This window comes from Sphingosinicella sp. SM1-17 (assembly GCF_056821765.1).
The window spans coordinates 2349499-2404636 of sequence record NZ_JBPDIO010000001.1; the positions used below are offsets into that span (position 1 = coordinate 2349499).

Consider the following 55138-nt stretch of genomic DNA (forward strand, 5'->3'; position numbering starts at 1 on the left):
CCCGTCTTCGTTCAATATTACGGCCAGACCGAAGCACCGCTAGCCATCTGCCGCCTTGCTAAGGAGGAACATGCCGGCGCTCCTCCCGAACGGCTTCTCTCCTGCGGCCGGCCGAGCGTCGAATGCGAAGTTCGCCTCGTCGACGAGGACGGGAGCGACGTTGCCGAGGGCGAGCCGGGCGAGATCGTGCTTCGCGCGCCCTTCATGATGAAGGGCTATAGCGATCCTTCGATACAGGCCTTTCTCCCCGGAAACTGGCTTCGCACGCGCGACATCGGTCGTTTCGACGGCGAAGGCTACCTGACCCTGGTCGATCGAACCTCCGACATGATCGTGACCGGCGGCTACAACGTCTATCCGCGCGAGGTGGAGGACGTGCTTTCCGCCCATCCGGCCATCGCCCAGGTGGCGGTGGTCGGGCTTCCCGACGAAACCTGGGGCGAGCAGGTCACCGCCTTTGCCGTCCTTCGCGAGGGCCAGGAAGCCGATCCGCCGGCGCTGATCGCCTTCGCCCGCGATCGGCTCGCCGCCTACAAGGCGCCAAAGTCGGTCCGCTTCGTCGAGTCGATTCCGCTCAGCCCGGTAGGCAAGCCGCTTCGGCGGGCGCTTCGCGATCCCTTCTGGCAAGGGCGGGAGCGGCGGATTTGACCCTCCTCGTCGACCAGGACGGCCCCGTCGTCACCATCTCCCTGAACCGTCCGGAGCGGCGCAATGCCGTCGATCCGGCGACGGCGCAGGCGCTCCGCGATGCCTTTGATGCGTTCGACGCCGACGAAGAAGCGCAGGTGGCGGTGCTGACCGGAAGCGGCGGGCATTTCTGTGCAGGCTATGATCTCAAGGCCTTCGCTGCCGAGGGCGTCGAATATGATCCGAACGGCCCCGGCCCGATGGGGCCCACCCGGCGGCTGCTGTCCAAGCCCGTCATCGCTGCGGTGGAAGGCTATGCCGTCGCCGGTGGTCTCGAACTGGCGCTGTGGTGCGATCTTCGGGTCGCCTCGGCAACGGCGACATTCGGAGTCTTTTGCCGCCGCTGGGGCGTTCCGCTGGTCGACGGCGGCACCGTCCGGCTGCCGCGACTGGTCGGTCAGGGGCGTGCGCTCGACATGATCCTCACCGGTCGCCCGGTGGCCGCCGAGGAGGCCCTGTCGATGGGGCTTGCCAACCGGCTGGCGCCGGCAGGTGCGGCGCTCGAGGCGGCCCAATCCCTGGCCGGCGAGATCGCCCGGTTTCCGGCTTTGTGCCTTCGGGCCGACCGGCAATCCGCTTATGCCCAGTGGGACCTGCCTTTGGCTCAGGCCCTTGCGGCGGAAGCGCAAGGCGGCGAAGCGCCGGTTCGCGAAGGCGCCCGCGACGGCGCCGCCCGCTTCGCCGGCGGATTGGGTCGCGGCGGAGACTTCGACCGTCTCTAGCCATTGGACAGCACCCGACCGACCAGGACGAAGGCGGCGACCCGTCCCGCGCCCGATTCGCGACTCACTTGATTCGTTTCGCGAAATGACGGACGCTGCTTGGCCGCCTTGCTGTGGCGGCGTGACTAAGGGGGAACTCCAATGGAATGGATGCTGATGCCGCTGAAGCGCTACGCGGACTTTTCAGGCCGTTCGCGCCGCATGGAATTCTGGATGTGGCAATTGTTCCAGGTGATCGTCTACATCATTATCGCCGTTCTTGCGATGGTGGTCGGCGCTGGCGGAATGTTTTCCGGCGACCCGACGGCCATGGCCACTGCTGGCGGAGCGGCCTTGCTGATCTTCGGGCTCTACGGGATCTACGCGCTGGCGGTGATCATTCCGTCCATCGCCGTCGCCGTCCGCCGGCTTCACGATACCAATCGCAGCGGCTGGTGGGTGCTTGCGCCGATCGTCCCCTACATTGTCGGCGCGATGGCGATCGGAGCCGGAGCGGCAAGCGGGACCGAGGGCGGCCTTGCCGCTGCGGGCCTGCTCGGAGTCGCCGCAATGCTCGTTGCGCTTGTGCTGGGCCTGGTACTGCTCGTCTTTTATTTCCTTGAAGGCACTCGTGGCCCCAACAAATATGGGCCGGATCCGAAGGGGCGCGACACCGCCGAGGTGTTCGCCTGACTTGCGCGGCCGGGCGGGTGGCTGTTGCGGCCCGCCCGGCGCCGCATTAAGGAGCGTCGCTCCGGAGCGGCTTCGAAGCCGGCGAAAGCCGGCAGCTCGAAGATCGCGTCGGAGGATTGACCATGGCTTGTTGGGCCATGGTGTGGCCCCTGTGGCGGAATTGGTAGACGCGCTCGACTCAAAATCGAGTTCCGCAAGGAGTGCCCGTTCGACTCGGGCCAGGGGCACCAAATCATCCGCACGCTGTTCGAAGAACAGTGGCGGCCGCCAATCATCATCTTCTCAGCATCCTTCATTGAAGGCATGGTCGCCCGACAGGAGGATCGCGTCGGAATGAAGCAGGAGCGGGAAGGCGAAGCCGCGGGCGAGGCGCCGTCGCCACTGCACGGCCTCGAAGTCGAAACCGAAATCACCGCCTTTCGCCGCGACCGGTTGCTCGCCTCGCTGGCTTTGATGTCGGGCGTCGGACTTGCGCTTGCCACGCCTTTCGCGCTTCGCGCCGGGGCCGAATTCTTCCTTCCCGTCACCGCGGCCATGGTCGTCGCCATAGCGCTGGTGCCGCTGCTCGAATGGCTCGAGCGGCGGCGGGTGCCGTCGGCCCTTGCGGCCCTGCTTTGCGTCGTCCTGCTGATCGTTGTCGCCAATGTCGCCGTCGCCGCGATCGTCTTGCCGGCGACGGAATGGTTTCGACTGCTTCCGGAAAGGATCGGACGGCTTCGGGAAACGCTGACTCCGATCTTCGAAGTCTATGCCAATCTCGAGGAGTTCGTCGACGACATCGTCCGCGAGTTCGGCCGGTCTCCGGCCGCCGCATCTCAGACCGTGCAGGTGGAAACGCCCAATTCGCTGCTGCAGATCATCGCCAGCTCGGCGCCCTATGCCGCGATCCAGATGTTCTTCGCGGTCCTGGTGATCTTCTTCTTCCTTTCCGGATGGACCCGGATGCGAAAGCGCACGATCACCGCCCGGGTCAGCTTCGGCGGCGCCATGACCACCGCCCGCGTGATTCAGCAGGTGGTCGACGCCACGTCGACCTATCTCGGAACCATCACCATCGTGAACATCGGCATGGGGTTGGTGGTGGCGCTCGTGCTCCATCTGATCGGAATGCCGACTCCGCTCATGTGGGGCGGAATCGCCGCAGTTCTGAACTACATCCCCTATCTCGGCCCGATCGCTTCCACCTTGCTTCTCGCGCTGGGCGGACTGATGACGTTCGAGGATCCCTGGTACGCTCTCCTGCCGGCGCTGAGCTTCACCGTCATTCACCTCGTCGAGGCCAATCTCTTCACGCCCACCGTCGTCGGCCGCCGGTTGACGATCAATCCGTTGCTCATCCTGCTTTCGCTGAGCTTCTGGGCCTGGGTCTGGGGGACGACGGGAGCGCTCTTGGCCGTGCCGCTCCTGATCATCATCCGGACGGTTCTGGATGCCGCCGGAAAACCCGACATTGCCGGATTCCTGTTCGAAGAGGGCACCCTGATCCACGAGCATCACGAGGAGGCGCGACCGCCTTTGCAGGGCTCGTCCACAGGCTGAATCGGCGGCGCCAACTTATTGCGCTCGGCTTGCTTGACAGGCTCTGGTGCCTCCACTACCTCGCGCCCTCACCAGATCGCGCGGGTGTAGCTCAGTTGGTTAGAGCGCCGGCCTGTCACGCCGGAGGTCGCGGGTTCGAGCCCCGTCACTCGCGCCATTCACCACCATGTGAGTCTACTCACGATCAGGGTGAAAGGCGCTCGCGCTTCAGGCGCGCCAGCGGCCGGTTTCCATCCAGCGCAGAAGCGGCTTGAGCGGAAGGATCCAGGCGATTCCGGCCACGATGAAGAAGATGGCCTGAACCGCCCAATGCATTGCGCCGATCGCGTCGGCGACATTGACCACGATCACGCTCCACGCGGCGATCAGCGCGATGATCGCGAAGATTCCGGCGGGCTTTCGCCAGGTTGGGTTCATCGGCAACTGATCCATTCGCGCGGAGTCGCCAGCGCATCGAGTGGCATGTCCCAGGAGTCGCGGGGAATCGGTTCGTCGATGATCTGCTGTTCCCAGGCAATTCCGATCGTGAAGACGCTCCCGGCCTGCCGCAGATGGGCCAGGGCACGGTCATAATGGCCCTTGCCATGGCCGATTCGGGTGCCCTGACGGTCGGCGAGGACGACCGGAACGAGGACGACGTCCGGCGCGACCGCCGGGGCGTCGCCGCCGGGCTGGAGCACGCCCCAGGGGCTGGGCTCGCGGGCCGGGCCTTCGCGCCAGATCATCCGTTCATCGCGATCTCCGAACCAGGGCAGCGCCCATTTCTGGCCCGCGCCGAGCGACTCGATCAGCGGATAGGGGCTGATCTCGTCCTTGAGCGGATGATAGGCGGCGATCAGTCGCGCCTCGATCAGATGCGGGAGGACCAGCCGGGCGAGCTTCCACTCAAGGTCGGCGCGAAGCTCGGGGGTGAGGCTTCGAGCGAAGTCGCGCCGCCGCCTCAGGCCTTCGGCCCGCAATTCCGCTTTTGCGGGAGGGGAGGGTGACGGGACCGCCATGGCCGTTGCTTAGAATATCCTCTGACGCCTCAACGTCAGGTGGGGACCATGTGCGTCGGACCAGGGTCCGGGCAGGGACAGCCCCCAAGGATGTGATATCGCCTCAGGGATGTTCTCGAAAGCTCGTACCGGGCAGTACCCGTCATCCTCAATTTAGGGGCTGGCTCGCTCCTGCTCAAGCCGCTCGGCCAGATTTTCCATCCGTCCGGCGAGCCGCTCGAGCGCTTCGCCGATGACCGGATCGTCCGGCGAGGGCGAAGAATCGGACTGGCCACGGCCGGAACGCGCTTCCTGAAGATCGTCGGCGATCAGCAGAGCGGCAAACAGCAGTTGACGCGTTTCCGTCAATCCGCCCAAGGCGGCAGCCGCGTCCTGCGCGCGCCGATCGACGAGCGAGGCGATCGAGCGAAGATGGTCCTCCTCGCCGTCGCGGCAAGCGACATTGTAGCGACGCCCGGCCACCTCGATCTCGATATTGGCCATCAGCGACGCCCCCGAATTTCGAGCAGCTCGTCGATCTGTCCGATCGCTCCCGCCACTCTTCGCCGGAGCCTGTCATGCGCCTGACGCAATTCGAGATAATCTTCGGAAGGCGAGGCCTCGACTGTCGCGATCGGGCGGTCGAGGGCGGATTCGATGCGCGCAAGTGCCCGTTCGATGCGGTGGATGGCATCTAGGGCGCGGGGATCGGCCATTTCTCATAGGCATAGCATGCCTGTGCGTGGCGGCAAGCCTGCTGCGGTTGACGCGCGCGCCACCGCCGATAAAGGAGCCCCAGCGCCGCCGCGCCTTCACCCGGATTCCGGATCCAAGGGGACCGCATGCCCGCCGACACGAGACTTCTCGCCAATGCCATCAGGGCGCTGTCGATGGACGCCGTTCAGGCGGCCAATAGCGGCCATCCAGGAATGCCGATGGGAATGGCGGACGCCGCCACGATCCTCTGGACCGAATATCTCCGGCACGATCCACTCGATCCGGCCTGGCCCGACCGCGACCGGTTCGTCCTCTCCGCCGGCCACGGATCGATGCTGCTTTACTCGCTCCTTCATCTCACCGGCTACGCTCGGCCGACGATGGACGAAATCAGGAACTTCCGGCAACTCGGCAGTCCCTGTGCGGGGCACCCGGAAAATTTTCTTCTCGACGGAATCGAGGCGACCACCGGTCCGCTTGGCCAGGGCTTCGCCATGGCCGTCGGGATGGCGATCGCCGAGCGTCACCTCAATGCCGACTATGGCGACGATCTCGTCGATCATCGCACCTGGGTCATCGCCGGCGACGGCGACCTGATGGAAGGGGTCAATCATGAGGCGGCGGGCCTTGCCGGCCATCTCCGCCTTGGCCGTCTGAACGTCCTTTGGGACGACAATCAGATCACCATCGACGGATCGACGGCGCTTTCCACTTCCGAAGACATTCTTGTTCGTTACCAGGCCTATGGCTGGCACACGGTGGCTTGCGACGGTCATGACTGCGCCGACGTTCGCCGGGCGCTCGACGAGGCGCTGGCCGATCCGAGGCCGTCGCTGATCGCCTGCCGGACGATCATCGGTTACGGCGCTCCCAACAAGCAGGGCACGGCCGCGACCCATGGTTCCGCGCTCGGGCCGGACGAGGTGGCGGCGGCGCGCAGGCAGCTCGGCTGGGACTATGAACCGTTCCAGCTACCCGACGAGATATTGGAGGCATGGCGCTCCGCCGGACGGCGGGCCCAGGCCGACCATCATCAGTGGCGCCAGCGACTCCAGGCGAGCGACCGGGGTGAGGAGCTGCTTCGCCGCTTCTCCGGCGAGCTGCCGGAGGATTTCTCGCTCCGCGACTATATCGCCGGCCTGATCGAAAGTCCTCAGAAGGTGGCGACCCGCAAGGCGTCCGAAATGGCGCTGGAGGCGATCAACGCTCAGCTGCCCGACACGATCGGCGGTTCGGCCGACCTCACCGGTTCGAACAACACCAAAACGAAGGCGCTCAAGCCGCTGACCCGCGAGGACTATTCCGGTCGTTACCTATATTATGGGATCCGCGAGTTCGGAATGGCCGCGGCGATGAACGGAATGGCTCTCCATGGCGGGATCATCCCTTATGGCGGAACGTTCCTGATCTTCTCCGATTATTGCCGGCCCGCCATTCGACTCTCCGCCCTCCAGCAGATGCGGGTCGTCTACGTGATGACTCACGATTCGATCGGCCTCGGTGAGGACGGTCCGACCCACCAGCCGATCGAACAGCTGATGGGACTTCGAGCCATTCCCAATCTCGACGTCTATCGTCCCGCGGACGCGGTCGAAACGGCAGAATGCTGGGAATTGGCGCTGAGCAAGCCCGGTACTCCGGCGGTGCTGGCGCTCAGCCGCCAGAACCTCCCGCAGTTGCGGAAGGAGGCTTCCGGCAATCTTTCCTCCCGGGGCGCCTATCGGCTCCGGTCGGCCTCCGCGCCGCGCAAGGTGGTGCTGCTGGCGACGGGATCGGAAGTCCATGTCGCGATCGAAGTCGCCTCGGAGCTGGAGGCGCAGGGGATCGGCGCCGACATCGTCTCGATGCCCTGCTGGAGCCTGTTCGACGCGCAGGACGAGGCGTATCGGGACAATATCCTGCCCGACGACGCGCTGATCGTTTCGATCGAGGCGGGCGCCACCCTGGGATGGGAACGTTATACCGGCCGGCGGGGAATCCGCATCGGCCTCGACCGCTTCGGCGCTTCCGCGCCGGCGGAAGATTTGTTCAAGCGGTTCGGCTTCACCGCCGACGCGATCGTGCCGCGCATTCACGCGGCGCTGCAATCCTGAAGGAGATCAGTCACATGGCCACGAGAGTTGCAATCAACGGTTTCGGGCGCATCGGCCGGCTGGTGGCGCGCGCCATCCTCGAGAAAGGCGACAGCGGTCTCGAACTGGTTTCGGTAAACGATCTTGCCGACGCCGAATCCAACGCGCTTCTGTTCAAGCGCGACTCCGTCCACGGCCCCTATCCGGGCGAAGTGCGAGCGGACGGCAACGACCTGATCATCGAAGGTCGCCGGATCAAGGTCACAGCGGAAAAGGATCCTGCCAAGCTTCCGCACGGCGAAAATGGCATCGACATCGTGCTCGAATGCACCGGCTTCTTCACGGATCGTGAAAAGGCCGGGGCCCATCTTTCTGCAGGCGCTAGGAAAGTCCTGATCTCCGCGCCCGCGAAAGGCGTCGATCTCACGGTCGTCTACGGAGTCAATCACGACCAGCTGAAGGCGGAACACACGATCGTTTCCAACGCCTCCTGCACCACCAACTGTCTCGCTCCCGTCGCCAAGGTCCTTCACGAAGCCGTTGGAATCGAGCGCGGACTGATGACGACGATCCACGCTTATACCAACGACCAGAAGATCCTCGACCAGATCCACAAGGACAAGCGCCGGGCCCGCGCCGCGGCCATGTCGATCATTCCCACCACCACCGGCGCCGCTCGTGCGGTCGCCGAGGTGCTTCCGGAGCTCAAGGGCAAGCTGGACGGTTCGGCGGTTCGCGTTCCGACCCCGAACGTCAGCCTCGTCGACCTCACCTTCACGCCTTCGCGGGAAACGTCGGTGGAGGAGGTCAACGGCGCCCTCAAGGCCGCCGCGGAAGGCGCTTTGAAGGGGATTCTCGCATATACGAACGAGAAACTGGTCTCGATCGACTTCAATCACAATCCGGCGAGTTCGACGGTCGACAGCCTGGAAACGGCGGTTCTCGAAGGTAAGCTGGTGCGAGTCGTCTCCTGGTACGACAATGAATGGGGCTTCTCGAACCGGATGGTCGACACGGCTTCGGCCATGGCGGCCCTGATCTGACGTCATGGCGTCGTTCAGGACCCTCGACGACCTTGGCGAGGTTCGCGGCAAGCGCGCTCTGGTCCGGGTTGACCTCAACGTTCCGATGCAGGACGGGCAGGTCAGCGACGACACCCGCCTCCGGGCGACCCTGCCGACGGTGACCGAACTTGCCGACAAGGGCGCGATCGTCCTCCTGCTCGCGCATTTCGGCCGCCCGAAGGGGGAGCGGCGCGCCGACATGTCGCTCAGGCCGGTGGTCGAGGCCTATTCGAACGTGCTCGGCCGTCCCGTCGCGTTCATCGAGGATTGCTGCGGTGAAGACGCCGGCGAATCGGTTGCGGGCCTTTCGCCAGGACAGGTGGCGGTCCTCGAAAATACCCGCTTTCACCCGGGCGAGGAGAAGAACGATCCGGCGCTCGCTTCGACGATGGCGGAGCTTGGCGACCTCTACGTCAACGACGCCTTTTCGGCCGCTCACCGGGCCCACAGCTCGACCGAGGCCGTGGCGCGCCTACTGCCCTCTTATGCCGGGCGGGCGATGGAAGCGGAGCTGAAGGCTCTGCAGAAAGCGCTCGGCGATCCCGAACGGCCGGTCGCGGCGGTCGTCGGCGGGGCAAAGGTTTCGACCAAGCTGGACGTGCTCCGCAATCTGGTCGGCAAGGTCGACCATCTCATCATCGGCGGCGGAATGGCCAACACCTTCCTCGCTGCCCGCGGAGTCGCGATCGGCAGGAGCCTGGCCGAGCGGGACCTGACCGAGACGGCCGAAGCGATCCTCGACGCGGCGGACCGGGCGAATTGCACCGTCCACCTGCCCTATGACGTCGTTGTCGCGAAGGAATTCGCACCCAATCCGCCGAGCGTCCGGACCTGCAACGTCCACGAGGTGGCACCCGACGAGATGATCCTCGACATCGGCCCGGCCGCGGTCGAGGCGCTCGCCGACGCTCTCAAGACCTGCCGAACGCTGGTGTGGAACGGGCCGCTCGGCGCCTTCGAGACTCCGCCTTTCGACTCCGCCACGGTCGCACTCGCCCGCACTGCGGCGGCGCTCACCCAGGAAGGCAGCCTGGTTTCGGTCGCCGGCGGCGGGGATACGGTTGCGGCTCTTAACCAGGCCGGCGTGGCCGGCGATTTTTCCTTTGTCTCGACGGCGGGCGGTGCCTTCCTCGAATGGATGGAAGGGAAGGAGCTGCCGGGCGTCGCCGCGTTGATGGAGCGCCGCTGAGCGTGGCTTCGGGTTTTGCCTTCCAGGGTCAGCCGCAGGCGGCGAGCCTTTTCGAGACGCCGGTGATCGTCGACGTTCATCCCGACCATGAGGCGCTTAATCGCGAGCTCCGGGAGACGATCCTGAATCGGCGGGAAGTCCATGGGGGAATTCAGGTCTCCAACGTCGGCGGCTGGCATTCCGACACCCAGATGCTGAGCTGGGGCGGCGACGCCGCGGCTCGTCTGCTCCAGCGGATCATCGCCGACGCTGACCGGTTCACCGTCGACGTCCGTAGCGGCGGCAAGCCGCGCTACCGCTGGTTCCCCGAGATGTGGGCCAACATCTCACCACCGGGAGCTGCCAACCAGTTTCATGCCCATCCCGGTGCTTTCTGGTCCGCCGTCTATTATGTCGACGACGGCTATGGCGGCTCGAACGACGAGGCGCTTGGAGGCGAGCTGATCCTGCTCGATCCGCGAATGCCTGCTGTCGCAATGAACACGCCGGATTTGCGGTTTCGTCGGCCCGGCCACATTCCTGAGCAGCGAGAGAAATATATGCGACCCGCTAGCGGGCGCATCGTGATCTTTCCTTCCTGGCTCAGCCATGCAGTTCGCCCCTACAAGGGCGACGGGTTGCGCATTTCGATCGCTGTGAACCTCAGCGCTGTGCCGTTATCGATTCCAGCTGAAAGCAGTATCCAACAGAACTGACGAGGACTGAACATGATTGATTCGACCATGACGGCGAAGATCGAAAGCGGCAACGGCTTCATCGCCGCGCTCGACCAGAGCGGCGGATCCACGCCCAAGGCGCTCAAGGGCTACGGAATCGAGGAAGGGGCCTGGTCGAACGACGAGGAGATGTTCGGCCTCATCCACCAGATGCGCTCGCGGATCATCACCTCGCCGGTCTTCACCGGCGACAAGGTGATCGGCGCGATCCTGTTCGAACGGACGATGGACGGCGAGATTGACGGCCGGCCCGTTCCCCACGTCCTGAAGGAGCGCGGAGTCGTTCCCTTCCTCAAGATCGACAAGGGCCTCGAAGCGGAAGCCGATGGCGTCCAGCTGATGAAGCCGATGCCGGAACTCGACGCGTTGCTGAGCCGCGCCCGCAAGCTGGGCGTGTTCGGGACCAAGGAGCGATCGGTCATCAACCTTGCCAACCGCGAGGGGATCGCCGCGATCGTGAAGCAGCAGTTCGATGTGGCGCAGCAGGTTCTTGCTTCCGGCCTGGTTCCGATCATCGAGCCCGAGGTCAACATCAAGAGCCCGGAACGGCCCGAGGCCGACCAGATCCTGCTCGAAGAGCTGCTGAAGGCGCTCGATTCGCTTCCCGGCGACGATCGGGTGATGCTCAAGCTCAGCCTCCCGGCCAAGGCCGGACTGTTCGGTCCGCTCGTCGATCACTCGCGCGTGCTTCGGGTCGTGGCCCTTTCCGGCGGCTACAGCCGGCCGGAGGCCTGTGCCGAGCTCGCAAAGAATCGCGGCATGATCGCCAGCTTCTCCCGAGCGCTTCTCGAGGATCTTCGCCACCAGATGAGCGACGAGGAATTCGATCGGGCGCTGGGCACGGCGATCGACGAAATCTATCGCGCCTCGACCGAGAAGGTGGCGGCGTAACGCTCCGCCGCTACCTCGCCCGCCAGTTTCGTCGGCCGAGCGGCCTGGTCGGCCGACTGCTCCTAGGACCGTGGCTGGACAGGATCGGCCGGGAAATGAACCGGCTGACGCTGGAGCAACTCGAGCTTCGCACCGGCGACGAGGTGCTCGAAGTCGGGTTCGGCGGCGGCGCGTTGCTCGCCGACATTCTCGAACGGACCTCGGCGCGCGTGGTCGGCGTCGATCTGTCCCCGGCAATGGTGGAACGGGCGCGGCGACGTTTTGCTGGCAGCGGCAGGATCGCGCTGTTCGAGGCGTCGGTCGACGCGATCCCGCTTGCCGATGCCAGCGTCGACAAGGCCTGCAGCGTCAACAATCTTTATTTCTGGCCCGATCCGGAGGCGGCGATGCGCGAGCTGGCGCGGGTCGTCCGACCGGGTGGCACCCTGTCGATCAGCTTCGAGCCGCCGGAGGAGCTGCGCAAATGGCCGGGCCACCGCCATGGCTTCAGGCTTTATGAAGAAGCGCAAGTCCGCCGACTGCTGGAGCAGGCCGGCTTCGCCGCGATCCGCCGCGCTGAAGGCTGGGGCCGAAAGCCCGACCATTTTCTCTGTTTGACAGGGACGCGCACCGAGGCAGAAGCGGCACCATGACCGACGATGATGATCTGCGGCTCGATCCGGGATTTGCCGAGCGTTTCGAACGCCGCGATCGGGGCTCGTGCCAGCTCTATCTGATCTCGCCTCTCGACGTGGACGGCGACTTTCCGCTCAGGCTGGCACAGGCGCTGGATTCGGGTCCGGTCGCCGCTTTCCAGTTCCGGGTCAAAGGCCGGGACCAGCATGAATCGGCGCGCCTTGCCGAACCGCTTCAACGGCTGTGCGCCGACCGGGACGTCGCCTTCATCGTCAATGACGACATGAGCCTCGCCAAGCGGCTCGGGGCGGACGGTGTGCATCTGGGGCAGGGCGATGGCGACCCGCGCGAGGCGCGCGCCCTGCTCGGACCTGCGGCACAGATCGGGGTGACCTGTCATGACAGCCGGCATTTCGCGATGGAGGCGGGCGAGGCCGGGGCGGACTATGTCGCGTTCGGCGCTTTCTTTCCGACCGGCACCAAGGAGACTCGCCACCGCCCCGATCCTTCGATCCTGAGCTGGTGGTCGACGCTGTTCGAACTCCCATGCGTCGCCATTGGCGGGATCACTGCGGAGAATGGGCGAAGTCTCGTCGAGGCAGGCGCCGATTTCCTGGCGGTCTGCAGCGGCATCTGGGATCACGCTGAAGGTCCCGCCGCGGCGGTGAGGGCGTTCCAGCCGATCCTGGACCGCTAGCGCGCGGCTTGCGCCACCATCGCCTTCAACGTCTGCGCGTCATGGATGGAATGGGCGTCGATGTCGTTGTTGAACAAGCACCAGACCGGGCGGCCGGATCGCGCCTGATCGACGATCCAGTCGGTCCAGGCAAGCAGGCCTTCGTCGGAATAGCGGCCCCAATATTTGCCTTCGCCGCCATGGAATCGGACATAGGCGATCGGGCCGGTCGCGAGCCGTTCGCTGGCCGAGCCCGGCATGTCGTGGACGCAGAAGGCGGCGCCATAGCGCTCCAGCAATGAATAGGTCTCGGGCACGTACCAGCTCCTTTCGCGAAACTCGAAGACGTTGACCACGTCCTTCGGAGCGAGCCTCAGGAAAGTCTCCAGCCGGTCGAGATTGATCTTCAGGCGCGGCGGCAACTGGTAGAGGATGGGCCCGAGTCGGTCGCCCAGCGCGCGGAACGGCGCCATCATCCGCGCCAGCGGCTCCTCGCAATCCTTCAGTTTCTTGGCCTGGGTGAGGAAACGGTTCGCCTTGACCGCATAACAGAAGCCGGGCGGCGCCTGGTCGCGCCACTTTTCGAACGTCTCTGCCTTGGGCAGCATGTAGAAGCTGTTGTTGATCTCCACCGTGTCGAAATGCTCGGCGTAGAAGTCGAACCAGCGGCTGGCCAGCAGGCCTTTCGGGTAGAAGAGCTCGCGCCAATGCTTGTAGTTCCAGCCCGAGCAGCCGATCCGGATGCGTTCCATGGGCGGGGAACGAGTCGGAACCGGAATGGGTTCTGCGGCCATGCGGAAGCTCGGCACCGGCTTGCTGATGGCGCTGACCGCGGTGGTGACCGCGTTGCTCACGAGCATCTTCTGGATCGCCCTGTACAATCTGGGCAACAATCTCGGCGAGGGCAGCCAGGAAACGGCCGAAAAGGTCATCACCGAGACGACGGAGCCGGACAGCGATCCCCGGCTGGTTCTGGGACCGTCCGGTCTGGTGGTGCCGGTGGCGGGGATCCGGGTCCAGGATCTCGTCGACACTTATCGTCAGGACCGCGACGGCGGCGCCCGGGTTCACAATGCGATCGATATCATGGCGGCCGAAGGAACGCCCGTTCTGGCTGCGGCGGACGGCGTCGTGGAGAAATTGTATTTCAGCCGCGGCGGTGGCGGCATCACCGTCTATGTCCGCTCTCCGGACCGGCGCTGGATCTTTTATTATGCCCATCTCCAGGAATATGCGCCCGGGCTGACGGAGGGGCAGCGGGTCGAGCGCGGCGATCGCCTCGGCAGCGTCGGAAGCAGCGGCAACGCCGATCCCGCCGGTCCCCACCTCCATTTCGCGGTACACCGGATGACTCCGGACGAACCCTGGTACGAAGGCACTCCGGTCAATCCCTACCCGCTCCTTGCCGGAAATCGGGCGGCTCGCTAAAGGCGCTGCCACACCTCTCCAGATCAGCGAGCATCACATGAAGATCAGCGGCGTGGACATCCGTCCCGGCAACATCATCGAGTATGAAGGCGGCATCTGGCGCGCCGTCAAGATTCAGCACACCCAGCCCGGCAAGGGCGGTGCCTACATGCAGGTCGAGATGAAGAACCTCATCGACGGCCGCAAGAACAATGTCCGCTTCCGCTCCGCCGAAACCGTCGAGCGGGTCCGGCTCGACACCAAGGATTTCCAGTTCCTTTATCGCGACGGCGACCAGCTCGTGTTCATGGACAAGGAGAATTACGAGCAGGTGTCGCTGCCTGAGGATCTGATCGGCGAGCCCGCCGCTTTCCTTCAGGACGGCATGGACGTGATCATGGAACTGTACAATGAGCGGCCGATCTCCGTTCAGCTCCCCGACCAGATCGAGGCGACGATCGTCGAGGCTGATGCGGTGGTGAAGGGGCAGACCGCTTCCTCCAGCTACAAGCCCGCGGTGCTCGACAATGGCGTGCGCGTGATGGTTCCGCCGCACATCACGTCGGGAACCCGGATCGTTGTCGACGTTTACGAGAAGACCTACGTCCGCCGGGCGGACTAGGTGTCGCCCTCCCGCTGTTTCGGGAGGCTCATGAGAGGCGGGCGTTCCGACTCCCGGTTCATCCACCCCTGGCCCCTTCGCGAGCAGGAGGGGGGAGTAGAAAATGGTTAGCCATTCCGGCCTGATCACCGTGATGACTCGCGCCGCGCGCAAGGCCGCGCCGAGGCTTCGCCGCGACTTCGGCGAAGTCGAGCAGCTTCAGGTCAGCCGCAAGGGACCGGCCGATTTCGTCAGCCTCGCCGACGAGCGCGCCGAGCAGACGGTGGTCGAGGAACTTCGTCATGCCCGGCCCGATTGGGGCCTGCTGCTGGAAGAAGGCGGGACGATCGAAGGCAATCCGGCCAAGCCGCGCTGGATCGTCGATCCGATCGACGGCACGTCCAACTTCATTCACGGCATTCCGCACTTCGCCATATCGATCGCCGTCCAGGAGCCGAAACCGGGCGGCCAGGGTTGGGGCGAGATCAGCCACGGGCTCATCTACCAGCCGCTGACCGACGAAAGCTTCTGGGCGGAAAAGGGCAGGGGCGCCTGGCTCCACGACCGTCGACTTCGGGTCTCGTCCCGGCGCGACCTCGCCGATGCCCTGGTCGCGACCGGAATCCCCTACAAGGGGCACGGCCATCTCGAGCGTTTCGAGAAGATCCTCGCTGCCGTTTCGCCCGAAGTGGCCGGAATCCGCCGGTTCGGCTCCGCCGCGCTCGACCTCGCCTGGGTGGCGGCGGGACGGTATGACGGATTCTGGGAGGAGGACCTCCAGTTCTGGGACATCGCCGCCGGCCTGCTGCTGGTTCGCGAGGCAGGCGGGTTCGTAACCGACTTTCGTGGCTCGGACGCGGGCATTGCCAAGGGGCAGGTCCTGGCCGCCAACGACCAGATCCATTCCCGGCTCCACAAGCTCGTTGCAGGGGCCTTGCGTTAAGCCGGCAACAACCCGATTTCAGTCCGGTTACCGTCCTTTCCGAGCCTTGCCTCTGGGCGAGGCCGGTCCTAGAAGCCGCGCAACCTTCTGACCCCGGAGACTCTTTCCGATGGCGTCCGTCGCCGCCGACTATCTTCCGATCCTGCTTTTCCTGGGCGTTGCCCTGGGCCTTTCGCTCGCCTTCGTGGTGCTGCCGATGATCGTTGCCCGGTTCACCGGCGCGGCTCGGCCTTATCCGGACAAGCTTGCCGAATATGAATGCGGCTTCCCCGCCTTCGAGGACAGCCGTGCGCAGTTCGATGTCCGATTCTATCTCGTGGCCATCCTGTTCATCATCTTCGACCTGGAAGTGGCTTTCCTGTTCCCCTGGGCGGTGACCGTGTTCGACATCGGCTGGGCTTCCTGGATCGCGATGATGATCTTTCTTGCCGAGCTTGCCCTCGGCTTTGCCTATGCCTGGAAGAAGGGGGCGCTTGAATGGGAGTGATCCTCGATCCGCGGCATGAAAATGAGCGGCCGGCCGACCTTCAGCAGCCGGATCCCAACTTCTTCAATCAGCTCAATTCCGAAGTGTCGGACAAGGGCTTCCTCGTCACCTCGACCGAGGAACTGTTTCAGTGGGCCCGGACGGGGTCGCTATGGTGGATGACCTTCGGTCTCGCCTGCTGCGCGGTCGAGATGATCCATGTGAACATGCCGCGTTACGACCTTGAAAGATTTGGAGTCGCCCCGCGTGCTTCGCCGCGTCAGTCGGACGTGATGATCGTCGCTGGAACGCTTTGCAACAAGATGGCTCCGGCGCTTCGGCGGGTCTACGATCAGATGTCCGAACCGCGCTACGTCATCTCGATGGGCAGCTGCGCCAATGGCGGTGGCTATTATCATTACAGCTACAGCGTTGTCCGCGGCTGCGACCGGATCGTTCCGGTGGACATCTACGTTCCCGGCTGCCCCCCGACGGCGGAAGCCCTCCTTTACGGAGTCATGCAGTTGCAGCGGAAGATCCGCCGTGAAGGCACAATCGAGCGCTGAAGCATGAGCAGCACCGCACCCCGGATACCGGCCCGCGAGGGCATCATCGAAGAGGTCAAGGCCGCGATCGGCGACGCCTTCCTTTCGGCCAAGGATGCCGTCGGCGAAGTGTCGATCGACGTCCGCCGCGAAAGCATCGCCGATGTCATCCGAACCCTGCGCGACCGGTTCGAATACCAGCAGCTGATGGAGATTGCCGGCGTCGACTACCCTTCGCGCCCCGAGCGGTTCGATGTCGTTTACCATCTTCTGTCCGTCACGAAGAATCACCGGATCCGGATTCGCGTCACTACCGACGAGGAGAAGCCGGTGCCGACCGTCACCGGCATTTTCCCGGTCGCGAACTGGCTCGAGCGCGAAGTCTTCGACCTGTTCGGTGTGATCTTCGACGGCAATCCGGATCTTCGGCGGATTCTTACCGATTACGGCTTCCAGGGCTTCCCGTTCCGCAAGGATTTCCCGCTCACCGGCTATGTCGAGATGCGCTATTCCGAAGAGATGAAACGGGTCGTCTACGAACCCGTCAGCCTTCCGCAGGATTTCCGCAGCTTCGATTTCCTCAGCCCGTGGGAAGGCGCCGAATATATCATGCCGGGAGATGAAAAGGCGCAACCCGCGGCGCCCGGAGCGCCGACTCCGCTCAAGGCTGACGAGATCAAGAAATGAGCGAAATCGCCCCTTCGCCCGAATCCGCTGCACCGGCCGACGAGGAGACCCAGGTCGCCCGTACCGGCGGAACCCAGTCGGACATCGCTAACTACACGATCAATTTCGGTCCCCAGCATCCGGCCGCGCACGGCGTTCTTCGGCTCGTCCTCGAGTTGGACGGAGAGATCATCGAGCGGGTGGATCCTCATGTCGGCCTGCTTCATCGCGGCACCGAAAAGCTCTGCGAATACAAGACCTACCTTCAAGCGCTGCCCTATTTCGACCGGCTCGATTATTGCTCGCCGATGTGCATGGAGCACAGCTACGTGCTCGCCGTCGAGAAGCTGCTGGGCATCGAAGTGCCGCTGCGCGCCCAGTATCTGCGGGTCTTCTTCGCCGAGCTTACCCGCATCAAGAACCACCTGTTGAACCTCGGCAGCCACGTCATGGACGTGGGCGCGATGACTCCGAACCTTTGGCTGTTCGAGCTTCGCGAAGACTGCATGAACTTCTACGAGCGGGCGTCCGGGGCGCGCATGCACGCCGCCTATTTCCGTCCTGGCGGAGTCCACCAGGACGTTCCGTTGAAGCTTCTGACCGACATCGGCGACTGGCTCGACACGCGACTGCCGCGCCTGTTCGAAGATGCGATCAGTCTCGTTGCGGACAACCGCATCTTCAAGCAGCGCAACGTCGACATCGCGACCGTTTCGAAGGAGGACGCGCTTGCCTGGGGCTTCTCCGGTCCGATGATCCGCGCCGCCGGGATCCCCTGGGACATTCGCAAGTCGCAACCCTACGACGTCTATGATCGGATGGATTTCGACATACCGGTCGGGACTCGTGGCGACTGCTACGATCGCTTCCTGGTTCGGGTCGAGGAGGTCCGCCAGTCCGCGCGAATTATGAAGCAGTGCCTCAACGAAATGCCGGAAGGGCCAATCGCTTCGCTGGACCGAAAGGTCGTGCCGCCGAAGCGGGCCGAGATGAAGCAGTCGATGGAAGCCCTGATCCATCACTTCAAGCTCTACACCGAGGGCTTCCACGTTCCCGCGGGCGAGGTCTATGTCGCCACCGAAAGCCCGAAGGGCGAGTTCGGCGTCTATCTGGTCAGCGACGGAACCAACAAGCCCTACCGGGTGAAGATCCGTCCGACCGGCTTTTCCCACCTCCAGGCGATGGATTTCATGGCGAAGGGGCACATGCTGGCGGACGTCACCGCCATCCTCGGCGCCATCGACATCGTTTTCGGGGAGGTGGATCGGTGAACGCGTTCGGCCCCATCAATATCGGCGAGAAGCTCGCCAGCTTCTCCGATCACTGGAACCCTCGGGTCATCGGCCGCTACAATGGCAACGAGATCAGGGTGGCCAAGGTGGACGGCGAGTTCACCTGGCATTCGCACGCCGAGACGGATGAGCTGTTCCTCGTCATTTCCGGTGATTTCGGCATCGAGTTTCGCGACGGCCTGGTGAAGCTCGCGCCGGGCGATATGATCGTCGTGCCGAAGGGTACCGAGCACAAGCCGGTCGCCAATGGCGAGTGCCAGATCCTGATGCTCGACCGGGAAGGCGAGCCGAATACCGGCGCCAATCCCTCCGAATATACCCGAACCACGCTCGAGGCGATCTGATGGCTGAAGCAGCACGCATGCCCGCCACTGAGGAGGTCCGCGCCCGCTGGGGTTCGTTCGCCTTCACGCCCGAGAACGAGGCCGAGGCGAAGGTGATCGTCGGCCGCTATCCGCCCGGCCGCCAGCACAGCGCGGTCATTCCGCTACTCGATCTCGCCCAGCGCCAGGTCGGGGCGGAGACCAACACCCAGGGCTGGCTGCCGATCCCGGTGATCGAATATGTCGCCGCCTATCTGGAGATGCCCTACATCCGCGCCTACGAGGTCGCGACCTTCTACACCATGTTCAACCTGGCGCCGGTCGGCCGCTACCATGTCCAGGTGTGCGGAACGACGCCCTGCATGCTTCGCGGCTCGGACGACCTGTTCGCCGCCTGCAAGGCGAAGGGTCTGAAGAAGGGTCACACCACCGACGATGGCCTGTTCACTCTGTCCGAAGTCGAGTGCCTCGGCGCCTGCGCCAACGCGCCGATGGTCCAGATCAACGACGACAATTTCGAGGACCTGACCTTCGACAGCATGACGGCGGTTCTCGAGGCGCTTGCCCGCGGCGAGGCGCCTCGGCCCGGTCCGCAGGTCGACCGGCAGACCAGCTGTCCGGAAGGCGGGCCGACGACCTTGCCCGAGATGGTCGGCGAGAATTTCGACTATAGGAGCCGCTGGTGAGAAGGAGTGCAGGCCTTGCCCTTTTGCTCCTTGCCGCGTGCGGCGAGGGCGGTGGCGAGTCCAACAATCAGGCGGCCGCGGCTCCAGCCAAGGCGCCGGCGGCCGAAGGCGATGTCGGCACCGCTCAGCGGCTGGTGCGTGAGCAGCTCGGCAATCCGCAGGGACTGACCTTCGCCAATCCGCGCCGTTCGATCAGCGAGGGCGTCACGATCATTTGCGGCGACTATGCGCAGGGCGGAAACCGCCACCGCTATATCGTCGTCGGCGGCGAGGAGGTTTTCGTGGAGCCGGGAATGGGGCCCGGCGAGATGGACCGCGCCTTTACCGAATTCTGCGGAGACGGCGAGCGTGCTTGAGGACAAGGACCGCATCTTCACCAACGTCTACGGGTTCCAGCCCTGGAACCTGAAGTCGGCGCAGCAGCGTGGCGACTGGGACGACACCCGGGCGCTGATGGCGCGCGGCCAGGACGCGATCATCGACGAGATCAAGGCGTCGGGACTGCGCGGCCGCGGCGGCGCCGGCTTCCCGACGGGCATGAAGTGGAGCTTCATGCCCAAGGAGCCGACCCCCGGCCGACCCAACTTTCTCGTCATCAATGCCGACGAATCCGAGCCTGGCAGCTGCAAGGACCGCGAAATCATCCGGCACGATCCGCACAAGCTGATCGAAGGAGCCCTGATCGCCGGCTATGCGATGCGCGCCCGCGCCGGCTACATCTATATTCGCGGCGAGTTCATCCGCGAGGCGGAGACCCTGCAGGCGGCGGTTCAGGAGGCCTATGATGCGGGCCTTCTCGGCAAGAATGCCGCCAAGTCCGGCTACGATTTCGATCTGTTCGTCCATCGCGGCGCCGGCGCCTATATTTGCGGCGAAGAAACGGCGATGCTCGAAAGCCTGGAAGGCAAGAAGGGCATGCCGCGCCTGAAGCCGCCTTTCCCGGCCGGAGCGGGCCTGTACGGCTGTCCGACCACGGTCAACAACGTCGAATCGATCGCGGTTGTCCCGACCATCCTGCGTCGCGGTGCGGCCTGGTTCGCAAGCTTCGGTCGGCCGAAGAACGAAGGCACCAAGCTTTTCCAGATTTCCGGCCATGTGAACCGGCCCTGCGTCGTCGAGGAGTCGATGTCGGTGCCGTTCCGGGAGCTGATCGAGCGCCATGCCGGCGGCATTCGCGGCGGCTGGGGCAATCTCCTTGCCGTCATCCCCGGCGGCTCCTCGGTGCCCTTGGTGCCGGCCGAGCAGATCATCGACGCGCCGATGGACTTCGATGGTCTGAAGGATCTCGGATCGGGCCTGGGCACCGCCGCCGTCATCGTCATGGACAGGTCCACCGACGTGGTGAAGGCGATCAGCCGCATCTCCTACTTCTACAAGCATGAAAGCTGCGGCCAGTGCACGCCCTGCCGCGAGGGCACGGGCTGGATGTGGCGGGTGATGGAACGGCTCGTCCAGGGCAATGCCGAGATTCACGAGATCGACACGCTCTGGGACGTCACCAAGCAGGTCGAAGGCCACACCATCTGCGCTTTGGGCGATGCCGCCGCCTGGCCGATCCAGGGCCTGATCCGGCACTATCGCCCCGAGCTGGAGCGGCGGATCAGGGAACGTCACGGCCACACGCTGGAGGCTGCCGAATAATGCCCAAGGTCAAAGTCGACGGCGTCGAGATCGAAGTCCCGCAGGGAGCGACGGTGCTCCAGGCGTGCGAGCTCGCGGGCAAGGAGATTCCGCGCTTCTGCTATCATGAGCGGCTCGCCATTGCCGGCAACTGCCGGATGTGCCTGGTCGAGGTGAAGCCGGGGCCGCCGAAGCCCCAGGCTTCGTGCGCTTTGCCGACCAGCGAAGGCCAGGAAATCCTCACCATGACTCCGGCGGTCAAGAAGGCCCGCGAAGGCGTGATGGAGTTCCTGCTGATCAATCACCCGCTCGATTGCCCGATCTGCGACCAGGGCGGCGAATGCGACCTGCAGGACCAGGCCATGGCCTATGGCCGCGGCCACAATCGCTACGACGAGAACAAGCGGGCCGTTTCCGAGAAATATATGGGTCCGGTCGTCAAGACCTTCATGACCCGCTGCATCCATTGCACCCGCTGCGTCCGCTTCATGCAGCAGGTTGCCGGAGTGGAAGAGATCGGCGCGATCAATCGCGGCGAGAATATGGAGATCACCTCCTATCTCGAAGAGGCGCTTCACAGCGAACTTTCCGGCAACGTCGTCGATCTCTGCCCGGTCGGCGCCCTGGTATCGAAGCCCTACAGTTTCGAGGCTCGCCCCTGGGAACTGCGCAAGGTTCCCGGAATCGACGTGATGGACGGCGTCGGCACCAATGTGCGCTTCGATTCCCGGCAGCGGGAGGTGATGCGGGCGCTCCCCCGGCTCAACGAGGACGTCAACGAGGAGTGGGCGCATGACAAGACCCGCCACGCCGTGGATGGGCTCCTGCGCAACCGGCTGGACCGGCCTTGGGTCAGGCGCGACGGCAAGCTCCAGCAGGCGAGCTGGAACGAGGCCTTCGCGGCCATTGCCGATGTCGCGAAGTCGGCAGGGGCAAGTGTCGCGGCCGTCGCCGGTGACCTGCTCGACGTCGAGACGATGTATGCGGCCAAGGCTCTGCTGGCGTCGCTCGGGTCGGACCTGATCGAAGGGCGTCAGACCGGCCTTTCCTACGACACGTCCAGTCTCGCGGCCGTGAATTTCAACTCGACCATTGCCGGTATGGAGACGGCCGACGTCGTCCTTCTCGTCGGTAGCAATCCCCGCTGGGAAGCATCGCTCGTCAACACCCGCATCCGCAAGGCGGTGAAGGCCGGCGCGAAGGTGTTCGCGATCGGACCGGAGGTGGACCTCACCTATCCGGTCGAATGGCTCGGCAACGATCTGTCGCTTCTCGCCGACCTCCCCCGGGCCGTGACCGACGCCTTTGCCGGAGCGGCGCGGCCGGCGGTGATCGTCGGCGCCGGCGCGCTCAAGGTGCCCGGAGCCCAGGCGGCGAGCCTCGCCCTGATCGGTCCGCTGAACCTGATCAGGGAGGGGTGGAACGGCTACAACGTCCTTCATACCGCGGCGGCACGAATGGGCGGGCTGATGCTCGGCTATGCTCAGGCTGGCGGAATGGCGGCCGTGGCCGAACGGGCGCCGAAGCTGCTCTTCCTGCTGGGCGCGGACGAGGCGGACCTCTCGCCCTTCGCCGGAAGCTTCAAGGTCTATGTCGGCCATCATGGCGATCGCGGCGCTCATGCCGCGGACGTGATCCTTCCGGCGGCCGCCTACACCGAGAAGCATGGCATCTACGTCAATCTCGAAGGGCGGGTGCAATTCTCGGAAAAGGCGGTCGACCCGCCCGGCGATGCCCGCGAGGACTGGGCGATCCTTCGCGCCCTGTCGGACGTGCTGGGGCGGCCGCTGCCGTTCAACAGCTTCCATGAGCTTCGCGAGGCGCTGTTCCGCGACCATCCGGATTTCGGCCGACCTGGCCTCGCCAGCTTCGCCTGGAGCGCGCCAACACTTGAGACGGTGGCGTTCGCCAGGGGCACGGAGATCGCCTATCCGATCCAGGATTTCTATCTGACCAACCCGATCGCCCGCTCGTCGCCGACCCTTCAGCGCTGCTCGGCCGAGATCCTCCACGGGCAGGATTATGCGGAGGCGGCGGAATGACCGAGTGGTTCCAGGCACAGCTCGGATTCGGGTTCGGCTGGTTCCTCGCCACGCTGATCCTGATCCTGATGATTGCATTGCCGCTGATGCTCGCGGTGGCGATGATCATCTATGCCGACCGCAAGATCTGGGCGGCGATGGCGCTCCGCCGCGGCCCCAACGTGGTCGGGCCGTTCGGGCTGCTGCAGAGCTTCGCCGACGGGCTGAAGGTCTTCCTCAAGGAAACGATCATCCCGTCGGGGGCCAATCGCGGCCTGTTCATCATTGCCCCGATCATCACCTTCACCGTGGCCCTGATCGCCTGGGCAGTGATTCCGTTCGGCGAGGGCATGGTGCTCGCCGACATCAATGTCGGCCTGCTCTACCTGCTCGCCGTCTCGTCGCTGGGCGTCTACGGAATCATCATTGCAGGCTGGGCTTCCAACTCGAAATATCCCTTTTACAGCGCCTTGCGGGCCGCGGCTCAGATGGTGTCCTACGAAGTCTCGATCGGCTTCGTGCTGATTCCCGTGATCCTCTGGGCGGGCACGTTCAACCTGTCCGGGATCATCGAGGCTCAGCGCGGCCATATCTTCGGCGTGATCAACGGCTTCGGCTTCAACCCGCTGCTACTGCCGATGGCGGTCATCTTCCTGATTTCCGCCATGGCCGAGACGGCCCGCGCGCCGTTCGACCTCACCGAGGCGGAAAGCGAACTCGTCGCCGGTTACCAGACCGAATATAGCTCGATGAGCTTCGCGCTCTTCTGGCTCGGCGAATATGGCAACGTCCTGCTGATGTGCGGAATGAATGCGGTGCTCTTCTGGGGCGGTTGGCTCCCGCCGATCGACTGGGAACCGCTTTATGCGGTTCCCGGGATCATCTGGTTCTTCGGCAAGATCTTCATCTTCTTCTTCATCTTCTCCTGGGTGAAGGCCACCGTCCCGCGCTTCCGCTACGACCAGCTGATGCGGCTGGGCTGGAAAATCTTCCTTCCCATCTCCCTGCTCTGGGTGTTCCTGGTGTCGGGATACCTGATGCTGACCCGCTATGACTGCCCGGCAAACGAGCGGCTAGTCGCCTCGAGCTATACTGCGGATGGACGTACCTATTCCGTCGATCGCGACAGTCAGATGGGCGTCTGCGCCTCCGACATCGGCCTGTCTCCAACTTCTCCAAATCGGGATGTGCGTCCGTGAGCAGCATCGCCCACTTCATCAGATCCTATACTCTCTGGGAGTTTCTGAAGGCCCATTGGCTGACCTTGAAATATTTCTTCAAGCCCAAGGCGACGATCAACTATCCCTACGAGAAGAATCCGATCTCGCCGCGGTTCCGGGGCGAGCACGCCCTTCGCCGCTATCCCAACGGCGAGGAGCGCTGCATCGCCTGCAAGCTGTGCGAGGCGGTCTGCCCGGCGCTTGCGATCACGATCGAGGCCGAGCCGCGCGAGGACGGCAGCCGCCGGACGACCCGCTACGACATCGACATGACCAAGTGCATCTATTGCGGGCTCTGCCAGGAGGCCTGCCCGGTCGATGCGATCGTCGAAGGTCCGAACATGGATTTCTCCACCGAAACGCGGGAGGAGCTGATCTACGACAAGGCGAAGCTTCTCGAAAATGGCGACAAGTGGGAGCGGGCGCTCGCCGCGAACCTTGCCGCCGATGCCCCCTATCGCTAAGCGCCCCCCAACCTCAGGCATTCGACCGAGACCGTGATCCAAACTATCGTCTTCTACCTGTTCGCGACCCTCGTCATCGCCTCCGGCGTGATGACGATCGGTGCGCGCAACCCGGTTCACTCGGTGCTCTGGCTCATTCTCGCTTTCTTCAACGCGGCGGGCCTGTTCCTTCTGATCGGGGCCGAGTTTCTCGCCTTCCTCCTCGTCATCGTCTATGTCGGCGCCGTCGCCGTCCTTTTCCTGTTCGTGGTCATGATGCTCGACGTCGATTTCGCCGAGCTCCGGGCGGGAATCGCCCGTTACTGGCCGCTCGGCTTCCTGCTGGCGCTCGTGCTTCTTGCTGAAATCGGCATGGCGGTGCTCGCCTGGAATGCGGGCGGAATCGAGATCGCGCAGAGCGGGGCCCCGGCTGACGATCGGCCGAACATCGAAGCGCTCGGCGGGCTGCTCTACACCCGCTATCTCTTCATTTTCGAAGCGGCGGGCTTCGTCCTCCTCGTCGCCATGGTCGGCGCCATCGTCCTGACGCGGCGCAAGCGATCGGATGTCCGGCCGCAAAATGTCGGCCGCCAGGTTCGCCGCCGGCCGGAAGAGGCCGTGCGCCTGGCGCAGCCGGAATCGGGGCAGGGGGTAGAGCTATGATCGGGCGCTGCTCGAAGGAATTCCGGTCATGATCGGATTGGGACATTATCTGGCCGTCGGCGCGGTGCTGTTCGTGCTCGGCGTGTTCGGCATCTTCCTCAATCGGAAGAACGTGATCGTCATCCTGATGGCGATCGAGCTGATCCTGCTCGCCGTGAACATCAACCTGGTCGCCTTCTCCGCCTTCCTCGGCGACATGGTCGGGCAGGTCTTCGCCATGTTCGTGCTGACCGTCGCGGCGGCCGAAGCGGCGATCGGCCTTGCCATTCTGGTCATCTACTTCCGCAACCGCGGCACCATCGCCGTCGACGACATCAACCAGATGCGGGGCTGAGATGGTCCAGACGATCGTTTTCCTTCCCCTGCTGGCGGCGATCATTGCGGGGCTCGGCAACCGCATGATCGGCAACAGGGCGGCAAAGCTGGTCACCACCGGCGCCTTGTTCGTGTCGATGATCCTGTCCTGGCCAATCTTCCTGGGCTTCATGGCAGGCACGGAGCAGTCGCAGCTCTACCCGGTCCTGGACTGGATTCATTCGGGCGACCTGCGCGTCGACTGGGCGCTTCGAGTCGATGCCCTGACCGCGGTGATGCTCGTCGTCGTGACCAGCGTGTCGGCGCTCGTCCACCTCTACAGCTGGGGCTATATGGCGGAGGATCCTTCGCAGCCCCGCTTCTTCGCCTATCTGTCGCTGTTCACCTTCGCGATGCTGATGCTGGTGACGGCCGACAATCTCGTCCAGATGTTCTTCGGCTGGGAAGGGGTCGGTCTCGCCTCCTACCTGCTGATCGGCTTCTGGTACCACAAGCCTTCCGCCAATGCGGCGGCAATGAAGGCGTTCGTCGTCAACCGGGTCGGCGATTTCGGCTTCTCGCTCGGTATCTTCGGAACCTTCCTGGTTTTCGGAACCATTTCGATCCCGGCCATCCTCGAGGCGGCGCCAGGAATGGCCGGTTCGACGATCGGTTTCCTCGGCGGTCGGGTCGATACGATGACCCTGCTCTGCATCCTCCTGTTCATCGGAGCGATGGGCAAGTCGGCGCAGCTTGGCCTGCACACCTGGCTTCCCGACGCCATGGAGGGCCCGACTCCGGTCTCCGCCCTGATCCATGCCGCGACGATGGTTACCGCGGGCGTGTTCATGGTGTGCCGCCTTTCGCCGATGTTCGAGACCAGCGACACGGCGCTGGCCGTGGTCACGGTCGTCGGTGCGGCCACCGCTCTGTTCGCGGCCACCGTCGGCACGGTTCAGAACGACATCAAGCGGGTGATCGCCTATTCGACCTGCTCCCAGCTGGGCTACATGTTCTTCGCGGCGGGTGTGGGCGCTTATGGCGCAGCCATGTTCCACCTCTTCACCCACGCCTTCTTCAAGGCACTTCTGTTCCTCGGCGCCGGAAGCGTGATCCATGCCATGCACCACGAACAGGACATGCGCTTCTATGGCGCCCTCCGGCGCGAGATCCCGCTCACCTTCTGGGCGATGACGATCGGAACGCTCGCCATCACCGGCGTCGGGATCATCCAGGTTGCAGGCATTCCGAGCTTCGGCTTCGCCGGCTTCTTCTCCAAGGACGCGATCATCGAAAGCGCCTTTGCAAGCGGAACCACGGTCGGCGGACTGGCCTTCGCCGTCGGCATCTTCGCTGCCTTGCTGACCAGCTTCTACAGCTGGAGGCTCGTCTTCCTCACCTTCTTCGGCAAGCCGCGCTGGGCGCAGTCCGAGCATATCCAGCATGCGCTCCACGACCACGGCCATCATGACGATCCCGCGGCCGAGGATTCGGGGCACGACACCCGCCCGCACGAGGCGTCGCCGCGGCAGGTCGCGGAAGGGACGGGCGGCTACCATCCGCACGAAAGCCCCTGGACGATGCTCGTGCCGCTCGGCCTGCTCTCGATCGGTGCGGTCTTCGCCGGCATGGTTTTCCACCACGCCTTCATCGACGTCGAGGAGGGCGCTCACTTCTGGGCCGGAAGCATCGCCTTCGACGAACATCTGATGCATGCGATCCACGAGGTTCCGCTGTGGGTAAAGCTGTCGCCGGCGGCGGCAATGATCATCGGGCTTGCGATCGCCTGGAGCGCCTATATTCGCGACCCGTTGCTTCCGGGCCGGTTCACCGCCCATGCCGGGCTGCTCCACCGCTTCCTCTACAACAAATGGTTCTTCGACGAGCTGTACAACGTGATCTTCGTACGCCCCTCGATCCTCCTCGGCCGGATCTTCTGGAAGCGGGGCGATGAAGGCACGATCGACCGTTTCGGTCCGGACGGAGCCGCCGCGGCCGTCCTCGCCGGAACCCGGGTCACGGCCCGGATTCAGACCGGCTATCTCTATACCTACGCGCTGGTGATGCTTCTCGGCATCGCCGCCGCCACGACCTGGGCAATGGCGCAGTGAACGGCTTTCCCATCCTATCGGCGCTTCTCGCCTTGCCTCTGCTCGGAGCGCTCGCCTGTCTTCTGACCGGTGCCAACGGCGCACGCTGGATCGCGCTTCTCACCACCCTTGCCACCCTGGCTCTGACCCTGGGATTGTGGGCGGCCTATCAGGTCGGCGGACCGCAATGGCAGTTCGTCGAGAATGTGCCTCTCTTCGGTCGCTGGTTCTCCTGGGCGCTCGGCATCGATGGCATCGCTCTGATGCTGATCGTGCTTACCGCCTTCCTGATGCCGGTCTGCATCGCCGCATCCTGGGAATCGATCGACCGGCGCGTTCCCGAATATATGGCCTCCTTCCTGCTGATGGAGACGCTGATGCTCGGCGTCTTCATGGCGCAGGACATCTTCCTCTTCTACATCATGTTCGAGGCCGGCCTTATCCCGATGTATCTGATCATCGGCATCTGGGGCGGTCAGGACCGCATCTATGCGGCCTACAAGTTCTTTCTCTACACGCTGCTCGGCTCAGTGCTGATGCTGATCGCGATGCTGTGGATGGTGAACTATGCCGGCACCACCAGCATCCCGGTCCTCCTCAATACCGACTTCCCTGCGCAGGCGCAGACCTGGCTCTGGCTCGCTTTCTTCGCCAGCTTCGCTGTGAAGATGCCGATGTGGCCGGTCCATACCTGGCTTCCTGCCGCTCACGTCCAGGCGCCCACGGCGGGCTCGGTGATCCTTGCCGGCGTGCTCCTCAAGATGGGCGGCTACGGATTCGTTCGCTTCTCTCTGCCGATGTTTCCGGAAGCCTCGGCCCAGCTGGTCTGGATCGTCTTCGGTCTGTCGATGGTGGCCGTGGTCTACACCTCGCTGGTGGCCCTGGTTCAGCAGGACATGAAGAAGCTGATCGCCTATTCCTCCGTCGCCCATATGGCGTTCGTGACGATCGGCCTGTTTGCGTTCAATCGGCAGGGGATTGAGGGCGGGCTCCTCGTCATGCTCAGCCACGGCCTCGTTTCGGGCGCGCTCTTCCTTTGCGTCGGCGTCGTCTACGACCGGCTTCATACCCGCGACATCGACCGTTATGGCGGTCTCTCCAACAACATGCCGGGCTTTGCCTTGGTGTTCCTGCTGTTCACCATGGGCGCGGTCGCGCTTCCCGGAACGAGCGGGTTCGTCGGCGAATTCCTCGCTCTTGTCGGCGCCTATCAGGCGAACAGCTGGGTCGCGGCGGTCGCGACGACGGGAATCATCCTCGGCGCCGCTTATATGCTCTGGCTCTATTGGCGGGTTGCGTTCGGAACTGCGAACAGCCCCGAAGCGGCCGCGCTTCCGGACCTCAACAAGCGTGAATGGGCGATGATGGCTCCGATCGCCGCCGCCGTCCTGTGGATGGGTATCTATCCCGAAAGTTTCCTCGCACCGATGCGCCAGGACGTCTCGGTGCTGCTCGCCCGGATCGAGCGCGCCGCCCCGCCGGGCGATTCACAGCTGACGGCCGGAACGCCGCGACCTGCCGAAGAAGCGCACGAGGCCGGAGCGGAGGCGCACCACTAATGGCTAACGACTTTCTCTTGATCCTTCCGGAGGTGATCATCGGCCTCGGCGCTCTGGCGCTGATGATGGCTGCGGCCTGGGCCGGCGATCGCTCGGGGCCGGTGCTGACCTGGCTGTCCGTAATCGTCCTAGCCATCGCTTCGCTGTTCATGCCCGGAGTGGCGGATTCGGGCGGCTCGGCCTTTGACGGCCTGTTCGTCGCCGACCGTTTCGCCGCCTTCTCGAAGATCATCATCTTCCTCGGCGCGGCGGTTTCGATGCTTGCCGCCATGGGCTGGTTCGGACGGGATCGCGACTTCCGCGCCGAATATCCGGTGCTGATCCTCTTCTCGACGCTCGGCATGTCCGTCATGGTCTCGGCGAGCGATCTGCTCACCCTCTATGTCGGGCTCGAGCTTCAAAGCCTTGCCGCCTATGTCCTCGCCTCCTTCCAGCGCACCGATACGCGCTCGGCCGAGGCCGGCCTCAAATATTTCGTTCTCGGAGCGCTCGCCTCCGGTATCCTGCTCTACGGTATCTCGCTGCTTTACGGCTTCACCGGGACCACCCAGTTCGACGGGATCGCGACGGCGCTCGCGCACGGCCAGGAGGGGGCTCACGCTCCCACCGGCATCTTGCTCGGCATCGTGTTCGTGCTCGCCGGCCTCGCCTTCAAGATTTCGGCGGTTCCGTTCCACATGTGGACTCCGGACGTCTATGAAGGCGCGCCGACGCCGGTCACCGCCTTCTTCGCATCGGCCCCGAAGGTCGCGGCGATGGCGTTGCTCGTTCGGGTCGCCATCGAAGGGATGGGTCCCGCGCTCGAATCCTGGCGCCAGATCGTCATCTTCATGGCCCTGGCCTCCACTGTGCTCGGCGGCGTCGCCGCGATCGGTCAGCGCAACATCAAGCGCCTGCTTGCCTATAGCTCGATCAACAATGTCGGCTTTGCCCTGGTCGGCCTCGCGGCCGGAAGCCAGGAAGGCGTCGCGTCCGTCCTGTTCTACATGACGATCTACGTCGCAATGACTCTCGGTACCTTCCTCGTCGTGCTGAGAATGCGCGACGCGGACGACCGCCCGGTCGAAACGATCGCGTCGCTTTCAGGCCTTTCGCGCACACGGCCGTGGCTCGCCTTCGGCATGTTCATCTTCATGTTCAGCCTTGCCGGTATTCCGCCCTTTCTGGGCTTCTGGCCGAAATTCGCGGTGTTCAACGCGGCGGTTCAGGTGGATCTCGCCTGGCTCGCGGCGGTCGCCATCGCGACCTCGGTGATCAGCGCCTATTATTACCTCATGATCGTCAAGGTCATGTATTTCGACGAGCCCGGACCTGCATATGCGCCCAGCCGGGAGCCGGTGACCGCTTCCTTGCTCGTCGCCGCTGCCCTGTTCGTGTCGCCGATCGGCATGCTCATCTTGGGGCCGCTGGATCGGGCGACGCTCGCGGCGGCGTCGGCATTGTTCTGATCCGCACTGTCGCTGTCACCGGTTCGACCAACGACGATCTCGCCGCGCTTGCCCGGTCGGGCGCTGCCGAGGGCAGCTGGCTCCGGGCCGAACGGCAGACCGGCGGCAAGGGGCGGCAGGGCAGGGCCTGGCTCTCCCCGGCGGGCAATCTCTACGCCAGCACGATCGTTCGGCTGCGGGACGGGGATCCGCCCGCGCCGACCCTCGCGCTGGTTGCGGCGGTCGCTTTGCACGAGATTGCCGCTCTCCATTCACCCGCCGTCCAAATCAAATGGCCCAACGACCTGCTGTCCGACGGCGCCAAGCTCGCCGGCATACTTCTGGAAAGGCAGGGTGAGGCGGTGATCATCGGCTTCGGGGTCAACCTCACCCATCATCCGGACTCGATCGATCGGCCCGCCACCAGCCTTGCCGCGCAGGGCGGAACCGCTCCCGACCCGGGCGTCTTCCTCGAGGCCCTTGCCGACAGCTTTGCCCGCTGGCTCCAGCGCTGGCGAAGCGAGGGGCTGCCCCCGGTCCGCCGCCACTGGCTGGCTGCCGCCCATCCGGTCGGAACGGCTTTGAAGACTACCGAAGGCGAAGGTCTGTTCGACGGCCTCGACGATACAGGCGCGCTTCGGTTGCGCCTGGCCGACGGCACCTCGCGCACCATCCACGCCGGTGACGTCTTCCTGCTCTGAAAGGCTGACCCGTTAGCCCGAGTTTGGATCGAAGCTCCGCGGAGCAGGTTTAGTCGGGTGTCGGAGCCGTTCCATGACCTTCTCGATTATCGCCCGCTGTCCCGATAGCGGCCAGTTCGGCGTCGCCGCCGCCACCGCGATTCCGGCCGTCGGAAAGCTTCTCACTCATGCCGAGGGTGGAGTCGGCGCGGTGGCCACTCAGGCGCGGCTCAATCCCTATCTCGGGATCGACGGCATCCATCTTCTTCGCCAGGGGCGCTCCGCCCGCGAAGTCCGTGACATCCTCGCCGCCCAGGATCCCTGTGCGGAAACCCGGCAGTTTGCGGTGATCGATCGAGAGGGGGGGACGGCAGCCTGGACTGGGGCGGATTGCATCGGCTGGGCCGGCGACTGTGCCGAGCGGGGTTTCTCCGTCCAGGGAAACCGGCTTGCCGGCAGCCACGTGATCGAGGCGATCGCCCGCTGCTTCGAGAAGAGTCGAGGCAAGCCGCTCGACGAACGCCTGATGGAAGCGCTGGAAGCCGGAGATCGCGCCGGCGGCGACTGGAAAGGGGAGCGATCGGCGACGATCTATATCGTCGAGCGCGAGGAATATCCGCTTTGGGACATCCGGGTCGATGCCCATCCGAACCCGTTCCGCGAGTTGCGTCGGCTGCACGACATATTCGCGCGTGAGCTGGTGCCGGAAATCCGGAACATGCCGACCCGGGCCAACCCCGCCGGGCGATCGGAAGAACATGACGCCTAGCTGGACAGCAGTGCGCCGGCCTTCATCCGCGACCATGGCTTACCCGCCGTCAAGCGAACCGCCAGCGCTTCGGGGCTTGCAAGCCTAAGTCGAACGAACCTTCAATCCTTCATTGCCCATCTCACAGCTCGATGCGGGCTCGTCCAGCGACGCTCTCACCCAGGTCAGATCAGCAAGGCGGGCAGGCCCTGCCAGAGAATGGCGACGCAGGCCGCCGCTCCCGAAAGGGCCGCGATATAGTGGGTCCAGGCGCCGAACCGGTCCGGATCGCCGGCACGGCCGCGCCAGCCGGTTCGGGCCAGCCAGGCCGCGCCGGCCAGACAAAGGAGGGTGGCGGCTGCTGCGATCAGGCGGGCCGCCGTGGAGGTTTCGAAGATGCTGGCCGCGCCGTAGAGGATGAAGAAATGCGCCGCCCACAGAAGCAGGCCGCCAAGCATATAGGCCCAGGCCCGCATCTCAGCCGCCTCCGGGTATCAGACGAGTCAGCAGCGCCGCGGCCAGGCCCTGAACCGCCGTGTAGACGATGAAGAGGACGACGAGGTCGAACGTGTTGCTGCCCGGTCGGGTGATCAGCCCGCGCGCGTTGCGTGCCGCCAAGTAGAGCCCCATGATGGTGGCGGTCGCCGTCAGCACGCCTTGCAGCGACAGGAAGGCGTGAACCGTGGCACCCTGACCGCTGACCTCGCCGGTAAGGCCGTGCGCGCGCCAGCTCCACAGGTCGAATGCATAGGTCGCGATCAATGAAGCCAGGCCGAGAAGTGCGGTCGTTGGGGGACTCCACAAGGTCGTTCCCGGCCGGGCGAGCAGCCATCGTCCCAGCATCGCCAGCCCAGCTGCGGCCACATAGCCGCCCACGATCGGCAGCAGCCACAGAGTGTCGGGTCCGGGCTGCCAGAACTCCGGGTGGACGCCGTAGAGATAGAAAAAGCTGAAAACGCTCATCAGGAAAATCATGCCGATGACGATCAGCAGGATCACCATCGCCCACCAGCCATGGGTGCGCGGGCCGGTGACGTAGGTGGGAAGCATGATCCCGGCGCCGACATCCACTTCCTTCTGAGTGACCGGATGGTCGGTCTCCCACAGCCAGCGAAGCACCGCCAGAATGGCGAGCACGCCGCTCGCGACACCGGGCCAGTAGGCCTGGATGGTGAGATTGAGGAAGAATCCGGCTGTAAATACCGCGGCCAGGAGCGGCCACACGGATGGTCCGGGCATGATCTGCAGATATTCGGGCTCGGCGCGAAGCGGACTGGTGATCAGAGTCTCGCGCCGACCAGTGGCCGATCGGGGAAGGAAGTAACGGCCCTGCTCGACATCTTCCGAAAGCTTGGGATCGTCCCAGAGCGGGTAGCGGCTCTTCACCACCGGGATGGAGCGGGTGGAGTAGAGGCCGGTGGGAAGCCATTCCAGAGTGCCGCCGCCATAGACGTTGCCGGCATCGCGATGGACGGTGAAGCGGAAGTTGCGGGCAAGGTCGAGAAGGAAGATGAGGACTCCCGCCGCGAACAGGAAGGCGCCGACCGTGGAGATCATGTTGGTCACCTCCCAGTCCCTTCCCGGCAGGTAGGTATAGACCCGCCGCGGCATTCCCATCAGTCCGGTGAGGTGCATCGGCAGGAAGATGACCTGCATGCCCGAAAACATCAGCCAGAAGGTCCATTTGCCGAGCCGCTCCGAAAGCGGCCGCCGGCTGGTCATGCCCATCCAGTAATAGAAGGTCGCGAACAGCGGAAACACCATTCCGCCGATCAGCACGTAATGGAGATGGGCGACGATGAAGTGGGTGTCGTGGACCTGCCAATTGAACGGCACCATGGCGACCATCACGCCGGTGAGGCCGCCGATCACGAAGGTGAACAGGCCCCCCAGGACGAACAAGGTAGGAGTGTTGAAGATCGGGCGTCCGGCGGCGAAGGTCGCGATCCAGGAGAAGACCTGGATTCCGGCCGGAACGCTCACCGCCATGCTCGCCGCCGAAAAAAATCCGACGGAAAGCGCGGGCATTCCGGTTGCGAACATATGATGGGACCAGACACCGAAGCTGATGAAGCCGGTGGCGAGAAAGGCGAGAACGATAAGGTCGTGCCCGATCAGCCGGGTTCGGGCGAGCGCCGGAACCATCATCGAGACCAGCGCCGCGGCTGGAAGGAAGATGATGTAGACTTCGGGGTGGCCGAAGAACCAGAAGAGGTGCTGCCAGAGCAGGGGATCGCCGCCGCGGGTGGGATCGAAAAAGGGCCAGTTGAGCGCCCGCTCCAGCTCGAGCAGCAGGGTGCCCAGGATCACCGCCGGAAAGGCGATCACGATCATCACCGCAAAGACCAGCATCCCCCAGGCGAAGATCGGCATTCGGGCCAGGGTCATTCCCGGCGCCCGCGTACGCAAGACGCCGACGATGATCTCGACCGCTCCGGCAATGGCGGAAATTTCGATGAAGCCGATGCCCAGCAGCCAGAAATCGGCGTTGATTCCGGGCGAGTAGTTCAGGCTGGTGAGCGGCGGGTACATGAACCATCCACCGTTCGGCGCCAAGCCAAAGAAGATTGACGCGAAGAAGCTCAGGCCTCCGACGAAATAGGCCCAGAAGGCGTAAGCGGACAGGCGAGGGAAGGGCAGGTCGCGCGCTGCCAGCATCTGCGGCAACAACAGCACGCCGAGCGCCTCCACCGCGGGCACGGCGAACAGGAACATCATCAATGTGCCGTGCATCGTGAAGAACTGGTTGTAGGTTTCCTGCGGCAATATTCCCTGCAGCGGGAGCGCCAGCTGCACCCGCATCACCAGCGCCAGTACGCCTGCGAGAAGGAAGAAGAGGAAGGCTGCCGACACGTACCAGATGCCGACATAATTGTTGTTGACGGCGGTCAGCCGGGCGATCCCGGTTGGCGCAAACCAGATGCGCTCCAACTCTTGCACCTCGTCCGCCGGGCGCTTCTCCTCTGTCGGAAAGCGCTCATAGAGCTCGGGGTCGAACCCGGTTTCCGACGTCACCTTTGCGCCTCGAGATAATCAGTAAGCGCTCGAAGATCCTCGGCGCTGAGTCCCGGATAGGGCGGCATCCGATTGCCCGGCTTGATCGCTTGGCTGTTGGCGATCCAGCCGGCCAATGTGCCGCGATTGTTGGGCAGGATCCCGGCGCCGAGGGTTCGCCGCGAGCCTACGTGGGTAAGATCGGGTCCCGCCAGGCCGTTGGCGCCGGTTCCAGCGATTCTGTGACAGGCGGCACAGCCGGCCGCCTGGAAAGTTTCGGCCCCACGTCCGGTCTGACCGCTGGCGCCGGCGACAGCGGTCCGCTGTCGCCGCTCCGCCAGCAGCGCGGCGAACCGCTCGGGCGGGTGGGCGACGACGACGAAGCCCATCAAGGCGTGGGGACCGCCGCAATATTCGGCGCACTGGCCGCCGAAGACCCCCGGCTCGTCCGCCTGGATCCGCATGATGTTGGTGCGCCCGGGAATCATGTCGAGCTTGCCCGAAAGGCGCGGCACCCAGAAACTGTGGATCACGTCGGCGGAACGGAGCTCCAGTACCACCGGCTGCCCGGTCGGGATGTGAAGCTCGTTTGCGTCGTGGAGAATCGCGCGCCCGGAGCCGTCGAGATAGTCGACCCGCCACCACCACATCTCGCCGGTCACGCGCACGCGCATCTCGTCGCCGCGCAAAGGGGCGGTGAGATTGCCGGTGAGCGACAGCCCGTAGACGAGCAGCCCGGTCAGCACGACCAGCGGGAAGGCGACTCCGCCGGTCCAGATCAGCCAGCGTCCGCTGAGCTTGCGCTGGCGCTCCTCGCTTCCTTTCAGCGCCACCCACAAGGCGGCGACCACCACTGCCAGAACGATCGCGCCGATGGCGAACAGGAGCCAGCTGACCAGCGCCACCGATCCCGCATAGGGGCCCGCCGGATCGAGAATCGGCGGCGGCCAGCCGGCGAGGGCGTCACCGATCGCCGAGTGTATAGAGATAGGCTGCCGCATCGCGCGCCTCCTCCTCCGTCAAGGGCATGGCAGGCATTCCGGTCCCGGGGACGAGGCTCGGAGCGTCGCGAAGAAAGGGTGCCAGAACGTCCGGCCGGTTCGGCAGCCGTCCCGCGATCAGGGTCTGCCGGGCGAATTCGTCCAGCGCCGGTCCGACCTCGCCCTTGGGCCAGACACGGGGAATGGAATGACAGGCGCCGCACCCGACCCGTTCGATGGCCGCCCGGCCTCTCTCAGGGCTGCTCCGAGGCATGTCATGTCGAACGTCGGGCGGCGGCTTGCAGGCCGCCAGGCTGATCAGCGGCGTCACAGCGGCCAGGATCCGCGCCAGCAGCAATTTTCCCCCTTCGGTCTTCGGTGCGACGTTACAAGGCCGGAACATGATGGCCGGCAGAAGGTTCCCCGCCCATGCGGAGCAAGGGCATCGGAGCGGTGCAGAATGGGTTGTTGGCATCGGCCGCCTTGCTTCTGTCCGCCTGCTCAGCGGTTGAACGAACCTCGGCGGACCGCTTTCTTGCCTCCGGCGAGCTGATCGCGCTGAGCGGCGGCGACGCCGGTGCGGCATTTGCCTGCACCGCCTGCCACGGCCTCGACGGAATGGGCAACGGGGCCGGGGCGCCCCGGCTGGCCGGCCTCGAATTCGGTTATCTCGATCGGCAGATGGAGTCCTATGCCGCCGGTTTGCGGCAGCATCCGGAGATGGAACATGTGGCGCGCAAGCTCGAACCCGCGGAGCGTCAGCGAGTCTCCGCTTACTATGCCAATCTGCCTTTCACTCCCGCCGCAGACGTTCCGCAGCCGGCGCCAAGGCTCTGGACGAGCGGCGACCCGGAGCGAGGACTTCAGCCCTGCGCCGCCTGTCACGGGCTCCGCGGCGAGGGAGTGGGTCCGGCCAATCCGGCGCTCGGCAATCAGCCTGCGGCCTATCTCGCCGAGCAGCTTCACGCCTGGCGGCGAAGCACCCGCCGGAACGATCCCGGCAATGTCATGCTCGAGATCAGCCGACGGCTGACCCCGGCTGAGGTTTCGGCTCTCGCGGCTTATGCCGGTGCGCTCCCAGGGGGTCCGCCGCGTCCGGTATTTCCGGGAGCATTCCCCGAAGCACGTCGTGCCGATCCCAGAAATGATGTTTCAGGGCTGCGGCCACATGAAGCGGTACCGTGACGACGAGTACCCAGACGAGCAGGTTGTGGACATCTTCGGCTATGTCCATGATCGCCCAGCGTTGCTCCAAAGCGAGCTCGTCGAGCGGCAGCCGCGGCCAGGGCAGAACGCCCCCCAGATAAAGCGGCCCGGGCTCGGCATAGGCCGACCACATTGCCCAGCCGCTCAACGGCAAGCCGAAGAAGCAGATGTAGAAGACATAGTGGATCGCGTAGGCGATCAGAGTCTGAACACCCTGTTCGTCGGCATCATTGCGCGGCCCCGGAATCAGCAGCCGCCAGCCGAGCCGGCCGAGCGCGAGAAGAAGGATGGGGAGACCTGCCGCGCTGTGCACCTGGTAGGCAGCCAGCTTGTCGCCGCCCACTCCGATCAGGCCGGTGTAGAAGCCCCAGCCGAGCTGGAACAGAACCAGCGCCGCCATGACCCAGTGGAAGGCGATCCCGACCGGCGAATAGCGCCCTTCCTCGGTATGGGTCCGGGCCCAGGCGCGCAACTTTTCGATCATGCCGCGGCGGCTTCCCGAGGTTCGCTGACGAGACGGCGAAGCAGCAGCAGTCCGGCGGCGAGATAGGTCAGCGCTCCAGGCACCCACATGATCAGACCGGCGAGCTGCTGGTCCTCGAGCGGCGACAGTCCCCACGGCACGGTGGTCAGAGCGTGAGGCGCATAGATCGCCGCGGTGCTGAAGCTGAGCAAAGCGCCCAGCAGTCCCATTTGGACGGTGTAGGCGAGGAGCGCAGCAATCGCGGGGGACTCGGTCGATCGAAGCACGGCCGACCAGAAGCCGAACGCCGTTCCCGCCAGGCTCGCCTGCATCAGCCAGTAGAAGCCATCATTCGACAGCGCCGCGGCATAGAGGGGTGGTGCATGCCAGAGCCACAGAGTGAGGGCGCTGGCGGCGGTCCAGCCGGCGAGGCTGCCCGGCAGTCGAGCCGCCGGTCGCTTCCGCAGCGCCAGGGCCACCAGCGGCGCCAGGACAGCGGTCAGCAAGACGTGGTGGGCGCTTCTTGCGGCGAACAGGGCCGAGGTGAGTGCGCAGAAGGGCGAGACGAAAAGCAAGATGGCAATCGCCAGGCCGGCGAAAGCCAGAGCGCGCTCGCTGCGGTCGAGCCGTGTTCCAACCAGCGCGAGGCTGCAGGCCAGCAGCATTGCAAGGAGGATCGGATCGCCGTTCCAGCGGGAGAAGAGCGCCGCCGGCTCCGGCGCCGCACCGCAATAAGGTACCCACAGCGCAGCCGCGGACATGGTGCCTCCTTTCCCGTCCGTTTCGGAACCGATGCGGAGCGAGACGGTTCCGCAAGGAATTAACGGAGGACTGCCGATGGCCATGCCCCCCGCCGCCGATCCTTCTCCTGCGCCTCGGCGACGGCCTTCGCTGTACCTGATCCTGCTCGGTGGGCCTTACGCGCTGATCGGCCTTGTTCTGACGGCCGGAGGCGCCTGGCTCGCTCTTCTGGGAGGTTCGATCTACTATCTGCTTGCGGGTCTTGGGCTCCTGGCGGCGGGATACCTGCTGATCCGGGGTCGACCGCTTGGCGTCTGGATCTTCCTTCTCGTCTATCTTCTTACCTGGCCATGGGCGCTGTGGGAGGTCGGCCTGAATGACTGGGCGCTCGTGCCCAGGATCGTCGCTCCAACCGTTCTGCTCTTCCTGCTCCTGCTCGGACTACCGCTGCTGTTCCCACGGCGCTGGCGGTGGGCTTCGGCTTTCGCTGCTGCCGGCGGCACACTTGCTGCGCTTGCCCTATTCTTCTTTTTGATCGCCCAGACCGACCGGATGGAAGCCGGCGCGCCGCCGCCGCAGTTCGCCGCCGCAATGGCCGATCCTTCGCTCCGGTCGGCCGGCTCCGACTGGCCCGCTTATGGTGGGAGCCACGCCGCTCGCCGCTTTTCGCCGCTGGCGCAGATCACGGCTGAGAATGTGAGCGACCTGAGGCGGGTCTGGGTTTATCACACGCGCGATCTTCCCGCCGACATGGCGAACAACAAATATGGGGCAGAGACTACGCCTCTGAAGATCGGCAATTCGCTCTACCTCTGCTCGGCCACCAACGTTCTGATCGCGCTCGACGCCGCGACCGGGCAGGAGCGGTGGCGCTTCGATCCCCAGGTGTCCGACGAATGGATTCCTTACACGGCCGCCTGCCGGGGCGTCGCCTATCACGCCTCGACCGGAGCGGCACCGAGCGCGCTTTGCGGGGAGCGCATCATCGAAGGGACTTTGGACGGCCGGCTGATCGCCGTCGACGCCCGCACCGGACGGCCCTGTCCTGACTTCGGAGCGAACGGCCAGGTCGACATCAAGCGAGGCATGGGCCGGGTCTTCCCCGGCATGGTTTCGATGACTTCGCCGCCGACAATCGTTCGCGGGATCGTCGTCACCGGCCATCAGGTGCTGGACGGGCAGCGCAACGACGCCCCTTCCGGTGTGATCCAGGGTTTCGACGCGGTGACCGGCGAACGCCGCTGGGCCTGGGACATGATGAATCCGGGCTGGGGAGCAGACCCGCCGGCTGGCGAGACTTTTGCTCGCGGTACCCCCAACATGTGGACGATTGCCAGCGGCGACGAGCAGCTCGGGCTCGTCTACCTGCCGATGGGCAACAGCGCGGTCGACTATTGGAGCCGCGACCGCCGCCCTCCGGAGAACGAATATGCGACCTCGCTGGTGGCGCTCGACGTGACGACCGGGCGTCCGCGCTGGCATTTCCAGACGGTCTACAAGGACGTGTGGGACTATGATCTGGGAGGACAGGCGAGCCTGATCGACTTCCCGGCCGGAGCGGGGCGGGTTCCGGCGCTCGTGCTTCCGAGCAAGCAGGGCGACATCTACATTCTCGATCGACGCACCGGGCGGCCGATCTTCCCGGTCGAGCAGCGTCCAGCGCCGCAGGGCGGCGTCGAGCCGGAGCAGAGGACGCCCACTCAGCCTTTTTCAACTTTTCACACGCTCGCCTTTCCGGACCTTCGCGAGCGCGACATGTGGGGCATGTCGCCGATCGACCAGATGATCTGTCGGATTCAGTTCCGAAGGGCGGCTTATGAAGGCATGTACACACCGCCCACGGCCGACCGGCGCTGGATCCAGTATCCCGGCTACAACGGCGGCAACGACTGGGGCGGGATTGCCGTGGATCCAGTCCGCGGAATCATCATTGCAAACTATAACGACATGCCGAACTACAACCGGCTGGTGCCGCGTGCCGAAGCGAATGAGAGGGGCTGGGCGCCTCGGGACCAGGCACGGGGCGGCGATATGGGCGGCCATGAAGGCGCCGGCGATCCGCAGGTCGGTACCCCCTACGCCGTTGACGTCAATGCCGGCTGGCGGATGCCGGTGACCCAGCTGCTGTGCAAGCAGCCGCCTTATGGCGGAATTCGCGCCATCGACCTTCGAACCGGCCGGACGATCTGGGATCGGCCGCTCGGCAGCGCCCGGCGCAACGGCCCGTTCGGAATCCCGTCAATGTTGCCCTTCACCATCGGCACCCCCAACAATGGCGGTCCGGTGATCACCGCCGGCGGAATCGTCTTCATTGCGGCAACCACCGATAATCAGATCCGCGCCATCGACCTGCGCACGGGCCGAACGCTTTGGGAGGATGTGCTTCCGGCGGGAGGACAGGCCACGCCGATGACCTATGAAGTGAACGGCCGGCAATATCTGGTGATCATGGCCGGCGGCCACCATTTCATGGAAACGCCCGTTGGCGACGCGCTCGTCGCTTATGCCTTGCCCTAAACGGACAAGCTGGAGGAGTTCGGGGCCGGGGCCCGGCCAGGACAAGCCTTGGCCACCGGGCGCATGCCCGCCATGACGTCCGTCGTCTTCCTTATCTACGCGGTCGGTCATCTGGCGCTGTTCGCCTGGGCGCTCGTCCTGCTTCTGCGCTTTCGTCATCCGGCCACGGTGCCGCTGCTGATCGTCACCTTCGGACTCGTCTATGACAATGCGCTCCTCGCCGCCGGGAGTTCGATCGGCCATGGCGAATTGCTCGAGCGGCTAAGCCTTCCCCGTTTCTTCATGCATGCCTTTGCCACCCCGCTGCTGATGCTTTCGGCGCTCGGACTGGCGGTTCGGGCGGGTGCCCGCTGGGCCGGGACGATTCCCGTCGCGCTTGCCATCGCGTTGCTCACCCTGGCGATGATCGCGCTCGGCGTGCATTCCGAGCTACTCAACCTGGAGCTCGAGGCCAAGAGGGTCGACGACCTCCTGTCCTACGGCAATGGCGCAAGCGGCGGACCGCCGGTGGCGCCGATCGTCACCATCTTCGTCCTGATCGCCGCCGGCTGGATCGTGTGGCGGCGCTCGGGTGGGCCGTGGCTCCTGGTCGGCGCTCTCGCCCAGTTCGCGGCGGCCGCGATCGGCGATGCGATCGCGATCGCCGGCAATCTTGGCGAACTGGCGCTGCTCGCCGGTCTGGTCGTCACCGACAGCCGCCTCTCCGGTCAGCGCAGGCCCCGCCGGGATGCCGTCTAGATCGTCGGAATGGTGCCGCCGTCGATCGTGAACTCCGATCCATGGATCGAGGCCGCCCGATCCGATGCCAGGAAAGCGATCAACTCGGCCACTTCCTCGGGTCGTGCCGGTCGCCCGATGGGAATGCCGCCGAGCGCGTCGACGATGCTCTGCCGGGCGGCTTCCTCGCTGCTGCCGGAGCTGGCGGCGATGCGCTTCACGAGAGCTTCGGCCGAAGCGGTGTAGATCCAGCCGGGCGAGACGATGTTCACTCGAACACCCTTTGGCCCGACTTCCTTCGAAAGCGCCTTGCTGTAGGCGGCCAGAGCGGCCTTCGCTGAGGCATAAGCGGTGGTGGATTCGGGTAGCGGAAGCTTGCGCTGGATCGATCCGGTATGGACGATCACGCCCGATCCCCGAGCCAGCATGACCGGAAGCATAGCTCGGTCGAGCCGAACGGCGCTCAGCAGGTTGAGATTGAGCTCGGCCGCCCAATGACCGTCATCCAGCGCAGCGAAGCCGCCGCCGGGGGAACTGGATCCGCCAAGCACATGAATGATGATGTCGACCGTGCCGAGCCGATCGAGGGCCTCGGCGGCGAAGGCCGAAACGGCTTCGGCGCGGCTGAGGTCGGCCTGGACGAAGGCCCCGGGAGGGACGAAATCCGGCCGGTCGGAGCGTGCGGCGGTGACCATCCTGGCTCCGGCGGCGTGCAACCGACGGAAGGTCGCCCCGCCGGCGCCCTGGGTTCCACCGGTCAGAACCACGTTCTTGCCGGCAAACTCCTCGGGATCGATCCTGGCCATCACTGGATCTCCAGCTCGGAGATACGTTCGCCGGCGGTCCGGAAACGAAAGCACAAAGTGATCGGGCTGCCTCGAAAGCCGCCGGACACCAGGGCGCTGACCTCGTGTCGCCCTTCCGCATGCACGATCGCCTGGGGAAGGGCGATGGCGGAACAAGCGAGGCTCGACCGCTCGATCCAGGCGCGGATCGCGTCGAGTCCTTCATGGCCCAGTCCCTCGTCGCGAACCACCGCATCGGGAGCGAAGGAGGACAGCATCGCGTCGGCATCAAGCCGTGCGTTGGCCGCGAAATAGGCCGTGAGTGGCGGGGGAAGGTCCATGAACGTCTCCTGTTCCGGGTTCGGCTTCAGAACTAGGGCTAGACAGGCGTTTCGATAAGTAGGATTATGTGGGATGTACTGTTTCGCTGAGCAGGATAATGCACGGGTCGGGGCTGAACGATCTTGATGCGGTGATGGCGATCGCCCGCCGAGGGTCTTTCCGGGCGGCGGCACTCGAGCTTGGGATGTCGACGACTGCCCTCAGCAACGCTGTCGCGAAACTCGAATCGACGCTCGGCGCTCGATTGTTCAACCGCACTACCCGAAGCGTCTCGCTGACCGACGAGGGGAGGGCATTCGTCGAACAGGTGGGTCCAGCGCTTCGGGACATTCACGGCGCGATGGAAGCCGTCCGCTCCCGCCAGTCGACGCCTTCGGGAACCCTCCGGATCAACGCCTTTCCCACCGCCGCCCGGGAAATCCTCAATCCACTGGTGCTCGAATTGATTCGCGAGCATCCTCGGGTGCATGTCGACCTCGTCACCGAGGGACGGCTGGTGGACATCGTCGCCGAAGGTTTTGATCTTGGCGTCAGAAGGGCGGACCTAGTTCCCAGCGACATGATCGCGGTCCCGGTCGGGCCGGCCCAAAGCTATGCCGTGGTTGGAGCGCCGGCCTATTTCGAGCGGCACGAGCGGCCGCGCAATCCGTCGGACCTTGCCGGCCATCGCTGCCTCCGGGTTCGACTTCCCAACGGCGCTCTGTTTCGCTGGGCGTTCGAGAAAGAGGGGCAAAGTCTGCGGATCGACGTAGATGGACCGATCACCCTCGACGAGGCCAGCCTGGCACGGGCCGCGGTGCTGGAGGGGGTCGGACTGGGCTTCTTCATGGAGTCGGATGTTCGCGCCGACATCGCGACCGGACGGCTCGTCCGGGTGCTGGAGGACTGGACGCCGCCATTGGCGCCGCTCTGTCTCTATTATCCCGGACGGCGGCATGCGTCGGCCGCGCTGAAGGCGCTTGTGGCGCTGGCCCGGAAGAGGGCCTTGGCACGGGCCGATTGACCACGCCCACCCGTGCCGGAGCCGGGATTGTTTCGGTCGCGAAATGCCGGAGCTGCTGATATTGGAGGTCCCGATGCTGAACCGACGAACCTTGTTGCAGGCGCTCGGCGCCCTCCTCATTCCCGCCGGAGCCGTTTCGGCCGCTCTTCCGGCAAGAAGAAAGGCGCCGAGGCTCAGGCCGGGCGACACGGTGGGTCTGGTCGAGCCGGCGGGCTTTACCGCCGACGCCTTCGAGCTCGAGCTGGTCCTCGAGGCGATCCGGGCCATGGGCCTGGTTCCGCGGCCGGCGCCGCACCTGCAGGATCGCTTCGGCTATCTGGCTGGGCGCGACGAAGACCGGGCCGCCGATCTCAACGCCATGTTCGCGGATCGGGAGGTCCGGGCCATCTTTGCCATGCGCGGCGGCTGGGGCTCTGCCCGGATCCTGCCGCTTCTCGATTTCGACCTGATCCGCGCCAATCCCAAGCTCCTGATCGGATTCAGCGACATAACGGCGCTTCACCTCGCGTTCGCGGCACGGACCAACTGCCCGACCATTCACGGGCCCAATGCGGGCAGCGCCTGGGGGAGACTGTCCTGGGATTCGTTTCGGGCGCTCGCCTTCGAAGGCGCGACTCCAACCTACAGCACGCCGGTCGGCACCGAGGATCGACTGGCGCAGCGCAACGGGCGGATCCGCACCTTCCGTCCCGGTCGAGCGGCCGGACCGCTGCTCGGCGGCAATCTCACCGTCCTCTCGGCCTTGGTCGGGACGCCCTACATGCCCGATTTCCAAGGTGCGATCCTGTTCTTGGAGGATGTGGACGAAGCCGAATACCGGATCGACCGGATGCTCACCCAGCTTCGCCTTGCCGGAATCCTCCCCCGCGTGGCCGGAGTTGTCTTCGGCCAGTGCACCAACTGCCGAGCGCAGGGGCCGTCGCTCGGCGGCTTCACGCTTTCCCAGGTTCTCGAACAGCATCTGGCGCCGCTCGGCGTTCCCGCGTTCCAGGGGGCGCTGATCGGCCACATCACCGACCAGTACAGCATCCCGATCGGTGTCCGGGCCGAAATTGACGCCGACGCAGGGACGATCCGGATCCTCGAGCCGGTGGTGGCCTGATCGGCCTGAACGGCGGGTCCAAAACCGAGGCTGTGCGTCGCCTGGTGACGGCCGAAAAGTTCCCAGCACGGGCTCGAAAGCGGTGAATGGAGCCTGTTCTGAGGCAGATAAAGCCGAACATCTAAACGGCATGGTAACAATCTAAACTCCCCCGCGATAAGCTTCAGCTTCGGCAGGCGAGCTTCGGCAGTTGCCTGCAAGGGATGATTTCGAGGGGTTTTCGAATGCGGCTGTTCGGCTTTTTCGCTTTCCTTCTGGCCTTCGTCGCCCAGCCGGCGCTGGGCCAGACTCCGCCTCAGCTGCAGTTCCTGGAGCAGCGTTTCGCCGCCCTGGCGATCGAGAATCCTGGCGAATATGGAATCGCCGCAATGGACCTGGCGACGGGGCAGACGGTCAGCTTCAACGGCAACGAGCCCTTCCCGATGGCCAGCACGATGAAGATCGCCGTTGCCGCCGCCTATCTGGCGGAGGTCGATGCCGGTCGCCGAAGTCTCGATGAGACGATCGCCGGAGTGAGCGCTTATCGGCTGATCGACGGAATGATCACCCGCAGCGACAATCGCGCGACCGACATTCTGATGGCAACGCTGGGTGGCCCCGGAGCGATCGACCGCTGGCTTCGACAGCACCAGCTGACCGGGATTCGGGTCGACCGCACCATTGCCCAGCTATTGGCCGACCGGCGGGACCTTCGCGACATCCGTGATTCCAGCACCCCGATCGCCATGCTCGGACTGCTTCGCCTGATCGATTCCGGCAATGCGCTCAGCCCGACGAGCCGGTCGATGCTGCTGGACATGATGCGTCGCTGCAGGACCGGATCGAACCGGATCCGCGGCCTGCTTCCGGCTGGAATCGTCCAAAACAAGACCGGGACCCTGAACGGCTATACGGGCGATGTGGGCTATCTCACCCTGCCCGGCGGACAGAGGGTCGCGGTGGTCTTCTTCGCCCGTGGCGGGAGCAACCGTCCGGCGGTCATCTCCACGGCCGCGCGTGCAGTCTACGATGCATTTAGCGGCGGGGCCAGCAATGGTCTGCAGGGCCTCGGCGGCCGGGTTACGCAGGCGTCGACCTGGAGTTCGGTCGTGAGCGCCGCAAGCGGCCGGCAAGGCGGATCGACCGGATCCTCCTCGTGCAGCCTCGGCGGCGAGGCGGTGGCGGCCCAATGCTGAGCTTGCGCTGACGCGCTCGCCTGTTTCGCTCCAAAGGGCTTTCGCGCTGCCTTCGGGCTGGCGCTCAAGAAGAGGAAGGCCGCTCTTCCTCGGGTCGCCCGCAGCGCCGGTTGGCCGGGACGGCAATGTCGATCTTCTTCGGCGGCGGCAGGCCCAGTCCGGCCATGATCGTGACGAATTCCTCCATCGTCTTTCCGCCCCCTAGCCGTGGGTTGCGCTCCCGTTCCTGAGCGACGCTGCTGACGTGGCGCCCGTGATAGTCGTGACCGGGATAGACGAGGGTCTCGCCGGCAAGGCACAGGATCTTGTCATGCACCGATCGGTACAGCCTTTCCGGGTCGCCGCCCTGGAAGTCCGTTCGACCGCATCCGTCGATCAGCAGAGCGTCGCCGGTCAGAACGCAGGCGGATCCGCCTCGATCGAGCAGATAGCAATGATGGGTGTCGGTATGTCCCGGCGTGTAAAGCGGCTGGAGCCGGATCGAGCCGATGTCCAGCGGGTCGACTTCGCTGACCCCGATATCGGCGTCGGTTAGGCGGTCCATGGCGGGACAGGCGATCTGGCAGCCGGTGATCGCCTTCAGGCGCCAGGCCGAGGTGATGTGATCGGCGTGGATGTGGGTTTCCAGGGTGAAGGCGAGGCGAAGCTCGAGAACGTTCAGAAGCTCGAGGTCATTTTCCAGGCGTTCCAGCACGGGATCCACCAGAACGGCGGTGCGGGTTTCGGTGCAGGCCAGCAGGTAGCTGTAGGTTCGCGATTCCGGGTCCTGCAGCTGACGAAAGAGCATGATCGGTCCCCCCGCGGCTCGGCCGCAGCCTAGACGTTCGCTTCGGCGACCGCCAGCCCGAAGGCGGCGATGCCGCCGATGGGGTCAGGCGCGGCAGCGCCTGCGCCAGCGCGAGACGAGCCAGCCTCGGTAGCAAAGAGCCACGACAAGGTAGCCCAAGGCCGCCGTTCCTAGCGCCATCGCCGCGAAGCCGACGGCAAGCGGCCCGGCGATGGCAACCAAGGCGGACGCGTCGATCGGCCCGGTCGGGAAGGCGGCTTCGTAGGGGAGCAGAGCCGCGCCGATCCGGTAGGCTGCGAAATAAAGGAAGGGGAGAGTGATGGGATTGGTCACGAATGTGGCACCGACCGCCACCGGGATGTGGGCGCGCAGGTGAAGCGAGGCGAAGACGGCAACGACGACCTGCCCCAGCGGCACCAGAAAGGCGCAGAGAAGGCCGATCGGCACGGCGCGGCCGACGCTTCGCCGGTTGAGATGCCAAAGGCTCGGATGGGTCAGCCGCCAGGCGATCGGCCGGATCCAGCCGTGCGCGAGCAGGCCCTCGCGATCCGGCGCGAATCGATGGGCAGTCCTGGCGAGCCAGTTCTTCACTTGCGTCCTCTGATGGATGTCCCGCTGAGATAAGGCCTTAGCAGAGCAATTGTAACTCCAGCCCTAATGTCGCAATGCGGCGAGCCCGTCCATCTTCCAGCGCTTCAACGCTTTGGGCTCGGGTTCGTCTCAGACTTCCAACAAGTTGCCGAGGTTGAGCTTGGCCATGCAATCGCCCCGGGTGCCGCCGCGCGAGAATCCTGTGCCCGTCAGCGTCAGCCGCCCTCCGCTTGGCTTGTGCCTTGCGGAACGAGGACCAGGGTTCGACCTTCGACGCGCCAGGAGGCAAGCTGCGACAGGAAGTTCATCCCCAATATGTCGGTGGTTCCGAGCGAGGGGGAAATGACGACCTTGAGATTGCGCGCCTCGATCCCGCCGAGTTCCAGCCGCTCGAGCGTGCCGGTCTCCGCCTGGACCACGCCATTGGCGGTTCGAAGCACGACCGGAAGAAGGTTGAGTCCGCGATCGACTGAAGCGAGTTGCGCCGTCTGCTCGGAAAGTGCGGTAAAGGTTGCACCGCTGTCGATCAACATCCGCCGCTCGACTCCGTTGATCTCGGCCTGAGCCCAGAAATGCCCGTCCGGTGACATCCGGATCCGAACCTCCTCGCCAGCGATCCGCTGATTGTCGAGCCCGAGCTTTTCGGTCAGTCGGGCCAGATTGGGATCGTAGGGCGCGTGCTGGAACAGAAGGAACAGGCAGAAGGCGAGGAGGGCGAGCGAGAAGAGCGATCGAAGCAGCCGGCCGATGAACGGGATCCGAAACAGCAGGAACAAGACGAGCGCTCCGCCCACTGCATAGAGTGCGAGCGTCTGCCATTCGGGACCGGTCGTGATCGGCATTTGCGCTCCTCAACCTTGGCGGACGGGATTCGATCCCGCACCCGATCCATCCGGCCGGCTGTTCGGATCCGGACGGCGTCGGTGCCCGGTTGCGAACAGAGAGACCGCTTGCTCGAATGTCTCGGCAGGCCTTTGCCAGCAAACCCAAGAGGCACGGAAATTGCAGCCTCCCCGAACATCGACTTCAAGGGGACGCCTGCACATGCGCATTCTCGATCTGATCCTGGCCGCGGCGCTTGCGACCGCGCTGAACTGGACCGTCTCCACTGATGCTTCGAAAGGATCATCGGCGGCACCCGGCGCCGGTGCGGCAGCAGTGCGAGCGGATCCGGCGCATCCGCCGGACCGGATCATCGAAATCGACGTGCCTGTAGGCGAGGGCGACTGGGCCGTCCCCGGGACGCTGAGTCTTCCGGCGGGCGAGGGACCCTTCCCGGTGGCAGTCCTGATGCACGGCTTCGGCCCGGGAACGCGTGACGGCGACGTCGGTCCCAACAAGATCATGCGCGAGACCGCGCTGGGGCTGGCCCGCCGGGGCGTGGCCGCACTGCGCATGGCCAAACGGACCACGGCTCATCGGCGCCGCTTCGGGGAGGAAGGGCGCCACGCGACCGTGGAGGAAGAATGGATCGACGACGCCGTCGCGGCGGTCCTGATGCTGCGGCGCAACCGCCGAATCGACGCTTCGCGAATCTATGTGGTCGGCCATAGCGCCAGTGGAGGCATGTCCGCGCGCGTCGCCAACCTGGCGGAGGCGGCGGGGGCGGTGGTGGTCAACGGCTCAACCAGGCCGCCCGCGGATCTTATCGAGGATCAGGTCCAATATACGGCGAGCCTGGTTGTGGAGGAGAGCGCCGAGGCTCGAGCCCGGAGGGAACAAATGGTCGCCGACATCCAGCGCCTGCGCGATTCCTCCTTGCCGGGCGAAACTCGCGTTCTCGGGCATCCGCTCTGGTACTGGCGATCGATCGCCGGAATGGACCTCCCCGGCGATGCGCGGCGGCTGACGGCGCGCGGCGGCCGAATCTACGTCGCGCAAGGAGGCCGCGATTATCTGACCGGCGAAGCAGACTGGATGGGACTTCGACAGGGCCTGGCCGAACTGCCGCGGGTCACCATGCGGCGTTTCCCTCGGCTCAATCACATGATGCAGGAAGGGGAGGGACGAATGACTCCGGCCGAATATCAGTGGCTCAAGCCGGTGTCGGCGGAATGGACCGACGCACTGGCCGAATGGATCCTGGAAGGCGGCTGAAGGCTGGCGGATCGGGAAGTTGGACTCGGTACCGCTCGGCGGAGGCTTCCGGGACGGCGTGACGAAGAAAAGCAGCCAGGCTGTTGCGAAGCTTGGCGAACCCGGATGGCCGGTCGTTCGTTCAGGAGAAAACTCCCTGGGGACATGATGAGAAGAATCCTTGGTTTCGCCGGCGCGGCCCTGCTCCTGATCGGGGGCTGCGCCACTTCGCCCGACCGCATGTCCACGGATGCGCCCGTTGCGGTCGACCGGGAGAATATCTCCCGGATCACCCGAACCCTGGCTTCCGAGGAATTCCAGGGGCGGGCCATGGGAACTCCGGGGGAAGAGCGGACGGTCGCCTATCTGATCGAACAGTTCCAGCGCCTGGGGCTCGAGCCCGGCGGCGAAAATGGCCGCTGGACCCAGCGGGTGCCGATGTTCCGGACCCGGATCCAGCCCGGCGCCCGCTTCGCGGTGACGAGAGCCGGCCAGTCGCGCACCCTGGACTTCCCGAACGACATCTATGTCAGCACCGTCCGGCCGATCGAGGAAGCGCGGATCCGCGATGCGCCGATGGTGTTTGTCGGCTTCGGAGTCCATGCGCCCGAGCGGCAGTGGGACGATTTCAAGGGCGTCGATCTCCGGGGCAAGGTCGCCGTTTTCCTGGTCAACGATCCGGACTTCGAAGCGGCGGCGGGCGAGCCGGTCGCCGGGCGGTTCGGCGGCCAGGCGATGACCTATTACGGGCGATGGTCCTACAAGTTCGAGGAAGCGGCGCGGCGCGGCGCCATCGCCGCCCTGGTGGTGCATGAAACCGAAGGCGCCGGCTATGGCTGGAACGTCATCGAGTCGCCCGGCGGCGAAAACTACAATATCGAGCTTGGCGCCGGTCGGCTCCAGCCGCCCATGCTCCAGGGCTGGATTCAGCGCGAGGTGGCCGTCGACCTCCTCCGTTCCGCCGGGCATGATTTCGAGGAGGTGAAAAGGCGCGCGCGAACCGCGGCGTTCCGGCCGATCGCGCTCGGCGCGACTCTGAGCGCGGAGGCGCAGGTGGCGCTCGAACGGATCGAGAGCCGCAACGTGCTGGCGAAGATCAGCGGCCGGGAGCGGCCGGACGAGACGGTGATGTATGCGGCCCATTGGGATAGTTTCGGCTTCGGGCCGCCCGACGCGCAAGGCCGTCGGATGCGTCCCGGAGCGATCGACAATGCCATCGGCGTTGCCGCGGTGATCGAACTGGCGCGCCTGTTCAGGACTCAGCCGCCGCCGGAGCGGACGCTCGTCTTCGCTGCCTGGACGGCGGAGGAGCGTGGCCTTCTCGGGGCCGAATATTATGCGGCCAATCCCCTCTACCCGCACGAGAAGATGGCGGCGAACCTGACGGTCGACGTGCTTCAGACGGCGGGGCCGGCGCGCGACGTGGTTCTGATCGGTGCCGGTCAGAATCAGCTCGAAGACCATCTCGCCCGATTCGCTTCCGCGCAGGGACGGGTGGTCACCCCTGAATCGCATCCCGAGCGAGGACTCTTCTACCGATCGGACCATTTCGCGCTGGCCAAGCAAGGCGTTCCGGTACTGCTGCTGATGGCGCTCGGCGGTGGCAATGATCTCGTCGAGGGCGGCCGGGAAGCGGGCGAGCGCTGGCTCGCCGACTATATGGCGAATTGTTATCACCAGCCGTGCGACGCGTGGAGCGCGGACTGGGACCTGCGCGGCGCGGCCGACGACGTCGCATTGCTTTACCAGATCGGGCGGCACCTGGCTTATGGGCGCGACTGGCCCGACTGGAAGCCCGGATCGGAGTTCAGGGAGCTTCGATCCCAGTCGGCCGCGATACGGCGCTAGGCGCCTGCGCCGGTCCGAGCTTCAGCGCTGCTCGGGCGCGGCCATCGGCATTGGCGCGAGCCGCCGATGCAGAGCGCCCTTGATGTTTCCTCCGCCGTCGACGACGCGCAGCCCTGGGCCGGGACGGCCTGGAGCTGCAGCGTCACGGTGAGCCATAGCAGGGCGGGAATGCTCATGCGCAGTCCTCCGGATCGACACCTCAGTCTAGGCCAGGCTAAGCGGAAACGACAGGCGCTTCGGGAGGATGATGCCGACGGACCGGGTTCGCCGCAGGTCGCTAGGCGCGCAACAAGGCGCTACAGCCCTCCCCGACATCAAGAATCAAGATCGGGAGGGGTGTTGTGAGATTTTCTCGACGGGAATTCGGATTGAGCGTGGCTGCGGGCGTTCTGGCAACGGCCTCGCCGGTTCGCTCGCAGGTTCGAGCGGCGACCGGGGCCGTCCCGGGAGCGGCCGACGCGGAACTGACCGCCTTTCTCGACTCGGCGTTCGAAGCCGAGCTTCGGCAGGATCCGCAGGCGCTCACCCAAATGGGTCGCAAGGACAAGCAGGACCAGCTCACTGACCCGAGCGACGCCGCCGCGGCCGAGCGGCTGGCCTGGCGCCGACGCAACGTGGCCGAGATGCGCCAGCGATTCGATCCTTCGACTCTGAGCGAGAATGCCCGGATTTCCTACGACCTCTGGGCGCTGGAGCTTGAGCGCGCCGAAACCTATGCGCAGTGGCGCCGGCACAATTACGTCTTCGATCGAGGCGGGCCGCATACCGGCCTTCCCAACTTCCTGATCAACCAGCACCGGGTCGACGAGCCGGTCGACCTGGAGGCCTATGCCGCGCGCGTGGCGGCGCTCGGTCCGACGATCGACATTCATCTCGAGCGCGCCAGGGCCGCGGCCGCCGACGGTATCCGGATGCCCCGCTTTTCCTATGACCAGTCGCTGGAGGAAGTCCGCCGGCTTACCCGCGGAGCGCCGTTCGAAGGCGGCTCGGACTCCGCTCTGTTCGCCGACGCCAAGGCCAAGGCGGCCGCGCTCCGAAATGCGGGCAAGATCGACGAGGCGGGCGAGCGGCGGCTGGTTGCCCGGATCGCCGAGGCGATGACCGGATCGGTCAAGCCGGCCTATGACCGGCTCGGCGCCTGGCTGGAATCGGATCGCGCCCAGGCGAGCGCCGAGCCGCGCGGCGCCGGCTCCCTTCCGAACGGCGCCGACTATTATGATGCGATGCTCCGGCTCCAGACGACCACGGACATGAGCGCGGAGGCGATCCACGAGCTCGGTCTCGCCGAGGTTCGTCGGATCCGGGAGGAAATGGAGGCGCTGAAGGCCCGGATCGGCTTTGCCGGCCCACTGGAGGATTTCTTCGTCCATCTGCGCGAGAATGACCGGTTCTATGTCAGCAACGACGAGGCCGGCCGGGCGGACTATCTTCGCCGGTCGGAGGAATATCTGGCGGCCATGAAGGCGCGGTTGCCCGAACAGTTCGGCCGGATTCCCGGGGCGGAGCTGGTCGTTCGACGGGTGGAGCCGTTTCGCGAGGAGCCCGGCGGCGCCGCCCATTATTCTTCCGCCGCTCCAGATGGTTCGCGGCCCGGAATCTATTATGTTCATCTGGCCGACACTCGCGCGACTCCGATCTACGAGATCGAGGGGACGGCCTATCATGAAGGCTGGCCGGGTCATCACATGCAGATTTCGCTGGCGCAGGAGATGAGGGGACTGCCCAGGTTCCGAAACCACAATTTCTACGGCGCCTATGGTGAAGGCTGGGCGCTCTACGTGGAGCGGCTAGCCAAGGAGATGGGCTTCTATTCCGATCCCCACAGCGATTTCGGCCGACTGGGGCGCGAGATCTGGCGGGCGATCCGGCTGGTGGTCGACACCGGGATCCACGCCAAGGGATGGAGCGAAGCCCAGGCGCTGGACTATTACAGCAGCAATTCGCCCCAGCCGATCGGCAAGATTCGTTCGGAGATCCGTCGCTATTTCGTGAACCCGGGCCAGGCGACCTCCTACAAGGTCGGCATGCAGCATATCCTGGCGCTTCGGGAGCGAGCGCGGACGGTGCTGGGCAATCGCTTCGACCAGCGCCGGTTTCACGACATGGTACTTGGACAGGGATCGGTGCCGCTGTCGGTGCTCTCCGCCCAGGTGGAGCGCTGGATCGCCGCGTCGGGCTGAAAAAGAGCCGCTCGACGCTTCAGTCGGGATACTCGCAGCCAAGTTGGAAACTTCGAACCTATTCAAGTTTGCGGTTCTGCACGCCGTGGTCGACACGGGAAGAGTCGAGCGCCTCAACTGGCAACAGGGGCTTTCGGCGCTTCGAAGCGCCGCGAGCAATCCTTCTCGTTGACGCGCTCGGGTCGGTCGTGGTGATCACGACGACCTCCCATTGCTGCGATGAAGTCTTCCAGGGCGCTTTCCATGCTGAGCGGAGCTTGGGACCAAGCCCGGGAGCGTCGACTCGACGTCACTGAACGTCCGCCGACGCTCATCGGGAGCGGGCGGGGAGGGTCTTGGCCACCACCTCGTCGGCGGATTCATCGTTGACGGCGGCGACTATGCCATCCGCGAGCGCCCTCTCGTCGACAGCCGAGTCCAGTGCCTGCAGTGCTTGCGGAGGCACCGGGACGACCTCGCGAACCGCGTCCTCGACCGCGTCGCGCGCCGCTCCCTTGGCCGTTGCGATCACGGCCTGCTGAAGCGCGTCCTCGTTGATGGACTGATCGACAGCATTGGCGAGCGCCTCTTCATCGAGCGCGTTCGCGAGCGAGTCCTGAAAGGAGGCCGGCGCGGACTGGAAGTCGCCGCAGGAAGCCAAGGTTGCCGCCATCGCGGCGGCAAGGATGATCTTTTTCATTTTGTCTACGAAGTCCCTGTCGCATGAGTTGCAAAGTTCGGCGGCCGTTTCATTCGCTGCGGGCCGGGTCGTCAGGTCCCATTCCGGACGGCCACTCCGGCTCCGGCTTACCGCGGGTCTTCCACAGCGAGTAAAGAATTCCGGCCGTAATCAGCGCGAAGGTCACGCCGAGGCTGGCCGCGGGCGGGAACTTGCCGCCCCCGAACAGGAAGTCGGCGGCGAAGATCTTCGAACCGATGAACACCAGCACCGCTGCAAGCGCATATTTCAGATAATGGAATCGATGGACCATCGCGGCCAGCGCGAAATAGAGCGCGCGGAGCCCGAGGATGGCCATGATGTTCGACGTGTAGACGATGAACGTGTCGGTGGTGATGGCAAAAATTGCCGGCACGCTGTCGACCGCGAATACGAGGTCAGCGAGATTGATGACGACCAGCGCCAGGAACAGCGGAGTCGCGGCAGTCACCAGCTTTCCGGTTTTCGGATCGGGCTCGCGAACGAAGAATCGCTGGCCGTGCAGCTTGCTCGTCACGGGCATGTGGTTCGAAATGAACTTCACGGCCGGATTGCCGGCGATGTCCATCGGCGCGTCGCCAGCGAAGAACATCTTTATCCCCGTGAAGATCAGGAACGCCGCAAAGATATAGAGGACCCAGTGGGCCTCGCTCACCAACGCCGCACCGCCGGCGATCATCAGCCCGCGAAGAACGATTACCGC

58 protein-coding genes, 2 tRNA genes and 1 pseudogene (2 of these 61 running past the window's edge) are annotated in these 55138 nt (G+C 65.0%); 43 read left to right on the forward strand and 18 right to left on the reverse strand.

Translation table 11 applies throughout. The features are described 5' to 3' along the window. The 6 genes from ACRYLT_RS11670 to ACRYLT_RS11695 all read left to right on the forward strand — a co-directional run. Nucleotides 1-648: the final stretch of an AMP-binding protein gene (locus tag ACRYLT_RS11670; RefSeq protein ID WP_482664267.1), read on the forward strand. Its footprint begins 885 nt before the window's first position; 648 of the gene's 1533 nt are visible here — the last part of the coding sequence; its start codon lies beyond the left edge, outside the window; the stop codon is at nt 646-648. Continuing rightward, the gene (locus tag ACRYLT_RS11675) at nt 645-1409 is read left to right on the forward strand and encodes a crotonase/enoyl-CoA hydratase family protein (protein WP_482664268.1); all 765 of its coding nucleotides are present in this window, start codon (nt 645-647) and stop codon (nt 1407-1409) included. Before ACRYLT_RS11670 ends, ACRYLT_RS11675 begins: the two co-directional genes overlap by 4 nt. Before the next feature lie 141 nt (nt 1410-1550). Beyond that, nucleotides 1551-2081 carry a DUF805 domain-containing protein gene (locus tag ACRYLT_RS11680; RefSeq protein ID WP_482664269.1) on the forward strand — a complete coding sequence of 177 codons (531 nt, stop codon included), beginning with the start codon at nt 1551-1553 and terminating at the stop codon, nt 2079-2081. Between the two features lie 145 nt (nt 2082-2226). Continuing rightward, nucleotides 2227-2311: transfer RNA gene (locus ACRYLT_RS11685), tRNA-Leu, on the forward strand. A gap of 103 nt (nt 2312-2414) precedes the next feature. After that, nucleotides 2415-3620 carry an AI-2E family transporter gene (locus ACRYLT_RS11690; RefSeq protein WP_482664270.1) on the forward strand — a complete coding sequence of 402 codons (1206 nt, stop codon included), beginning with the start codon at nt 2415-2417 and terminating at the stop codon, nt 3618-3620. Nucleotides 3621-3700: 80 nt separating this feature from the next. Next, nucleotides 3701-3777: transfer RNA gene (locus ACRYLT_RS11695), tRNA-Asp, on the forward strand. Nucleotides 3778-3827: 50 nt separating this feature from the next. On the opposite strand, the gene ACRYLT_RS11700 is transcribed toward ACRYLT_RS11695, so the two are convergent. From ACRYLT_RS11700 to ACRYLT_RS11715, 4 genes are all read right to left on the reverse strand, one after another. Next, on the reverse strand, nt 3828-4037 hold the full coding sequence (locus tag ACRYLT_RS11700) for a DUF2842 domain-containing protein (RefSeq protein ID WP_482664271.1): 210 nt from the start codon (nt 4035-4037) through the stop codon (nt 3828-3830). Then, nucleotides 4034-4618: a 5-formyltetrahydrofolate cyclo-ligase gene (locus ACRYLT_RS11705; protein ID WP_482664272.1), complete on the reverse strand. Its 585-nt coding sequence runs from the start codon at nt 4616-4618 to the stop codon at nt 4034-4036. The genes ACRYLT_RS11700 and ACRYLT_RS11705 overlap by 4 nt, the downstream gene beginning before the upstream one ends. A gap of 153 nt (nt 4619-4771) precedes the next feature. Further along, nucleotides 4772-5101, reverse strand: a complete 330-nt coding sequence (locus ACRYLT_RS11710) for a cell division protein ZapA (protein WP_482664273.1) — start codon at nt 5099-5101, stop codon at nt 4772-4774. Beyond that, nucleotides 5101-5313 (reverse strand): hypothetical protein, encoded by a 213-nt coding sequence (locus ACRYLT_RS11715; RefSeq protein WP_482664274.1) that lies wholly within the window; start codon nt 5311-5313, stop codon nt 5101-5103. The genes ACRYLT_RS11710 and ACRYLT_RS11715 overlap by 1 nt, the downstream gene beginning before the upstream one ends. 126 nt (nt 5314-5439) lie before the next feature. Between ACRYLT_RS11715 and tkt the strand changes: the two genes are divergently transcribed. The 7 genes from tkt (at nt 5440) to thiE (ending at nt 12558) form a co-directional block, all read left to right on the forward strand. After that, a complete protein-coding gene (gene tkt, locus ACRYLT_RS11720; protein WP_482664275.1) occupies nt 5440-7407 on the forward strand; it encodes a transketolase in 1968 nt (655 codons plus the stop codon). Between the two features lie 14 nt (nt 7408-7421). After that, a complete protein-coding gene (gene gap, locus ACRYLT_RS11725; protein WP_482664276.1) occupies nt 7422-8429 on the forward strand; it encodes a type I glyceraldehyde-3-phosphate dehydrogenase in 1008 nt (335 codons plus the stop codon). 4 nt (nt 8430-8433) lie between these two features. Then, on the forward strand, nt 8434-9639 hold the full coding sequence (locus ACRYLT_RS11730; RefSeq protein ID WP_482664277.1) for a phosphoglycerate kinase: 1206 nt from the start codon (nt 8434-8436) through the stop codon (nt 9637-9639). Nucleotides 9640-9641: 2 nt separating this feature from the next. Continuing rightward, the gene (locus ACRYLT_RS11735; protein ID WP_482664278.1) at nt 9642-10334 is read left to right on the forward strand and encodes a 2OG-Fe(II) oxygenase family protein; all 693 of its coding nucleotides are present in this window, start codon (nt 9642-9644) and stop codon (nt 10332-10334) included. A 12-nt stretch (nt 10335-10346) separates the two neighbouring features. After that, nucleotides 10347-11246, forward strand: a complete 900-nt coding sequence (locus ACRYLT_RS11740) for a fructose bisphosphate aldolase (RefSeq protein WP_482664279.1) — start codon at nt 10347-10349, stop codon at nt 11244-11246. A 95-nt stretch (nt 11247-11341) separates the two neighbouring features. After that, nucleotides 11342-11878, forward strand: coding sequence for a class I SAM-dependent methyltransferase (locus tag ACRYLT_RS11745; protein ID WP_482664280.1), 537 nt, complete (start codon nt 11342-11344; stop codon nt 11876-11878). Next, nucleotides 11875-12558 carry a thiamine phosphate synthase gene (thiE, locus tag ACRYLT_RS11750; protein ID WP_482664281.1) on the forward strand — a complete coding sequence of 228 codons (684 nt, stop codon included), beginning with the start codon at nt 11875-11877 and terminating at the stop codon, nt 12556-12558. The genes ACRYLT_RS11745 and thiE overlap by 4 nt, the downstream gene beginning before the upstream one ends. Here thiE and ACRYLT_RS11755 read toward each other — a convergent pair. Continuing rightward, nucleotides 12555-13331 (reverse strand): DUF72 domain-containing protein, encoded by a 777-nt coding sequence (locus ACRYLT_RS11755; protein WP_482664282.1) that lies wholly within the window; start codon nt 13329-13331, stop codon nt 12555-12557. The genes thiE and ACRYLT_RS11755 overlap by 4 nt on opposite strands. Between ACRYLT_RS11755 and ACRYLT_RS11760 the strand changes: the two genes are divergently transcribed. From ACRYLT_RS11760 to ACRYLT_RS11860, 21 genes are all read left to right on the forward strand, one after another. Next, nucleotides 13315-13965: a M23 family metallopeptidase gene (locus ACRYLT_RS11760; RefSeq protein WP_482664283.1), complete on the forward strand. Its 651-nt coding sequence runs from the start codon at nt 13315-13317 to the stop codon at nt 13963-13965. The two genes, ACRYLT_RS11755 and ACRYLT_RS11760, sit on opposite strands and share 17 nt — an antisense overlap. 37 nt (nt 13966-14002) lie before the next feature. Then, nucleotides 14003-14566, forward strand: coding sequence for an elongation factor P (gene efp, locus ACRYLT_RS11765; RefSeq protein ID WP_482664284.1), 564 nt, complete (start codon nt 14003-14005; stop codon nt 14564-14566). A gap of 103 nt (nt 14567-14669) precedes the next feature. Beyond that, entirely contained in the window at nt 14670-15488 is an 819-nt protein-coding gene (locus tag ACRYLT_RS11770; protein ID WP_482664285.1) for an inositol monophosphatase family protein, read from the forward strand. 109 nt (nt 15489-15597) lie between these two features. Next, nucleotides 15598-15975 carry an NADH-quinone oxidoreductase subunit A gene (ndhC, locus tag ACRYLT_RS11775; protein WP_482664286.1) on the forward strand — a complete coding sequence of 126 codons (378 nt, stop codon included), beginning with the start codon at nt 15598-15600 and terminating at the stop codon, nt 15973-15975. Beyond that, a complete protein-coding gene (locus ACRYLT_RS11780) occupies nt 15966-16520 on the forward strand; it encodes a NuoB/complex I 20 kDa subunit family protein (protein ID WP_482664287.1) in 555 nt (184 codons plus the stop codon). Before ndhC ends, ACRYLT_RS11780 begins: the two co-directional genes overlap by 10 nt. A 3-nt stretch (nt 16521-16523) precedes the next feature. Then, nucleotides 16524-17186, forward strand: coding sequence for an NADH-quinone oxidoreductase subunit C (locus ACRYLT_RS11785; RefSeq protein WP_482664288.1), 663 nt, complete (start codon nt 16524-16526; stop codon nt 17184-17186). Next, entirely contained in the window at nt 17183-18436 is a 1254-nt protein-coding gene (locus ACRYLT_RS11790; protein ID WP_482664289.1) for an NADH-quinone oxidoreductase subunit D, read from the forward strand. Before ACRYLT_RS11785 ends, ACRYLT_RS11790 begins: the two co-directional genes overlap by 4 nt. Continuing rightward, complete coding sequence (locus ACRYLT_RS11795) at nt 18433-18801, forward strand: cupin domain-containing protein (RefSeq protein WP_482664290.1); 369 nt, start codon at nt 18433-18435, stop codon at nt 18799-18801. Before ACRYLT_RS11790 ends, ACRYLT_RS11795 begins: the two co-directional genes overlap by 4 nt. Next, nucleotides 18801-19466 carry an NADH-quinone oxidoreductase subunit NuoE gene (gene nuoE / locus ACRYLT_RS11800; RefSeq protein ID WP_482664291.1) on the forward strand — a complete coding sequence of 222 codons (666 nt, stop codon included), beginning with the start codon at nt 18801-18803 and terminating at the stop codon, nt 19464-19466. The genes ACRYLT_RS11795 and nuoE overlap by 1 nt, the downstream gene beginning before the upstream one ends. After that, nucleotides 19463-19822: a hypothetical protein gene (locus tag ACRYLT_RS11805; protein ID WP_482664292.1), complete on the forward strand. Its 360-nt coding sequence runs from the start codon at nt 19463-19465 to the stop codon at nt 19820-19822. The genes nuoE and ACRYLT_RS11805 overlap by 4 nt, the downstream gene beginning before the upstream one ends. Continuing rightward, nucleotides 19815-21107 (forward strand): NADH-quinone oxidoreductase subunit NuoF, encoded by a 1293-nt coding sequence (nuoF, locus tag ACRYLT_RS11810; protein WP_482664293.1) that lies wholly within the window; start codon nt 19815-19817, stop codon nt 21105-21107. The genes ACRYLT_RS11805 and nuoF overlap by 8 nt, the downstream gene beginning before the upstream one ends. After that, the gene (gene nuoG, locus ACRYLT_RS11815) at nt 21107-23128 is read left to right on the forward strand and encodes an NADH-quinone oxidoreductase subunit NuoG (RefSeq protein ID WP_482664294.1); all 2022 of its coding nucleotides are present in this window, start codon (nt 21107-21109) and stop codon (nt 23126-23128) included. Before nuoF ends, nuoG begins: the two co-directional genes overlap by 1 nt. Beyond that, nucleotides 23125-24306, forward strand: coding sequence for an NADH-quinone oxidoreductase subunit NuoH (nuoH, locus tag ACRYLT_RS11820; RefSeq protein WP_482664295.1), 1182 nt, complete (start codon nt 23125-23127; stop codon nt 24304-24306). The genes nuoG and nuoH overlap by 4 nt, the downstream gene beginning before the upstream one ends. Next, entirely contained in the window at nt 24303-24791 is a 489-nt protein-coding gene (gene nuoI / locus ACRYLT_RS11825) for an NADH-quinone oxidoreductase subunit NuoI (RefSeq protein WP_482664296.1), read from the forward strand. Before nuoH ends, nuoI begins: the two co-directional genes overlap by 4 nt. A gap of 33 nt (nt 24792-24824) precedes the next feature. After that, complete coding sequence (locus tag ACRYLT_RS11830; RefSeq protein ID WP_482664297.1) at nt 24825-25433, forward strand: NADH-quinone oxidoreductase subunit J; 609 nt, start codon at nt 24825-24827, stop codon at nt 25431-25433. Nucleotides 25434-25461: 28 nt separating this feature from the next. Continuing rightward, nucleotides 25462-25767, forward strand: a complete 306-nt coding sequence (nuoK, locus tag ACRYLT_RS11835; protein ID WP_482664298.1) for an NADH-quinone oxidoreductase subunit NuoK — start codon at nt 25462-25464, stop codon at nt 25765-25767. Between the two features lies 1 nt (nt 25768). Continuing rightward, a complete protein-coding gene (nuoL, locus tag ACRYLT_RS11840; RefSeq protein WP_482664299.1) occupies nt 25769-27838 on the forward strand; it encodes an NADH-quinone oxidoreductase subunit L in 2070 nt (689 codons plus the stop codon). Beyond that, on the forward strand, nt 27835-29376 hold the full coding sequence (locus tag ACRYLT_RS11845) for an NADH-quinone oxidoreductase subunit M (RefSeq protein WP_482664300.1): 1542 nt from the start codon (nt 27835-27837) through the stop codon (nt 29374-29376). Before nuoL ends, ACRYLT_RS11845 begins: the two co-directional genes overlap by 4 nt. Beyond that, nucleotides 29376-30824, forward strand: coding sequence for an NADH-quinone oxidoreductase subunit NuoN (gene nuoN, locus ACRYLT_RS11850; RefSeq protein WP_482664301.1), 1449 nt, complete (start codon nt 29376-29378; stop codon nt 30822-30824). Before ACRYLT_RS11845 ends, nuoN begins: the two co-directional genes overlap by 1 nt. Further along, a complete protein-coding gene (locus tag ACRYLT_RS11855) occupies nt 30821-31504 on the forward strand; it encodes a biotin--[acetyl-CoA-carboxylase] ligase (protein WP_482665436.1) in 684 nt (227 codons plus the stop codon). The genes nuoN and ACRYLT_RS11855 overlap by 4 nt, the downstream gene beginning before the upstream one ends. Nucleotides 31505-31577: 73 nt before the next feature. After that, nucleotides 31578-32252 carry a DUF1028 domain-containing protein gene (locus ACRYLT_RS11860; protein ID WP_482664302.1) on the forward strand — a complete coding sequence of 225 codons (675 nt, stop codon included), beginning with the start codon at nt 31578-31580 and terminating at the stop codon, nt 32250-32252. Between the two features lie 164 nt (nt 32253-32416). On the opposite strand, the gene ACRYLT_RS11865 is transcribed toward ACRYLT_RS11860, so the two are convergent. The 4 genes from ACRYLT_RS11865 to ACRYLT_RS11880 are packed head-to-tail and all read right to left on the reverse strand — an operon-like array spanning nt 32417 to nt 36608. After that, on the reverse strand, nt 32417-32707 hold the full coding sequence (locus ACRYLT_RS11865; RefSeq protein ID WP_482664303.1) for a hypothetical protein: 291 nt from the start codon (nt 32705-32707) through the stop codon (nt 32417-32419). Between the two features lies 1 nt (nt 32708). Beyond that, on the reverse strand, nt 32709-35246 hold the full coding sequence (locus tag ACRYLT_RS11870; protein WP_482664304.1) for a cbb3-type cytochrome c oxidase subunit I: 2538 nt from the start codon (nt 35244-35246) through the stop codon (nt 32709-32711). Next, entirely contained in the window at nt 35243-36226 is a 984-nt protein-coding gene (gene coxB / locus ACRYLT_RS11875; RefSeq protein WP_482664305.1) for a cytochrome c oxidase subunit II, read from the reverse strand. Before coxB ends, ACRYLT_RS11870 begins: the two co-directional genes overlap by 4 nt. Next, nucleotides 36189-36608, reverse strand: a complete 420-nt coding sequence (locus tag ACRYLT_RS11880; RefSeq protein ID WP_482664306.1) for a c-type cytochrome — start codon at nt 36606-36608, stop codon at nt 36189-36191. The genes coxB and ACRYLT_RS11880 overlap by 38 nt, the downstream gene beginning before the upstream one ends. A gap of 215 nt (nt 36609-36823) precedes the next feature. Between ACRYLT_RS11880 and ACRYLT_RS11885 the strand changes: the two are divergent. Next, nucleotides 36824-37210, forward strand: a pseudogene (locus ACRYLT_RS11885) (c-type cytochrome); the annotation flags it as partial. Nucleotides 37211-37223: 13 nt separating this feature from the next. Here the strand turns inward: ACRYLT_RS11885 and ACRYLT_RS11890 are convergent. Next, the gene (locus ACRYLT_RS11890; RefSeq protein WP_482664307.1) at nt 37224-37895 is read right to left on the reverse strand and encodes a cytochrome b; all 672 of its coding nucleotides are present in this window, start codon (nt 37893-37895) and stop codon (nt 37224-37226) included. After that, nucleotides 37892-38635, reverse strand: coding sequence for a cytochrome c oxidase assembly protein (locus ACRYLT_RS11895; RefSeq protein WP_482664308.1), 744 nt, complete (start codon nt 38633-38635; stop codon nt 37892-37894). The genes ACRYLT_RS11890 and ACRYLT_RS11895 overlap by 4 nt, the downstream gene beginning before the upstream one ends. A gap of 82 nt (nt 38636-38717) precedes the next feature. On the opposite strand from ACRYLT_RS11895, the gene ACRYLT_RS11900 reads away from it, so the two are divergent. Both ACRYLT_RS11900 and ACRYLT_RS11905 read left to right on the forward strand, forming a co-directional pair. Further along, nucleotides 38718-41132, forward strand: a complete 2415-nt coding sequence (locus tag ACRYLT_RS11900) for a membrane-bound PQQ-dependent dehydrogenase, glucose/quinate/shikimate family (RefSeq protein ID WP_482665437.1) — start codon at nt 38718-38720, stop codon at nt 41130-41132. A 72-nt stretch (nt 41133-41204) separates the two neighbouring features. Beyond that, complete coding sequence (locus tag ACRYLT_RS11905; protein ID WP_482664309.1) at nt 41205-41870, forward strand: hypothetical protein; 666 nt, start codon at nt 41205-41207, stop codon at nt 41868-41870. Here the strand turns inward: ACRYLT_RS11905 and ACRYLT_RS11910 are convergent. Both ACRYLT_RS11910 and ACRYLT_RS11915 read right to left on the reverse strand, forming a co-directional pair. Next, on the reverse strand, nt 41867-42655 hold the full coding sequence (locus ACRYLT_RS11910; protein ID WP_482664310.1) for an SDR family oxidoreductase: 789 nt from the start codon (nt 42653-42655) through the stop codon (nt 41867-41869). The two genes, ACRYLT_RS11905 and ACRYLT_RS11910, sit on opposite strands and share 4 nt — an antisense overlap. Further along, a complete protein-coding gene (locus ACRYLT_RS11915; protein ID WP_482664311.1) occupies nt 42655-42975 on the reverse strand; it encodes a nuclear transport factor 2 family protein in 321 nt (106 codons plus the stop codon). Before ACRYLT_RS11915 ends, ACRYLT_RS11910 begins: the two co-directional genes overlap by 1 nt. Before the next feature lie 98 nt (nt 42976-43073). Here ACRYLT_RS11915 and ACRYLT_RS11920 point away from each other — a divergent pair, with 98 nt between their 5' ends. The 3 genes from ACRYLT_RS11920 to ACRYLT_RS11930 all read left to right on the forward strand — a co-directional run bounded on the left by ACRYLT_RS11920 (nt 43074) and on the right by ACRYLT_RS11930 (nt 46256). Beyond that, nucleotides 43074-43979 (forward strand): LysR family transcriptional regulator, encoded by a 906-nt coding sequence (locus ACRYLT_RS11920; protein ID WP_482664312.1) that lies wholly within the window; start codon nt 43074-43076, stop codon nt 43977-43979. Between the two features lie 73 nt (nt 43980-44052). Beyond that, complete coding sequence (locus ACRYLT_RS11925) at nt 44053-45081, forward strand: S66 peptidase family protein (RefSeq protein ID WP_482664313.1); 1029 nt, start codon at nt 44053-44055, stop codon at nt 45079-45081. Nucleotides 45082-45305: 224 nt separating this feature from the next. Further along, entirely contained in the window at nt 45306-46256 is a 951-nt protein-coding gene (locus ACRYLT_RS11930; protein WP_482664314.1) for a serine hydrolase, read from the forward strand. Between the two features lie 64 nt (nt 46257-46320). Here ACRYLT_RS11930 and ACRYLT_RS11935 read toward each other — a convergent pair whose 3' ends face one another. The 3 genes from ACRYLT_RS11935 to ACRYLT_RS11945 form a co-directional block, all read right to left on the reverse strand. Continuing rightward, the gene (locus ACRYLT_RS11935; RefSeq protein ID WP_482664315.1) at nt 46321-47043 is read right to left on the reverse strand and encodes an MBL fold metallo-hydrolase; all 723 of its coding nucleotides are present in this window, start codon (nt 47041-47043) and stop codon (nt 46321-46323) included. Between the two features lie 84 nt (nt 47044-47127). Continuing rightward, complete coding sequence (locus ACRYLT_RS11940) at nt 47128-47634, reverse strand: DUF2062 domain-containing protein (RefSeq protein ID WP_482664316.1); 507 nt, start codon at nt 47632-47634, stop codon at nt 47128-47130. A 215-nt stretch (nt 47635-47849) separates the two neighbouring features. Beyond that, nucleotides 47850-48476, reverse strand: a complete 627-nt coding sequence (locus tag ACRYLT_RS11945) for a retropepsin-like aspartic protease family protein (protein WP_482664317.1) — start codon at nt 48474-48476, stop codon at nt 47850-47852. Nucleotides 48477-48678: 202 nt separating this feature from the next. On the opposite strand from ACRYLT_RS11945, the gene ACRYLT_RS11950 reads away from it, so the two are divergent. The 3 genes from ACRYLT_RS11950 to ACRYLT_RS11960 all read left to right on the forward strand — a co-directional run bounded on the left by ACRYLT_RS11950 (nt 48679) and on the right by ACRYLT_RS11960 (nt 53738). Continuing rightward, nucleotides 48679-49731: an alpha/beta hydrolase family protein gene (locus ACRYLT_RS11950; protein WP_482664318.1), complete on the forward strand. Its 1053-nt coding sequence runs from the start codon at nt 48679-48681 to the stop codon at nt 49729-49731. A 147-nt stretch (nt 49732-49878) separates the two neighbouring features. After that, complete coding sequence (locus tag ACRYLT_RS11955; protein ID WP_482664319.1) at nt 49879-51558, forward strand: M28 family metallopeptidase; 1680 nt, start codon at nt 49879-49881, stop codon at nt 51556-51558. A 374-nt stretch (nt 51559-51932) separates the two neighbouring features. Continuing rightward, nucleotides 51933-53738 carry a DUF885 domain-containing protein gene (locus ACRYLT_RS11960; RefSeq protein ID WP_482665438.1) on the forward strand — a complete coding sequence of 602 codons (1806 nt, stop codon included), beginning with the start codon at nt 51933-51935 and terminating at the stop codon, nt 53736-53738. A 310-nt stretch (nt 53739-54048) separates the two neighbouring features. Here the strand turns inward: ACRYLT_RS11960 and ACRYLT_RS11965 are convergent, their stop codons facing one another. Next, nucleotides 54049-54417, reverse strand: a complete 369-nt coding sequence (locus tag ACRYLT_RS11965; protein WP_482664320.1) for a hypothetical protein — start codon at nt 54415-54417, stop codon at nt 54049-54051. A 49-nt stretch (nt 54418-54466) separates the two neighbouring features. Then, on the reverse strand, nt 54467-55138 hold the 3' portion of the coding sequence (locus ACRYLT_RS11970) for a TerC family protein (RefSeq protein ID WP_482664321.1). 354 nt of this gene lie beyond the right edge of the window; 672 of the gene's 1026 nt are visible here — the last part of the coding sequence; the start codon falls outside the window, past its right edge — the gene reads right to left on this strand; the stop codon is at nt 54467-54469.

Bases quoted from the DNA above. Each gene is read 5' to 3' on its own strand.
- ACRYLT_RS11910 (WP_482664310.1), bottom strand. From the start codon at position 42,655: ATGGCCAGGATCGATCCCGAGGAGTTTGCCGGCAAGAACGTGGTTCTG.
- ACRYLT_RS11920 (WP_482664312.1), top strand. From the start codon at position 43,074: ATGCACGGGTCGGGGCTGAACGATCTTGATGCGGTGATGGCGATCGCC.
- ACRYLT_RS11965 (WP_482664320.1), bottom strand. From the start codon at position 54,417: ATGAAAAAGATCATCCTTGCCGCCGCGATGGCGGCAACCTTGGCTTCC.
- ACRYLT_RS11880 (WP_482664306.1), bottom strand. From the start codon at position 36,608: ATGTTCCGGCCTTGTAACGTCGCACCGAAGACCGAAGGGGGAAAATTG.
- tkt (WP_482664275.1), top strand. From the start codon at position 5,440: ATGCCCGCCGACACGAGACTTCTCGCCAATGCCATCAGGGCGCTGTCG.
- ACRYLT_RS11705 (WP_482664272.1), bottom strand. From the start codon at position 4,618: ATGGCGGTCCCGTCACCCTCCCCTCCCGCAAAAGCGGAATTGCGGGCC.
- ACRYLT_RS11915 (WP_482664311.1), bottom strand. From the start codon at position 42,975: ATGGACCTTCCCCCGCCACTCACGGCCTATTTCGCGGCCAACGCACGG.
- gap (WP_482664276.1), top strand. From the start codon at position 7,422: ATGGCCACGAGAGTTGCAATCAACGGTTTCGGGCGCATCGGCCGGCTG.
- ACRYLT_RS11740 (WP_482664279.1), top strand. From the start codon at position 10,347: ATGATTGATTCGACCATGACGGCGAAGATCGAAAGCGGCAACGGCTTC.
- ACRYLT_RS11905 (WP_482664309.1), top strand. From the start codon at position 41,205: ATGACGTCCGTCGTCTTCCTTATCTACGCGGTCGGTCATCTGGCGCTG.
- nuoE (WP_482664291.1), top strand. From the start codon at position 18,801: ATGGCTGAAGCAGCACGCATGCCCGCCACTGAGGAGGTCCGCGCCCGC.
- ACRYLT_RS11955 (WP_482664319.1), top strand. From the start codon at position 49,879: ATGAGAAGAATCCTTGGTTTCGCCGGCGCGGCCCTGCTCCTGATCGGG.
- ACRYLT_RS11895 (WP_482664308.1), bottom strand. From the start codon at position 38,635: ATGTCCGCGGCTGCGCTGTGGGTACCTTATTGCGGTGCGGCGCCGGAG.
- nuoK (WP_482664298.1), top strand. From the start codon at position 25,462: ATGATCGGATTGGGACATTATCTGGCCGTCGGCGCGGTGCTGTTCGTG.
- ACRYLT_RS11865 (WP_482664303.1), bottom strand. From the start codon at position 32,707: ATGCGGGCCTGGGCCTATATGCTTGGCGGCCTGCTTCTGTGGGCGGCG.
- ACRYLT_RS11790 (WP_482664289.1), top strand. From the start codon at position 17,183: ATGAGCGAAATCGCCCCTTCGCCCGAATCCGCTGCACCGGCCGACGAG.
- ACRYLT_RS11900 (WP_482665437.1), top strand. From the start codon at position 38,718: ATGCCCCCCGCCGCCGATCCTTCTCCTGCGCCTCGGCGACGGCCTTCG.
- nuoN (WP_482664301.1), top strand. From the start codon at position 29,376: ATGGCTAACGACTTTCTCTTGATCCTTCCGGAGGTGATCATCGGCCTC.
- ACRYLT_RS11935 (WP_482664315.1), bottom strand. From the start codon at position 47,043: ATGCTCTTTCGTCAGCTGCAGGACCCGGAATCGCGAACCTACAGCTAC.
- ACRYLT_RS11680 (WP_482664269.1), top strand. From the start codon at position 1,551: ATGGAATGGATGCTGATGCCGCTGAAGCGCTACGCGGACTTTTCAGGC.
- ACRYLT_RS11710 (WP_482664273.1), bottom strand. From the start codon at position 5,101: ATGGCCAATATCGAGATCGAGGTGGCCGGGCGTCGCTACAATGTCGCT.
- coxB (WP_482664305.1), bottom strand. From the start codon at position 36,226: ATGCGGCAGCCTATCTCTATACACTCGGCGATCGGTGACGCCCTCGCC.
- ACRYLT_RS11770 (WP_482664285.1), top strand. From the start codon at position 14,670: ATGGTTAGCCATTCCGGCCTGATCACCGTGATGACTCGCGCCGCGCGC.
- ACRYLT_RS11690 (WP_482664270.1), top strand. From the start codon at position 2,415: ATGAAGCAGGAGCGGGAAGGCGAAGCCGCGGGCGAGGCGCCGTCGCCA.
- nuoL (WP_482664299.1), top strand. From the start codon at position 25,769: ATGGTCCAGACGATCGTTTTCCTTCCCCTGCTGGCGGCGATCATTGCG.
- ACRYLT_RS11785 (WP_482664288.1), top strand. From the start codon at position 16,524: ATGAGCAGCACCGCACCCCGGATACCGGCCCGCGAGGGCATCATCGAA.
- ACRYLT_RS11890 (WP_482664307.1), bottom strand. From the start codon at position 37,895: ATGATCGAAAAGTTGCGCGCCTGGGCCCGGACCCATACCGAGGAAGGG.
- ACRYLT_RS11760 (WP_482664283.1), top strand. From the start codon at position 13,315: ATGGGTTCTGCGGCCATGCGGAAGCTCGGCACCGGCTTGCTGATGGCG.
- ACRYLT_RS11930 (WP_482664314.1), top strand. From the start codon at position 45,306: ATGCGGCTGTTCGGCTTTTTCGCTTTCCTTCTGGCCTTCGTCGCCCAG.
- nuoH (WP_482664295.1), top strand. From the start codon at position 23,125: ATGACCGAGTGGTTCCAGGCACAGCTCGGATTCGGGTTCGGCTGGTTC.
- ACRYLT_RS11700 (WP_482664271.1), bottom strand. From the start codon at position 4,037: ATGAACCCAACCTGGCGAAAGCCCGCCGGAATCTTCGCGATCATCGCG.
- ndhC (WP_482664286.1), top strand. From the start codon at position 15,598: ATGGCGTCCGTCGCCGCCGACTATCTTCCGATCCTGCTTTTCCTGGGC.
- ACRYLT_RS11730 (WP_482664277.1), top strand. From the start codon at position 8,434: ATGGCGTCGTTCAGGACCCTCGACGACCTTGGCGAGGTTCGCGGCAAG.
- nuoG (WP_482664294.1), top strand. From the start codon at position 21,107: ATGCCCAAGGTCAAAGTCGACGGCGTCGAGATCGAAGTCCCGCAGGGA.
- ACRYLT_RS11925 (WP_482664313.1), top strand. From the start codon at position 44,053: ATGCTGAACCGACGAACCTTGTTGCAGGCGCTCGGCGCCCTCCTCATT.
- ACRYLT_RS11745 (WP_482664280.1), top strand. From the start codon at position 11,342: ATGAACCGGCTGACGCTGGAGCAACTCGAGCTTCGCACCGGCGACGAG.
- ACRYLT_RS11945 (WP_482664317.1), bottom strand. From the start codon at position 48,476: ATGCCGATCACGACCGGTCCCGAATGGCAGACGCTCGCACTCTATGCA.
- ACRYLT_RS11755 (WP_482664282.1), bottom strand. From the start codon at position 13,331: ATGGCCGCAGAACCCATTCCGGTTCCGACTCGTTCCCCGCCCATGGAA.
- ACRYLT_RS11780 (WP_482664287.1), top strand. From the start codon at position 15,966: ATGGGAGTGATCCTCGATCCGCGGCATGAAAATGAGCGGCCGGCCGAC.
- ACRYLT_RS11950 (WP_482664318.1), top strand. From the start codon at position 48,679: ATGCGCATTCTCGATCTGATCCTGGCCGCGGCGCTTGCGACCGCGCTG.
- ACRYLT_RS11715 (WP_482664274.1), bottom strand. From the start codon at position 5,313: ATGGCCGATCCCCGCGCCCTAGATGCCATCCACCGCATCGAACGGGCA.
- thiE (WP_482664281.1), top strand. From the start codon at position 11,875: ATGACCGACGATGATGATCTGCGGCTCGATCCGGGATTTGCCGAGCGT.
- efp (WP_482664284.1), top strand. From the start codon at position 14,003: ATGAAGATCAGCGGCGTGGACATCCGTCCCGGCAACATCATCGAGTAT.
- ACRYLT_RS11860 (WP_482664302.1), top strand. From the start codon at position 31,578: ATGACCTTCTCGATTATCGCCCGCTGTCCCGATAGCGGCCAGTTCGGC.